57 protein-coding genes (2 of these 57 running past the window's edge) are annotated in these 57,671 nt (G+C 53.4%); 17 read left to right on the forward strand and 40 right to left on the reverse strand.

Going from position 1 to position 57,671, the window contains the following annotated elements; translation table 11 throughout:
• From ACT3TY_RS07480 to ACT3TY_RS07490, 3 genes are all read right to left on the reverse strand, one after another.
• A protein-coding gene (locus ACT3TY_RS07480) for a sugar nucleotide-binding protein (protein WP_193053663.1) crosses the window boundary here: on the reverse strand, positions 1-256 show its beginning. The gene continues 635 nt to the left of window position 1, outside the view; the window shows 256 of its 891 coding nt (coding positions 1-256); it begins with the start codon at positions 254-256; its stop codon lies beyond the left edge, outside the window.
• Between the two features lie 51 nt (positions 257-307).
• The gene (locus ACT3TY_RS07485) at positions 308-988 is read right to left on the reverse strand and encodes a single-stranded DNA-binding protein (protein WP_193053664.1); all 681 of its coding nucleotides are present in this window, start codon (positions 986-988) and stop codon (positions 308-310) included.
• Between the two features lie 102 nt (positions 989-1,090).
• A complete protein-coding gene (locus ACT3TY_RS07490; protein WP_444627803.1) occupies positions 1,091-2,467 on the reverse strand; it encodes an MFS transporter in 1,377 nt (458 codons plus the stop codon).
• Positions 2,468-2,636: 169 nt separating this feature from the next.
• On the opposite strand from ACT3TY_RS07490, the gene uvrA reads away from it, so the two are divergent.
• The 3 genes from uvrA to ACT3TY_RS07505 all read left to right on the forward strand — a co-directional run bounded on the left by uvrA (position 2,637) and on the right by ACT3TY_RS07505 (position 7,072).
• Positions 2,637-5,480, forward strand: a complete 2,844-nt coding sequence (gene uvrA, locus ACT3TY_RS07495) for an excinuclease ABC subunit UvrA (protein ID WP_444627804.1) — start codon at positions 2,637-2,639, stop codon at positions 5,478-5,480.
• A gap of 171 nt (positions 5,481-5,651) precedes the next feature.
• Positions 5,652-6,395, forward strand: a complete 744-nt coding sequence (locus ACT3TY_RS07500) for a Crp/Fnr family transcriptional regulator (protein ID WP_193053666.1) — start codon at positions 5,652-5,654, stop codon at positions 6,393-6,395.
• Between the two features lie 131 nt (positions 6,396-6,526).
• Positions 6,527-7,072, forward strand: coding sequence for a hypothetical protein (locus ACT3TY_RS07505; RefSeq protein WP_193053667.1), 546 nt, complete (start codon positions 6,527-6,529; stop codon positions 7,070-7,072).
• Here ACT3TY_RS07505 and ACT3TY_RS07510 read toward each other — a convergent pair.
• From ACT3TY_RS07510 to ACT3TY_RS07640, 27 genes are all read right to left on the reverse strand, one after another.
• Positions 7,049-7,240: a hypothetical protein gene (locus ACT3TY_RS07510; protein ID WP_193053668.1), complete on the reverse strand. Its 192-nt coding sequence runs from the start codon at positions 7,238-7,240 to the stop codon at positions 7,049-7,051. The two genes, ACT3TY_RS07505 and ACT3TY_RS07510, sit on opposite strands and share 24 nt — an antisense overlap.
• A gap of 23 nt (positions 7,241-7,263) precedes the next feature.
• On the reverse strand, positions 7,264-7,935 hold the full coding sequence (locus ACT3TY_RS07515) for an OmpA/MotB family protein (RefSeq protein ID WP_444627805.1): 672 nt from the start codon (positions 7,933-7,935) through the stop codon (positions 7,264-7,266).
• Between the two features lie 4 nt (positions 7,936-7,939).
• Positions 7,940-8,758, reverse strand: a complete 819-nt coding sequence (locus ACT3TY_RS07520) for a motility protein A (protein WP_087109028.1) — start codon at positions 8,756-8,758, stop codon at positions 7,940-7,942.
• A gap of 43 nt (positions 8,759-8,801) precedes the next feature.
• Complete coding sequence (locus ACT3TY_RS07525; RefSeq protein ID WP_087109031.1) at positions 8,802-9,503, reverse strand: RNA polymerase sigma factor FliA; 702 nt, start codon at positions 9,501-9,503, stop codon at positions 8,802-8,804.
• 26 nt (positions 9,504-9,529) lie between these two features.
• Positions 9,530-9,931, reverse strand: a complete 402-nt coding sequence (locus ACT3TY_RS07530) for a flagellar protein FlhE (RefSeq protein ID WP_193053670.1) — start codon at positions 9,929-9,931, stop codon at positions 9,530-9,532.
• Between the two features lie 16 nt (positions 9,932-9,947).
• Entirely contained in the window at positions 9,948-10,526 is a 579-nt protein-coding gene (locus ACT3TY_RS07535) for a hypothetical protein (RefSeq protein ID WP_193053671.1), read from the reverse strand.
• Positions 10,523-12,700 (reverse strand): flagellar biosynthesis protein FlhF, encoded by a 2,178-nt coding sequence (flhF, locus tag ACT3TY_RS07540; protein ID WP_193053672.1) that lies wholly within the window; start codon positions 12,698-12,700, stop codon positions 10,523-10,525. Before flhF ends, ACT3TY_RS07535 begins: the two co-directional genes overlap by 4 nt.
• A 54-nt stretch (positions 12,701-12,754) precedes the next feature.
• A complete protein-coding gene (flhA, locus tag ACT3TY_RS07545; RefSeq protein ID WP_444627806.1) occupies positions 12,755-14,836 on the reverse strand; it encodes a flagellar biosynthesis protein FlhA in 2,082 nt (693 codons plus the stop codon).
• Positions 14,833-15,999 (reverse strand): flagellar biosynthesis protein FlhB, encoded by a 1,167-nt coding sequence (gene flhB / locus ACT3TY_RS07550; protein WP_087109039.1) that lies wholly within the window; start codon positions 15,997-15,999, stop codon positions 14,833-14,835. Before flhB ends, flhA begins: the two co-directional genes overlap by 4 nt.
• Positions 16,000-16,115: 116 nt before the next feature.
• Positions 16,116-16,811 (reverse strand): protein phosphatase CheZ, encoded by a 696-nt coding sequence (gene cheZ, locus ACT3TY_RS07555; protein ID WP_193053675.1) that lies wholly within the window; start codon positions 16,809-16,811, stop codon positions 16,116-16,118.
• Between the two features lie 42 nt (positions 16,812-16,853).
• Entirely contained in the window at positions 16,854-17,243 is a 390-nt protein-coding gene (gene cheY, locus ACT3TY_RS07560; RefSeq protein WP_192527285.1) for a chemotaxis response regulator CheY, read from the reverse strand.
• 50 nt (positions 17,244-17,293) lie between these two features.
• Complete coding sequence (locus ACT3TY_RS07565) at positions 17,294-18,991, reverse strand: methyl-accepting chemotaxis protein (RefSeq protein ID WP_444627807.1); 1,698 nt, start codon at positions 18,989-18,991, stop codon at positions 17,294-17,296.
• Positions 18,992-19,032: 41 nt separating this feature from the next.
• Entirely contained in the window at positions 19,033-20,094 is a 1,062-nt protein-coding gene (locus tag ACT3TY_RS07570) for a protein-glutamate methylesterase/protein-glutamine glutaminase (RefSeq protein ID WP_444627808.1), read from the reverse strand.
• Between the two features lie 92 nt (positions 20,095-20,186).
• Positions 20,187-21,053: a CheR family methyltransferase gene (locus ACT3TY_RS07575; protein WP_444627809.1), complete on the reverse strand. Its 867-nt coding sequence runs from the start codon at positions 21,051-21,053 to the stop codon at positions 20,187-20,189.
• Positions 21,050-23,218, reverse strand: a complete 2,169-nt coding sequence (locus ACT3TY_RS07580) for a methyl-accepting chemotaxis protein (RefSeq protein ID WP_444627810.1) — start codon at positions 23,216-23,218, stop codon at positions 21,050-21,052. The genes ACT3TY_RS07575 and ACT3TY_RS07580 overlap by 4 nt, the downstream gene beginning before the upstream one ends.
• Before the next feature lie 53 nt (positions 23,219-23,271).
• Entirely contained in the window at positions 23,272-24,561 is a 1,290-nt protein-coding gene (locus tag ACT3TY_RS07585) for a methyl-accepting chemotaxis protein (protein ID WP_444627829.1), read from the reverse strand.
• Positions 24,562-24,691: 130 nt separating this feature from the next.
• Complete coding sequence (gene cheW / locus ACT3TY_RS07590) at positions 24,692-25,192, reverse strand: chemotaxis protein CheW (protein ID WP_444627811.1); 501 nt, start codon at positions 25,190-25,192, stop codon at positions 24,692-24,694.
• The gene (gene cheA / locus ACT3TY_RS07595) at positions 25,189-27,270 is read right to left on the reverse strand and encodes a chemotaxis protein CheA (protein ID WP_444627812.1); all 2,082 of its coding nucleotides are present in this window, start codon (positions 27,268-27,270) and stop codon (positions 25,189-25,191) included. The genes cheW and cheA overlap by 4 nt, the downstream gene beginning before the upstream one ends.
• A gap of 43 nt (positions 27,271-27,313) precedes the next feature.
• Complete coding sequence (gene motB, locus ACT3TY_RS07600; RefSeq protein WP_444627813.1) at positions 27,314-28,237, reverse strand: flagellar motor protein MotB; 924 nt, start codon at positions 28,235-28,237, stop codon at positions 27,314-27,316.
• The gene (gene motA / locus ACT3TY_RS07605) at positions 28,234-29,103 is read right to left on the reverse strand and encodes a flagellar motor stator protein MotA (RefSeq protein WP_444627814.1); all 870 of its coding nucleotides are present in this window, start codon (positions 29,101-29,103) and stop codon (positions 28,234-28,236) included. The genes motB and motA overlap by 4 nt, the downstream gene beginning before the upstream one ends.
• Positions 29,104-29,294: 191 nt before the next feature.
• Positions 29,295-29,852 (reverse strand): flagellar transcriptional regulator FlhC, encoded by a 558-nt coding sequence (flhC, locus tag ACT3TY_RS07610; protein ID WP_087109060.1) that lies wholly within the window; start codon positions 29,850-29,852, stop codon positions 29,295-29,297.
• Positions 29,849-30,178, reverse strand: a complete 330-nt coding sequence (gene flhD, locus ACT3TY_RS07615; protein WP_087109062.1) for a flagellar transcriptional regulator FlhD — start codon at positions 30,176-30,178, stop codon at positions 29,849-29,851. The genes flhC and flhD overlap by 4 nt, the downstream gene beginning before the upstream one ends.
• A 112-nt stretch (positions 30,179-30,290) precedes the next feature.
• Complete coding sequence (locus tag ACT3TY_RS07620) at positions 30,291-30,575, reverse strand: EscU/YscU/HrcU family type III secretion system export apparatus switch protein (RefSeq protein WP_087109063.1); 285 nt, start codon at positions 30,573-30,575, stop codon at positions 30,291-30,293.
• A complete protein-coding gene (locus tag ACT3TY_RS07625; protein WP_444621327.1) occupies positions 30,559-31,809 on the reverse strand; it encodes a flagellar hook-length control protein FliK in 1,251 nt (416 codons plus the stop codon). Before ACT3TY_RS07625 ends, ACT3TY_RS07620 begins: the two co-directional genes overlap by 17 nt.
• A complete protein-coding gene (fliT, locus tag ACT3TY_RS07630) occupies positions 31,806-32,210 on the reverse strand; it encodes a flagellar protein FliT (RefSeq protein ID WP_444627815.1) in 405 nt (134 codons plus the stop codon). The genes ACT3TY_RS07625 and fliT overlap by 4 nt, the downstream gene beginning before the upstream one ends.
• A gap of 7 nt (positions 32,211-32,217) precedes the next feature.
• Positions 32,218-32,634, reverse strand: a complete 417-nt coding sequence (gene fliS / locus ACT3TY_RS07635; protein ID WP_087109068.1) for a flagellar export chaperone FliS — start codon at positions 32,632-32,634, stop codon at positions 32,218-32,220.
• Positions 32,635-32,817: 183 nt separating this feature from the next.
• The gene (locus tag ACT3TY_RS07640) at positions 32,818-34,506 is read right to left on the reverse strand and encodes an HD domain-containing phosphohydrolase (protein WP_444627816.1); all 1,689 of its coding nucleotides are present in this window, start codon (positions 34,504-34,506) and stop codon (positions 32,818-32,820) included.
• A 387-nt stretch (positions 34,507-34,893) separates the two neighbouring features.
• Between ACT3TY_RS07640 and ACT3TY_RS07645 the strand changes: the two genes are divergently transcribed.
• A complete protein-coding gene (locus tag ACT3TY_RS07645; protein WP_444627817.1) occupies positions 34,894-35,274 on the forward strand; it encodes a flagellar protein FlaG in 381 nt (126 codons plus the stop codon).
• A gap of 88 nt (positions 35,275-35,362) precedes the next feature.
• Here ACT3TY_RS07645 and fliE read toward each other — a convergent pair whose 3' ends face one another.
• The gene (gene fliE, locus ACT3TY_RS07650) at positions 35,363-35,692 is read right to left on the reverse strand and encodes a flagellar hook-basal body complex protein FliE (RefSeq protein ID WP_444621325.1); all 330 of its coding nucleotides are present in this window, start codon (positions 35,690-35,692) and stop codon (positions 35,363-35,365) included.
• A 255-nt stretch (positions 35,693-35,947) separates the two neighbouring features.
• On the opposite strand from fliE, the gene fliF reads away from it, so the two are divergent.
• The 13 genes from fliF (at position 35,948) to fliR (ending at position 47,526) form a co-directional block, all read left to right on the forward strand.
• On the forward strand, positions 35,948-37,714 hold the full coding sequence (fliF, locus tag ACT3TY_RS07655) for a flagellar basal-body MS-ring/collar protein FliF (RefSeq protein ID WP_192527270.1): 1,767 nt from the start codon (positions 35,948-35,950) through the stop codon (positions 37,712-37,714).
• Positions 37,707-38,714, forward strand: coding sequence for a flagellar motor switch protein FliG (gene fliG / locus ACT3TY_RS07660; RefSeq protein ID WP_087109079.1), 1,008 nt, complete (start codon positions 37,707-37,709; stop codon positions 38,712-38,714). The genes fliF and fliG overlap by 8 nt, the downstream gene beginning before the upstream one ends.
• Entirely contained in the window at positions 38,707-39,465 is a 759-nt protein-coding gene (gene fliH / locus ACT3TY_RS07665; protein WP_193053690.1) for a flagellar assembly protein FliH, read from the forward strand. The genes fliG and fliH overlap by 8 nt, the downstream gene beginning before the upstream one ends.
• An 11-nt stretch (positions 39,466-39,476) precedes the next feature.
• Positions 39,477-40,871, forward strand: a complete 1,395-nt coding sequence (gene fliI / locus ACT3TY_RS07670) for a flagellar protein export ATPase FliI (RefSeq protein ID WP_087109083.1) — start codon at positions 39,477-39,479, stop codon at positions 40,869-40,871.
• Entirely contained in the window at positions 40,868-41,320 is a 453-nt protein-coding gene (gene fliJ / locus ACT3TY_RS07675; RefSeq protein WP_087109085.1) for a flagellar export protein FliJ, read from the forward strand. The genes fliI and fliJ overlap by 4 nt, the downstream gene beginning before the upstream one ends.
• Before the next feature lie 19 nt (positions 41,321-41,339).
• Complete coding sequence (locus tag ACT3TY_RS07680) at positions 41,340-42,935, forward strand: flagellar hook-length control protein FliK (protein WP_193053692.1); 1,596 nt, start codon at positions 41,340-41,342, stop codon at positions 42,933-42,935.
• Positions 42,936-43,087: 152 nt separating this feature from the next.
• Positions 43,088-43,564: a flagellar basal body-associated protein FliL gene (gene fliL, locus ACT3TY_RS07685; protein ID WP_087109089.1), complete on the forward strand. Its 477-nt coding sequence runs from the start codon at positions 43,088-43,090 to the stop codon at positions 43,562-43,564.
• Positions 43,565-43,584: 20 nt separating this feature from the next.
• Entirely contained in the window at positions 43,585-44,640 is a 1,056-nt protein-coding gene (gene fliM / locus ACT3TY_RS07690; protein ID WP_087109091.1) for a flagellar motor switch protein FliM, read from the forward strand.
• A complete protein-coding gene (gene fliN, locus ACT3TY_RS07695; RefSeq protein ID WP_172117779.1) occupies positions 44,637-45,224 on the forward strand; it encodes a flagellar motor switch protein FliN in 588 nt (195 codons plus the stop codon). The genes fliM and fliN overlap by 4 nt, the downstream gene beginning before the upstream one ends.
• On the forward strand, positions 45,221-45,658 hold the full coding sequence (gene fliO / locus ACT3TY_RS07700) for a flagellar biosynthetic protein FliO (protein WP_087109095.1): 438 nt from the start codon (positions 45,221-45,223) through the stop codon (positions 45,656-45,658). Before fliN ends, fliO begins: the two co-directional genes overlap by 4 nt.
• Positions 45,659-45,666: 8 nt before the next feature.
• Positions 45,667-46,434 (forward strand): flagellar type III secretion system pore protein FliP, encoded by a 768-nt coding sequence (gene fliP, locus ACT3TY_RS07705; RefSeq protein WP_140398986.1) that lies wholly within the window; start codon positions 45,667-45,669, stop codon positions 46,432-46,434.
• A 26-nt stretch (positions 46,435-46,460) separates the two neighbouring features.
• Positions 46,461-46,730, forward strand: a complete 270-nt coding sequence (gene fliQ / locus ACT3TY_RS07710; protein WP_087109097.1) for a flagellar biosynthesis protein FliQ — start codon at positions 46,461-46,463, stop codon at positions 46,728-46,730.
• A 4-nt stretch (positions 46,731-46,734) separates the two neighbouring features.
• Positions 46,735-47,526, forward strand: coding sequence for a flagellar biosynthetic protein FliR (fliR, locus tag ACT3TY_RS07715; RefSeq protein ID WP_444627818.1), 792 nt, complete (start codon positions 46,735-46,737; stop codon positions 47,524-47,526).
• A 74-nt stretch (positions 47,527-47,600) separates the two neighbouring features.
• Here fliR and flgL read toward each other — a convergent pair whose 3' ends face one another.
• From flgL to ACT3TY_RS07760, 9 genes are all read right to left on the reverse strand, one after another.
• The gene (gene flgL / locus ACT3TY_RS07720; protein WP_444627819.1) at positions 47,601-48,863 is read right to left on the reverse strand and encodes a flagellar hook-associated protein FlgL; all 1,263 of its coding nucleotides are present in this window, start codon (positions 48,861-48,863) and stop codon (positions 47,601-47,603) included.
• 16 nt (positions 48,864-48,879) lie between these two features.
• Positions 48,880-50,796: a flagellar hook-associated protein FlgK gene (gene flgK / locus ACT3TY_RS07725; RefSeq protein WP_444627820.1), complete on the reverse strand. Its 1,917-nt coding sequence runs from the start codon at positions 50,794-50,796 to the stop codon at positions 48,880-48,882.
• Between the two features lie 62 nt (positions 50,797-50,858).
• A complete protein-coding gene (gene flgJ, locus ACT3TY_RS07730; protein ID WP_444627821.1) occupies positions 50,859-51,878 on the reverse strand; it encodes a flagellar assembly peptidoglycan hydrolase FlgJ in 1,020 nt (339 codons plus the stop codon).
• Positions 51,878-53,008 (reverse strand): flagellar basal body P-ring protein FlgI, encoded by a 1,131-nt coding sequence (locus tag ACT3TY_RS07735; protein ID WP_444627822.1) that lies wholly within the window; start codon positions 53,006-53,008, stop codon positions 51,878-51,880. The genes flgJ and ACT3TY_RS07735 overlap by 1 nt, the downstream gene beginning before the upstream one ends.
• 46 nt (positions 53,009-53,054) lie before the next feature.
• Complete coding sequence (locus ACT3TY_RS07740) at positions 53,055-53,744, reverse strand: flagellar basal body L-ring protein FlgH (RefSeq protein ID WP_087109109.1); 690 nt, start codon at positions 53,742-53,744, stop codon at positions 53,055-53,057.
• A 25-nt stretch (positions 53,745-53,769) separates the two neighbouring features.
• Positions 53,770-54,552: a flagellar basal-body rod protein FlgG gene (gene flgG, locus ACT3TY_RS07745; protein ID WP_192527253.1), complete on the reverse strand. Its 783-nt coding sequence runs from the start codon at positions 54,550-54,552 to the stop codon at positions 53,770-53,772.
• 33 nt (positions 54,553-54,585) lie between these two features.
• Positions 54,586-55,344 carry a flagellar basal body rod protein FlgF gene (locus ACT3TY_RS07750; protein ID WP_444627823.1) on the reverse strand — a complete coding sequence of 253 codons (759 nt, stop codon included), beginning with the start codon at positions 55,342-55,344 and terminating at the stop codon, positions 54,586-54,588.
• A gap of 31 nt (positions 55,345-55,375) precedes the next feature.
• A complete protein-coding gene (locus ACT3TY_RS07755) occupies positions 55,376-57,073 on the reverse strand; it encodes a flagellar hook protein FlgE (RefSeq protein ID WP_444627824.1) in 1,698 nt (565 codons plus the stop codon).
• Positions 57,074-57,109: 36 nt separating this feature from the next.
• On the reverse strand, positions 57,110-57,671 hold the 3' portion of the coding sequence (locus tag ACT3TY_RS07760) for a flagellar hook assembly protein FlgD (RefSeq protein WP_444627825.1). 134 nt of this gene lie beyond the right edge of the window; 562 of the gene's 696 nt are visible here — the last part of the coding sequence; the start codon falls outside the window, past its right edge; its stop codon occupies positions 57,110-57,112.

The raw sequence follows: 57,671 nt of genomic DNA on the forward strand, positions 1-57,671 counted from the left end.
GCGGCACCGACTGCGCAAGACATGCCTCCAGGCAGCTGTCAACCGCGTCGGCATGTGCGCCTACCTCGGCGGGTGTCATGTTCAGCGGCTGCGCCAGCGCTGGAATAACCACCGCATCCGGGGCAATCTCGTGTAACTGCGCCGCCGTTATGGTGGTGTCCTGCTCAATCACCAGCTCCATATCCGCACGACGGCTTACTTCCCGGGCCAGTGCCAAACTTAAGCAGTGCCCGGAATTCAGTATTAGCAGTTTCAAGACAGACCCCTTCTATCAACGAACATAGCGTAATGGGCTTGATCAGCCGCTTTAGAACGGGATTTCGTCGTCGAAATCGTCAAAGCTACCCGGATCAGGCGCGCCATAGTTGCTGTTCTGTTGGCCTTGCTGAGGGGCAGCATTTCCCTGGTGAGCGGGCTGGGCCTGCTGGGGCGCAGGTTGGGGGCGAGGAGCCTGCTGACCACCCTGCTGAGGATTGCCCTGGCCCTGGTTGCCCGGGTTGTTATTGCCATACCCTTGGCCGCCAAAGTTATTGCCCTGTGGAGCACCACCTTGCTGGGGATATCCCCCTTGAGGCGCCGCGCCTTGAGCCATGCCGCCCTGGTTACCAGGGTAATTATTCTGCGATGCACCGCCACCCTGGAAGTCGCCGGAACGGCCATCCAGCATCTGCATATCGTTGGCAACGATTTCAGTGCTGTAACGATCCTGGCCGTTTTGATCCTGCCATTTACGGGTTTGCAAGCGCCCTTCGATATAGACCTTGGAGCCTTTTTTCAAATACTGCTGGGCAATTTCAGCCGTCTTATTAAACAGCACGATCCGGTGCCACTCAGTACGCTCCTGGCGCTGGCCGCTTTGGCGGTCCATCCACGTATCAGAGGTGGCCAGATTCAAGTTGGCCACTGCCGTACCGCTGGGCGTAAAGCGCACCTCAGGATCTTGCCCGAGGTTACCGATCAGAATCACTTTGTTGATACCGCGAGCCATAAGGCGCTCCTTCCATTGTGTTACGTATAGATAAACATCGACACGATCATGCCTACACTGCCGATACCACTGATTATTGCCTGCGGCTGGCAGCCAGCCGCATTAGGATTTGGGGGGAATCAGCCTGGCCAGTGCCGCCCTATCAAGCTGCTGACGATTCACTTTTAAATAGACCAGATGTTCTTCGGGCACCAGCATGACATCTTCGACGCCCACAACCTCTGCCAGCCGCTCCATCAATACATCCAGCGTATCTGGCGGCGCGTCATTTAAGTCCACCACCTCGCTGGAGAGCGGCGGTGGTGAGGGCATTTTCCACATCGCAAGCCACCATAGCAGAGCCAGTGCTGCACAGCCGATAAAAACGGCATCAAGGCCCCACACATTCGCCAATAGTCCTCCCAGCGTACCGCCCAGAAAAGCCCCTAAAAACTGGCTTGTAGAGTACACGCCCATGGCGGTGCCTTTAGCGCCAGCGGGAGCAAGCTTACTGAGCATTGATGGCAGCGTCGCTTCCAGCAGATTAAAACCGGTAAAGAAAATAAACAGCCCAACAAACAGCCAGTGCCCATGAGAGAACGACGACCCAAGCCCGCCCAGGCTTACCGTAATGGCGCCAATAGCCAACAGGCATACGACTTTAATCTGCTGCTTTTTCTCGGCCACTATCATGAGCGGCACCATGGCAACAAATGAAAGCCCCATAATGCCCAGGTACGCCAAACCGTGATGCGCCAGCGGTATGCCGGCTTCCTGCAACCGAAAGGGCACCGCGACAAAAATAGCCATCAGCACCAGATGCAGTGTAAAAATCGACAGGTCCAGACGCCACAGATCAGGGCGCATAATCACACTTTTAACCTGCTGACGATCCATCCCCACATCACGGTGGCGCAGCCGCCGAGGAGCGGGCGGCACCCAGCGCCACAGAACGACTAGCCCTAAAAGGGTTAGCAGCGCGGTAAACCAGAACACGCCGGAAAGCCCCGCCCATGAGGCAAGCCAAGGGCCCACGACCATGGCAATACCAAACGAGATGCCAATCGACAGCCCGATGGTCGCCATTGCCGCCGTACGCACCTGTTCGCGCGTTTGGTCGGCAAGCAGTGCCATGATGGCCGCCGCCACCGCACCACCGCCCTGCAAGGCTCGCCCAATAATAACCCCTCCGATGGAGTCGGCCATCGCGGCCACCACACTGCCTATGGCGAAAACAAGCAGCCCAAAGGCGATAACCCGTTTACGCCCAATGCGGTCGGACAGCCAACCAAAGGGGATTTGCAGTATGGCCTGGGTAAGCCCATAAACACCTAATGCAAAGCCCACCAGCAAGGGTGTCGCCCCTTCAAGCGCGTCGGCATACAGCGCCAGCACCGGCAACACCATGAAAAGCCCCAACATACGAGACGCATAAAGCCCAGCCAAGCCGCTGATTGCACGACGCTCAGAGGCCATTAGCAGTGCGGAAACCTTGCGCATAATGCCCTTGTGTATGGTGGATAAGGTAATTTTCTCGGAGAACCCCCCATTCTAGCGGTTTGCAACCACGCTGGAAACGCCGTCCTGCGTTAACGGATAACAAAGCGTTTTTGCCGAGAGGGGGTGGCAAACGTATAATTACTTTTTTGCCGCGCGAGTCGAGGTGTTGATGGACAGCATTCTGGTCAGGGGTGCACGCACCCACAACCTCAAGCAGATCGATGTGGAACTGCCCCGCGACAAGCTGATTGTGATTACCGGCCTATCCGGTTCGGGAAAATCGTCGCTGGCGTTCGATACGCTGTATGCCGAAGGGCAGCGACGCTATGTAGAGTCGCTCTCTACCTATGCGCGCCAGTTCCTGTCGATGATGGAGAAACCCGATGTGGATCACATCGCGGGACTTTCGCCTGCAATCTCCATTGAGCAGAAATCCACCTCTCACAACCCGCGCTCAACCGTGGGTACCATCACCGAAATATACGACTATCTGCGCTTGCTGTTTGCCCGTGCGGGCACCCCGCGCTGCCCAGAACACGGCGAAGAGCTTGAAGCCCAAACCATTTCACAGATGGTCGACCAGGTAATGAATCTGGCCGAGGGCACCAAGCTGATGCTGTTGGCGCCTGTGGTTAAAGGCCGCAAGGGAGAACACTTGCAGCTGCTTGCCGAGCTTCGCGCTCAAGGGTTTGTGCGTGCGTTAATCGACGGTCAAGTGCTGGAGCTTGACGATATCGCACCGCTGGATAAACGTAAAAAGCACGATATCAGCGTTGTGGTTGATCGTTTCAAAGTGCGCGACGATATCGCCCAGCGCCTGGCAGAATCTTTTGAGACGGCCATCAATCTCGCCGATGGCACCGCCATGATTCATTTTATGGACGGTGAGCAGGAAGACATGGCGTTTTCATCACGCTTTGCCTGCCCGGTCTGCGGCTATTCGCTGTCAGAACTTGAACCTCGCATGTTCTCGTTCAACAACCCTGCGGGAGCCTGCCCGAGCTGTGATGGTTTGGGCATACAGCAGTATTTCGACCCTGAAAAGCTGATTAGCCATCCTGAGCTCTCGTTAGCAGAAGGCGTCATTAAAGGCTGGGATCGGCGCAATATTTATTATTTCACTCAGTTACAAGCGCTCGCCAAGCACTATCAGTTTGAGCTGGAAACGCCCTGGAAAGATTTGGCGCGTCACGAACGTGACATCATTCTTAGCGGCAGCGGTGATGAACAGATTCCCTTTGCCTATGTAGGCGACCGGGGGCGCAAGGTCACTCGCGAGCATGCCTTTGAGGGTGTGCTGCCCAATATGCAGCGCCGTTATCGGGAAACCGAGTCCAACATGGTGCGCGAAGACCTGGCCAAGTACATCGCCCTGCAGCCCTGCGCCACGTGTCACGGTACGCGATTGCGCAAAGAGTCGCGTCATGTGTTTGTGGATGACCGTAATATCGCCGACGTAGTGCGCACACCGATTGGCGAGGCGCAGCGTTACTTTGCAACGCTTAGCCTGCCTGGCCGCAAAGGTGAAATTGCCGACAAAATTGTTCACGAGATCCAGGCCCGCCTGGAGTTTCTGGTTAACGTGGGGCTTGATTACCTGAACCTTGAGCGTAGCGCCGACACCCTTTCCGGCGGCGAAGCCCAGCGGATTCGCCTGGCAAGCCAGATTGGCGCGGGGTTGGTGGGTGTCATGTACATTCTTGATGAACCCTCCATTGGCTTGCACCAGCGCGACAACGACCGGCTATTAAAGACCCTGGAGCGCCTGCGCGACTTGGGCAACACCGTGATTGTGGTAGAGCATGACGAAGATGCCATTCGCGCCGCTGACCACGTATTGGACATTGGCCCAGGCGCCGGTGTGCACGGTGGCGAGATTGTCGCCCAGGGCACGCCTCAGGACGTTATGGACAACCCCAACTCGCTGACCGGCCAGTACTTAACCGGCACCCGCGAGATCAGCGTGCCGCCCTACCGTATTCCCGGCAACCCCGAAAAACAGCTGGTGCTACGCGGTGCCACTGGCAATAACCTGCAGGATGTAACGCTCAGCCTGCCACTGGGGCTGTTCATTGCAATTACCGGCGTATCCGGGTCGGGTAAATCCACACTGATCAACGGCACGCTAATGCCGATTGCCGCGCGGGAGCTGAATCGCGCAACAACCTTGACGGCTGCGCCTTACGAGAAAATCGAAGGGCTCGATCAGCTTGATAAAGTGATCGATATTGATCAAAGCCCAATTGGCCGCACACCACGCTCCAACCCCGCCACCTATACCGGCATTTTCACACCTATCCGTGAGCTGTTTGCCGGTACCCAGGAAGCTCGCTCGCGTGGCTACAAGCCAGGCCGCTTTAGCTTCAACGTTAAGGGCGGGCGCTGCGAGGCGTGCCAGGGCGAAGGCATGATTAAGGTCGAGATGCACTTTTTGCCGGATATCTATGTGCCGTGTGACGTTTGTAAAGGCAAGCGCTATAACCGCGAGACGTTGGATATCCACTACAAGGGTAAAACGATCCACGAAGTGTTGGAGATGACGGTTGAGGATGCGCTTGAGTTCTTTAGCCCGGTACCGGCGATCGCGCGCCGCCTGCAAACGTTACTGGATGTAGGGCTTTCCTACATCCGCTTGGGCCAGAGCGCCACCACACTGTCAGGTGGCGAGGCGCAGCGGGTCAAACTTGCTCGTGAGCTTGCCAAACGTGACACCGGCAAGACGCTGTATATCCTGGATGAACCTACAACCGGGCTTCATTTTGAAGATATTCGTCAGCTACTGACCGTATTGCATCGTTTGCGCGACCACGGCAATACCATCGTGGTCATCGAGCACAACCTGGATGTGATCAAGACGGCTGACTGGATTGTCGACCTGGGCCCGGAAGGCGGTTCCGGCGGCGGGCAAATCATCGCCGAAGGCACGCCGGAACAGATCGTCAAGCAGCACGTTTCACATACCGGACGCTTTCTCTCTCCGCTACTTGAACGCGGCAACCGCGCCGCTTCGTAATCGGGCGTTTCAGGGTGGGCATGCGCCCACCCTGAACGTGATTTTATGCCATAATTTAGCCGATTCGCCCCTGTATCAAGGTCATCGGGCAGTGCAGTGCGCGATTAATTGCTTATCGTCATTCGCCAAATAACTTGATATTTGTTAGGCAACACTCATGGAGATCAAGCTGTGAGCGAAGATCAAAGCTGCATTCTTCACCACTTCAGCCACTACTGCTCATTAAGCACGGCAGATAAAGCCCTGTTAGCGTCCCTGGAAGAGAGCCCTACGGATATCACAGCGGGCTCACTGCTATGGGAACTCGGTGATCCGGCTGGCGAATTTTGCACCTTGAAAAGTGGTTGGGCCTACTCCTATCGCCACCTTGAAAACGGTGATCGACAGATTCTGGAAATTTATTTGCCTGGCGATATTATTGGCCTGCGTGAGTTCGCGTTTTCGCAACGTCTGGAAAGTGTTCGCATGATTACCGATGGCGTAATCTGTCATTTTCCGCACAAACGCCTGCTTGACGTATTTCGTCAGTCGGTGCCACTAACCTCGGTGGTATTTGCGATCACCAGCCGTCACCAGGCACTGCTCACCGAACGACTAGTAACGCTTGCCCGACGCAGTGCTCGGCAAAAAACAGCGCACTTCCTGTACGAAATGTATTTGAGACTGCGCCAGACCAATAGCCATACCGACGGGCAGCTTCGACTCCCGCTCTCTCAAGAGCAGCTAGCTGACATTCTGGGCTTAAGCCCTGTACATGTTAGCCGCACCTTTAGCTTGCTGAGCGAAGAAGGTCTGGTATTTCGTGATCGTCACAACGTTACGATTCCTGATCTTCAAGCACTGGCGGCAGTCGGCGAGTTTGATGACTGTTATCTTAATGACGACGTTAGGCCATTATTCGAACTTTCTGCCTAGTGGCCATTACCACTACCATTACCACGTGCTGCCACGGGCGGTAGTGGTTTATAGAAAGCACCCGGCGCCTTTGCTGCGGGCAAACCCGTCATAAACGCTGGGCTTTTCTTACCCAACCTTGATGTGCTGACATGACACCCTATTCAACAGCCTTGGCAAGCGCCACCCTTCTACTTATTGCACCGTTAACACAGGCGGCGAACTTTAATATGGAGGACATACAGTCGCATGGCCAGTGGCAATCAATGGCGTTAACGCTGGGTAATGAGCACCACTTTCGCGCCGTTGAAACCCATAGTTATTCCGACGCGACACTCAGCCTGAATGCCACCCAAAACGTGTGTGATTTACCGTGGCTTGAAGTGCGTGTCACGCTGGAGGAGCAGCAAGGCGAAAGTAAAACCGTCAACCTGGTGCCGACCCGGCTGCGTATCGATGAGCAGCCCGCGGTCGATACCATGGCAGAATTCATCACCGAGCGAGGCGATAACGGCTTTTACGTACACTTTTATCTTGCTGATATGCAGACGCTAATGCACCAGATGGAACAAGGCGAGCAACTTTTCCTGGGGTTTGATCGAGGCGAACAGCCCCCCTGGTACATGACGTTTCAGCTTGAAGGCGCCGATCAAGCGATTGAGCGCATGCAAACGCTATGTGAAACCGCGTCGCCCTGAAAGTCGCTGGATTAAACGCGTCCCCAGCAATTGGGTTAACGTTACCGATTGGCGTGAGAGTCCCATCAGCGCGGCCAGATTTGTACTGGTCGCCTGGATGCGCCGACGATCGACATCAAGCACCAACAGGGCAGCATACGACTGCAGCAGAAGGGGATGCTTAGGCACAACCCCAGCCTTGAGCAGTCCACTCACCCTTCTGGCTGTTGTCGTAACAACAGTTCAACGCGCCGGTTAGCAGCTCGCCCTTCAGGTGTTGCGTTGCTTTCCATAGGTTGAGTATCCGCATAACCAACGGCCCGCATGCGAGAAATAGCGATGCCCTGACCTTCCAGATGGCGCATAACGGCAATCGCACGTCCGGCGGAAAGCTCCCAGTTGGAAGGGAACCGAGTGGTAGCAATAGGAAGATTGTCAGTGTGTCCTTCAACGGAAACCTGACCATCAAAGGCCGCTAACACATCAATAAGGCTTTCTATCACATCCTGGCCTAGAGAGGTTAGCACTGCCTCGCCACTGGGAAATAAAAGGCTATCATCAATGCGTAGCGTTACGCCCTCCTGGCCCTGCGATACGCTGACGCCGGGAATATCCAATGCCGCCATCTGGGGCTGCAACCCGCTATGGCGCGGGTGAATACCGGTGGCAAGCGTTGCCAAGGGCAGTGAGCTAATCACGCTGGCCATGGACGCTTCCTCACCCTCAAGTGCTTCATTACCACCGGGGGGAGCCAAAGCCAGCAACAAAACAAACAGCGTAATCAGCAGGGTGAGCACGTCCAGATAACTGGTCAGCCAGCTCTCATCGCTTTCACCCTGCCCGGCGGGAAGCTCCAGCGCATGGCGCGTATTGTTATCCAGCATCGCCTTAGCCCTTTGCCGTCGCGCTTGGTGTATCAGGCCGGGGCTTTATAGTGGCATCGCGAATCTCATCGTTATAGTTGGCGATAAATGAATTGAGCGTTTCCTCAATAAAAGAGGGCAGGCGGCGCTTGGTGATCAGTGAAATACCTTCCAGCACCATGTTCATGGTAATCAGGCGCTCTTCTGTACGTCGTTCTAGCTTCACCGCGATGGGTTTAAACACCAGATTCGCCAGCAAAATACCGTAGAAGGTGGTGAGCAGCGCCACCGCCATACGGGGGCCAATGACATCCAGGTCACCGGCATCCATGACTTCCAGCATATTAACCAATCCCACCAGCGTGCCAATCATGCCAAACGCTGGCGCATAGGTCGCCATGGTGCGAAAAATCTGGGCTTCTGCGTGCTCGCGAGCCTTGAGCCGGGCAATCCGCCAACGCAGCATGTCGAAGATCTCATCTTCTTTGGTATTGGCAATGACTAACTGAATACCGGTACGTAAAAACGGATTGCGCGTATGCTCCAACTCTTGTTCGACTGCACGCACATCGCCTTTAAACCATAGCCGGGACATGGCGACCAGCTCGTTGATATCGTCGCGTATATAGGTATTTTCACGCCGAAAGACAAGCCCTACCAAGCGTACAACGCGTAACACCTCTTTTAGCGGATAGCTTATAAAAGTAGCGGCCAGAGTACCGGTTATAACAATCGCCAGGCCCGGCAGATTGATAAAACTTTCAGGGGACTCCGCAGTAAAGAACAGCACGCTTACTAGCAGCAGCATACTGGCGAATATACCTATCAACGTGGACGGGTTCATCAACGGCTCCTCGCCGGTTATTGTGAGTTAACGTATCGGTTGTTTAGGCTGAATCATGCAACCGGGCACGCAGACGGCTAATGGCTTGGCTATGCAACTGAGACACACGCGACTCGGTCACGCCCAGCACGGCGCCCACTTCTTTTAAATTCAGCTCTTCCTGGTAATAAAGTGCCATGAGCAGTTTCTCGCGCTCTGGCAACGCCTCAATGGCAGCAACCAATGTTTGGCGCTGCTGCTCATCCAGCAGCTTTTCAAACGGCAAGTTGCTCACATCAAAACTTACCGGCTCACCACCATCGGCAACCAACTCTTCAAACGGCAATAGCTGACCGCTATTGGTGTCGTTGAGCAGCTGTTGGTAATCACCCAGCGGCATCTCAAGCGCCAAGGCAATTTCACTCTCTTCCGGCGAGCGCCCGAGCTGCTGCTCTAGCCGCCGGATCGCGTCGTCCACAGCGCGCGCAGCGCGGCGCACGCTGCGTGGCAACCAATCCCGCGTACGCAGTTCATCGACCATCGCCCCACGGATACGCTGGCTGGCAAACGTCGCAAAGCTGGCACCATGAGCGGCATCAAAACGGCCCAGTGCTTCTAAAAGCCCTACCGTGCCCGCCTGAATAAGATCATCAAGTTCAATACTGGCTGGCAACCTGACCTGCAGTGTTAAGGCATGACGTCTTACCAGTGGCATGTATTGTGTGAATAGCTCGCCTTGCTTGATTCTGCCTTGTGCTGTGTACATCTTTTTGCCTCGCGGCTATACAACTTTTACTGATAGTTCACAATGACTTGCAGACCCTGAACACGAACAGGCCGCTGTCCAGGCAGTAACTTAAAACGAAACTGCAAAGGAGCACTTACCTGCCTTCCCGCCAGCTCGGTGACCGTTCCGCGCCCTCCCGAGAGAGCCACACACTGCTCCGGATGGCATAGCCATGCGTTGATAGCGCTGCCCGGCGGCGCCTCAAGCTGCCAGTGTATCCGATCAATCACACGATTGTGCACCTGTACAGAATCGGGTGGCGTCATTGACTGGCTACGGGTTTCCCGGTCACTCATGGCCACCATCACGCCCGGCACCGAGGTGCTCCAGCTGCCCGCCGCCTGAGCGCTACCGATGAGACCTATCAACCCGCAAACACCCATCATCTTGAATAGCTTGCTTAACATGTCGAATATTTCCTTATCAGCGCGCCAGCACCAGAAGATCGATGGCCAAATAGTGGCTAGCGGCTTCACGCAAGTTTTCCAACAAGCCTTGGCGCGACAAAGAGGGCTCGTGCAGTGCCAATAATCGGCGCGGCCCGCCATTGTCACGCGCCTGGCGAAGTAGCCGGTACATCTCGGCAAATGCGTCCGCATCGCTGTTAACCCAGAGCGCCCAACGCGCATGCCGAGCACTTAGCTGAGCCAGATCAGGCGCATTAACGCTAACCGCCTGTATATCCCAATCGTCAGGTGATCCTGCCCAGTGACGGCCCAGCGCAGACCATTGAGCCAGGCGATGTTGAGCCTGTTTGACAGCCTGCGCGCCCTGCCCTGGCAAACCAATAATATACAAGGGCTTTTTAGGTCGCGAAGGGGCTTTCGCAACCGGCTGCTCGTCAATCGTGGGGGTGGGCGAAACAGCACCTGGCGCGGGCGCAGGCGCTTCGCTCATCACCTCCATATCACTTGCCAACGGCGCATCAGGCTGGCTGGGTGCCTGCTTCTGACGCTGGCTGTCGGCCCATTGGCGCAAGCCCGCCGCCTGATCCTGACTCATACATTCACCTCTCGGCTAACGCTGCCCAATTGGCGAATGGCGTCGCGCGCCATAAAGGCGTACATCAACGCATCCAGCATGGCCGTATCGCGGCGTTTTCGGCGCGTGCCCAACAGGCTGAGTAGATCGCTACGCAGACTGGACGCCTCATCATCATCCGCGTTATCCAAATGCCCGACCACTGACGCGACGCCGCTGGCTAACAGTAGACGTACTTCTGGATCCACGTCCCCGCTATCGGCCTCTTTAAACTGCTGCAACGCGCGTTTGGTGAGCGCTGCCAGGCCCTCACTTTGCAGCTGAATGACCAGTTGGAAAAGTACATCGGCGCCTAAACGAGCCGGCGTCAACCAGTAGCGCCGGGCAACGACCTTGGCACTTTCGGGGTCACGAACCTCCCCATACCACGCAAGCAGTACACTGCCCGCCTCATTTTGCACTTCGGCATAGGCGGTCCATAACTGCATGGATTGGCCACGAAACCGCACGCTGACATGATGGCTGAGCGTGCTTTGTTCAAATAGTCCACGTAGCGCAGAACGCTCGCCATGAAAGTATACACGCTGTGCGGATGTCACAAGGCTGACCCAAGTCAGCTGTTGCTCATTCAGCCACTGCACGGTTTCTGCCGGAGGCAGCACGGGCAATAGATGCACCGTGGCGCCCGCCTCCATTCGTGTCTCAAGCCTGGCCTGCCAACCCGCAGGTTGGCGATGTTGAAGCATGGGGACGGCATGCCAAGCGCCCCGTTCGTCCATGCTGATATCCGGCATCGACCAATCACAGCCACGCTCGTTACGGCGTGCCGCCCACACCACACCAGGGGCGGGTAACGCGTGCGGCAACAGACGAGTAAGCTGCGCGCTCTGTAGCTCGCTCGGCAAAGCGCTAACATCCCACATGGCTTCCAGCGTGGCGAAGCCTGCCAAACGCTGGCGCAGCCGCGTCAGTAGTAGCGACAGCCTCCGCCCTTGGCCAAGCACATCTCGCGACCAGCGAGGCATGCTAGCCGGTGCCGTGAAGCCAGGCTGCGGCGCTGCTTTCGCCTGGCTTTCCAACGCCTGGTTGATCAGCGCATCCGGCAGCGCCACGCTCATATCTTCGGGCACTTGCTGCCCATGAGAGCTAAACAGCACGCGCATACCATGACGGATAACAATATCCAGCACGGGGGCTAGTCGGCCGGCTTCATCCTGCTTGGTAATAATACAGTCATCAAGCTCAGCGCCTGCCGCCCGCGCGGCCTGACGATAACGCAGCACGACTTCTTCCAGGGTTTCTGGCTGGCTAGCCGCGTTCAACAGCAGTACCAGCCTTACCGTGGAACTTCCGCCCTGCAAATGAGCAATTTGATCAATAACACGCTGGTCACGCTGGCTCATCCCAACCGTATCAATCATGACCCACTGCTTGCCGTGAAGGCGGCCCAGCAGATCATCGACCGGCTGCTCAGCATCAAGGGCGTACATGGGGGTATCCAACAGGCGTGCGTAAATCCTGAGCTGCTCATGGGCGCCGATACGAAAGCTATCCGTGGTGACCAGCGCGACAGGGCGTGTGCCATGTCGCATCACAAAGCGCGCCGCAAGCTTTGCGGTGGTCGTGGTTTTGCCTATTCCGGTAGGACCGACCAAGGCGACGATGCCCGTTTGGTCAAAAAAACTGGCCTCGTCATTTAACACATGAAGCCTGCTTGTCAGCTGCTGGCGCAGCCAATCAAGCGGTTGCTCACTTTCAGGGCCAAGCGCTTTCAATGATGCTGGCAGACCCGCGAGTACTTCATCGCCAAGCTCGGCGCTAAAGCCAACTCGCGTCAACAACTGAGAAAGCCGCGCGCGCGTATCGGAGGCTTGTTGCACCGACTCGGCGGGCCGAGGCGCCTGCTGGCTCGTTACCTGTTGGTTAGTTAAAAGCGCGCGCATATCTTGCATTTCACGCAGTAGGCGCTCACTCATGGCCTGAAGAGGGTCCGTCGCTGTAGCGGGTTCTACCGTACTTGCGGTTACCTCTAACGCGGCGTCGACAGGCTCGACAGCCTCATCGGCCATCGCCATGATTTCAACGCCGTCATCAGTACGGCGGTTCGCCAAAATTAGCGCATCATCTCCCAGCGTTTCACGCACCTGGCGCATGACATCACGACTGTTTGCTCCCGTAAAACGCCTAACGCTCATGTCTTACCTTTTGTTTGTACACATAGCTGACACGTTCGCTGCTTGCGGTCATGGTTAGCGGCCACCCACTGTGGTGGTCACACGCAGCGTGCGGTCATCCGGAATTTCTGCTTGTGACATGACCACAAGATGCCGCAAACGACGGCGCAAAAAGCGTGATAGCACGCCACGCAGCGAGTGCTGAACCACCAATACCGGTGCCTCCCCGCTACTTTCATGCTGCTCCAGAGCCTGCTGCGCCTGATCCATCAAGGTTTCAGCCAAGCCTGGCTCCATCGCGCCATTCCCGTTCATCGCCTGTATCAGTACCTGCTCCAGTTGGGCATCCAGCCCCATCACATTGAGGGTTTCCTGTCCGGCAAACCACTGCTGCGTAATGGCCCGGCCTAATGCAATACGCACCAGCGCGGTAAGCTCATTAGGATCTTTTTGCTGACCGGCATGCTCTGCCAGGGTGTCCAGAATCGTGCGCATGTCACGAATAGACACATCCTCTTCCAGCAGATTCTGCAAAATACGTTGCAGAATGGTCAGAGAAATTGCCTTGGGCACTACTTCTTCTACCAGTGATTTCTGCTCTTCGCCCAGCTTGTCGAGCAGCTTCTGGACCTCCTGGCGGCCCAGCATTTCGGGTGAATGTCGATGTAGCAAATGATTAAGGTGAGTCGCAATAACGGTACTGGCATCGACCACAGTATAGCCATACACCTGGGCGTGCTCACGCTGATTGGTGTCGATCCAAACCGCGGGTAAACCAAAGGCAGGGTCGTGAGTGGCAGTCCCTTGCAGTTCCCCAGAGACCTGCCCCGGGTCAATGGCGAGCCACTTGCCTGTCTGCGCTTCGGCGCGACCTATTTCAGCGCCTTTCATGGAGAGCACGTAGGTATTAGGCGGCAGTTCCAGGTTGTCGCGGATATGCACCACCGGTGGCAGGAAACCGACCTCCTGAGCAAACTTTTTACGCACGCTTTTAATACGCCCCAGAAGCTCGCCTTTTTGGCGGGCATCGACCAGTGGGATTAAACGATGGCCCACTTCAAGTCCAAGGGTATCGACCAGATGGACATCTTCCCAGCTGGCCTCAGGGGTTTCCTGGGTAATGGGTGCTTCTGTAGCGATTTCCTCTTTCACTTGGACTTTCTGATTGTGACGCATCAAGAGCCAAGCCAAACCACCCAGCAGTGCGGTAAAAAACAGAAAGACAAAGTTCGGCATGCCCGGCACCAGACCCAGCAGGCCCATAACCGCAGCTGCCAGAACCATCACCTGAGGGTTCACGAACAGCTGGCTGATCATTTGCTGACCAACATCCTGCTCGGTATTAACGCGCGATACCGTTACACCAGCCGCGGTGGAAATGACCAGCGCCGGAATCTGGGCAACCAGGCCGTCGCCAATCGTTAGCAGCGTATACGTACGGCCCGCATCGGCGAAGCTCATATCGTGCTGCATCATACCAATCAACAGGCCACCAATAATATTAACCACCATGATGACCAGGCCCGCCATGGCATCACCGCGTACAAATTTACTGGCACCGTCCATCGAGCCATAAAAGTCGGCTTCCTGGGCGACTTCTGAACGACGCTTTTTGGCTTCTTCTTCACCAATCAAGCCAGCATTTAAATCGGCATCAATGGCCATCTGCTTGCCAGGCATTGCATCCAGCGTAAAACGTGCGCCGACCTCAGCAATTCGCCCAGCGCCCTTGGTGATCACCATGAAATTGATAATGACCAGTATCAAGAAGACCACTAGGCCAACGGCAAAATTACCCCCTACCAGAAAGGTACCAAACGCTTCGATGACCTTACCGGCCGATGCGCCGCCCGCGTAGCCATCCATCAATACTACCCGCGTTGAGGCGACGTTAAGCGAAAGACGCAGTAGCGTGGTAAATAGCAAAACAGCAGGAAACGCAGCAAAATCCAAAGGCTTTTCGGCAAACATGCTGACCAACAACACCATGATGGCCAAGGCGATGTTAAAGGTGAACAGCATATCCAGCGCAAAGGGCGGCAAGGGCAGGATCATCATGCCCAAAATCATTAAAATCAGCACCGGCCCGGCAAGCAGCTTCATGCGTACCTCGCCCATCCAGCCACGCTGAGAGACCAGTTGGTTTAAACCTTTCATGGCGGTGCCTCATTGCCACTGGCCTGACGGCCAGGGGTTTGCATTTCCGGGGGTACCGGCAGATTATCGGGAGTTGGGGGCACCTCGCCTCCTTGTTGTCCAACATGCTTTAAGCGGTAAGCCCACGCCATCACTTCTGCCACCGCTGTATAAAGCTCGGCAGGCACTTCGGCCTCTAGATCCACATGATGATAAAGGGCGCGCGCCAGCGGTGCAGCCTCCAAGCGAGGAACGCCTGCCTCTATGCCCAGCTCGCGTATTTTTGCCGCAACGGCATCCGCCCCTTTGGCCACCAGTCGCGGTGCTCCCATGCTGCCCTCTTGATACATCAAGGCCACGGCATAATGCGTTGGGTTGGTAATAATAACGTCGGCCTCTGGCACCTTGCTCATCATTCTACCCCGAGCCATCGTCTGCTGCTGTTGACGAATGCGTCCTTTAACATGGGGGTCACCTTCTGACTCTTTATGCTCGCGCTTCACCTCTTCTTTACTCATGCGCAGCTTCTTGGCGTTACTCCACAGCTGAAAAGGTACATCGATAAGAATGACGATCATTAGCGACAGTACGACCAAACCAGCCGCCTGGGCCGCCATATTAAGCGCACTGACCAGTGCTTGATGCACGGGCTGATCCATTAGCGCTAAAAACTTACCCAGGTTGAGATACAAAAACGTCCCGGCCACGCTACCCACCAGCACCGACTTGGCAATCGCTTTCGCCAGCTCAATCAACGCTTGGGTCGAAAATATCCGCTTAACCCCTGCGATAGGGTTTAGCTTGGAGAGCTTGGGCTGCATGGACTTTGCGGATATCAGCCACCCCCCCAGTAAGGCAGGAGCCGTTAACGCAATGACCGCCAGCAGTAGAAATAGCGGCATCATGGTAAACAGCGTCCGCTGCCCCAGGTTTAGCGCATTGACCAGCATGGGCATCTCTTCCATGGCTTGGCGCCGGTCAAACATGAAAGCCTGCTCCATGACCATTCCCAACTGGTCATAAAAAATCTGCCCCATGCCCCATAACCCACCGACACCGCCCAGCAGCAGCAAAAACGTGGTTAGCTCACGCGACCGAGGTACCTGCCCCTCTTCACGCGCTTTGCTTTTGCGCCTGGGCGTGGCCTCTTCGGTCTTTTCCTGATCGCTATCGTTATCTGCCATGCTACATCCGGCTTAGCGTGCGTGGCGCACCATAAAGTCAGCCGCCCCAAGGGACGGCTGAACAAAACGCTTATATTGCCAGATACGGCTTTTTACAATGCTCTAATAACGCCGCATTAAAAGCCCAATTCGTCCAATAAGTCGTCCACCTGATCCTGACCAGTGACGATATCGGGCGCACTCTCCTTGATTTGCGGGCCGTTCAACAAATCCTCTTTACGTCGTGCACTGTCGTTTTTCCACTGATCTTCGGCCTTGCGCTGCATCGATTCGCGTACCTGAGCACCCGGTACGTTGTCGATCAGCACCTGAACAAGCTGATATTCGATCTCGCGGATCACGTCCATCATTTTCTTGATCACCTGACCGGTCAGATCCTGGAAGTCCTGAGCCATCATGATTTCAAGAAGCTCTTTACTCGTCGCCGCCGTCATCGTAGGTACATCGCTTAAGTAGCTGCGCGTATCCTTAACGAGCGCCTTGGCATCTTCCAGATCCTTGGGCGCTTCAAACCACTCAGCCCACTGCTTATCAAGCCCTTCGGCACGCTCAGAGAGTTCATCCTGAAGTGGCTGAGCACGATCAATCGCATTCAATGCGCGGTCGGCTGCCTGCTCGGTCATCGTGGCAACATAGTGCAGCCGATCTCGCGCATCAGGAATGGCTTCAGCCGCTTTTTCGATCTCTTTATCCAATCCCAGCTCGCGCATATTATCGCGTAGCATGCGAGTAAGCTTGCCGATGCGATGAATTAGCTCTTCAGCGCCTTCCTCGGATAGCGGGCTAGAGTCGATCTGCTCATTCTGACTCATGGTATTATCTCCTCGCTCACCAGGCCCTTCGGCCCAGCCGCTTTATTTACCCATTTTTTCGAAGATTTTATTAAGCTTCTCTTCAAGGGTAGCCGCGGTAAATGGCTTAACGACGTAGCCGTTAGCACCCGCTTGAGCGGCCGCGATAATATTTTCTTTCTTGGCTTCTGCCGTTACCATCAATACCGGCAAATGCTTCAAGCCGTCATCCTGACGAATTTCCTTGAGCATTTCCAAACCGTCCAGGTTAGGCATATTCCAGTCAGAGACAACAAATTCAAAATTACCTGCACGCAGCTTATTAAGCGCGTCCTGGCCATCTTCTGCTTCATCGACATTGGTAAAACCCAGCTCTTTAAGCAGGCTACGTACAATCCGGCGCATGGTAGGAAAGTCGTCGACTACCAAAAAGCTCATGTTCTTGTCGGCCATTGTTCATCCTCTTATCAATTCACGTCTTATGACGCGTTATATAGTCAGGGTTAAAAAGCTTCCCACTCTGCGTGGTCGCTGTGGTTTGGCGTTGATCGTGGCGCGGCGGCCGCCGGTAAACTTTTTTCCGCAGCGCGAGGCGGCGTAGAATTCGTTTGCTTAGGCAATGAAGTGCGCTGAGGCGTCTGAGATCCTAGCAACTTAAAGACGGCAACCGCCTGCTCTAACTGATTGGCCTGCTCTTCCAATGAGGCAGCAGCCGAGGAAGCTTCCTGGACAAGGGCAGCGTTTTGCTGGGTGACCTGATCCATCTGCCCAACCGCATGGCTCACCTGCTCAATGCCATCGCTTTGCTCCTGTGAAGCGGCCGATATCTCATCCATGATGTCAGTCACACGGCGCACGGCAGTGACAACGTCTGACATGGTAGAACCTGCTTGCTCCACGAGCGTTGAGCCTTGCTTAATCTGGCTCACCGAGGCATCAATTAGCGTTCTGATTTCCTTGGCAGCATCGGCACTACGACTAGCAAGGTTGCGCACTTCACCCGCCACCACCGCAAAGCCACGACCCTGTTCACCGGCACGTGCAGCCTCCACTGAGGCATTCAGTGCGAGGATATTGGTTTGAAACGCAATGGAGTCAATAACACTGGTGATATCGGCCACTTTTTGCGAACTTGTCGATATACCATGCATCGTTTGAACCACTTGGCTGACCACTTGGCCACCGTGCTCAGCGGTTGTCGAGGCATCTGCCGCCAGCGTGCTGGCTTGACGAGAGTTATCTGCGTTCTGCTTCACGGTGGCCGTCATCTCTTCCATGCTGGCTGCGGTTTCCTCAATGGCCGCCGCTTGCTGCTCAGTACGTGAGGAAAGGTCGGCATTGCCGCTAGCGATTTCCCGCGTACCATAGTGGATTTCAGAACTGCCCTCTCGGACCCGAGCAACAATCCCCGTCAGGTTTTGCTGCATGGTGGCCATCGCCGAAAACAGGCGACCAATCTCGTTATTGCCCGCCTCAGGTAGTGGTTGGGTAAGATCCGCTTCGGCAATTTTATTTAACCGTTTAACCGCATCGTTTAAGGGCGTCGTCACGGTGCGGCGTAAGCCAATATAAATGGCAAGCGTAACCAGCAACGCTATACCCAATGCAATGGTGCTAACCAGTTTAAAAAAGTTGCCTTGGGCGTGCGCCTCTTGGCCAATACCATCAACCCGCTGGAAGCCATACTCAACGAACGCCGTCGTGCTGGCTGCAAGGCTCATCAGCGGTTCACTTAACGCATCGCGCAGGTCGTTATAGGTATTCATATCCATCTGCTCAAAGCTTTCGTGCTGCTGCTTTACCAATGTCATAACGGCGCGAAAACTTTCGATTAACTCACTTCCTAACACTTCACCCTGCGGCGTACGAGGAGTCGCCACAAAGATCTCAAAACGCATCTCGGCACGCTCAATACGCTCGGCGGCAATCGCCAACTGCTCGTTGGTTTGGCTCATCTGGCCAACCATTAAGTAGTTTGAAGCCACCTCCATAGCCAGCATGGCCTGGTTGAGTAGCGAGTCGGCCCGATTAATCTCATTCAACTGATCGCTACTAATAAGGCCGTAAGTCGCCAGGTTTTCCTGTGATCGTTCCTCTGATAGAAAACTGATGCTCGCCAGCATGATAATCAGCATGGCAAAACACATTAATGCCGCCACAACGGCCGCATGGATACTCAGGTTGCGCAGTAAACGTGTCATTGGATCATCCCCTTCGCCAAGCATTTTTATAGTAAAAAGGTTTATACCCGCTGGGAGCGACCGGAGGCAGCTACCATTGCCATCAACCGGGCGGGAATATCATCGAGTGCCGCAACTTCCACGGCGCCCCCCACGGCTATCGCTTCACGCGGCATACCAAAGACCACACACGTCGCCTCGTTTTGGGCAACAGTAGGCGCGCCTGCCTGACGCATTTCCAAAAGCCCCGCAGCCCCATCTTTGCCCATGCCGGTTAGAATCACCCCGATGGCGTTACGCCCAGCCTGTTCAGCGGCGGAGTGAAACAGCACATCGACGGATGGCCGATGCCGGTTGACCGGCGGCCCGCTGTCCAGACGTGCCACATAGTTTGCTCCGCTGCGTACGAGCTTTAAGTGTTGGTCGCCTGGGGCAATGTAGGCGTGGCCCGGCAGCACACGTTCACCATCAGTCGCCTCTTTGACGGTTATTCGACACAACCGATCCAGGCGCTCGGCAAACGAGCGCGTAAACCCCCCCGGCATATGCTGGGTGATCAAAATGGCAGGGGAGTTGGCAGGCAACGGCTCTAATACCGCACGGATGGCTTCCGTGCCGCCCGTGGATGCGCCGATGATAATCAGTTTTTCGCTTGAGACTAACGGCGCTTTTAACTGTGCAGGCGGTGGAGCATTTTTATGGCGCGCCTGACGCGGCCGTGAACGTGCGGCCGCACGCAGCTTTTCGGCGATTTCATTGGCGTACTCCATCATGCCATGCCGAATACCCAGGCTTGGTTTGGCCACAAAGTCCAGCGCGCCAAGCTCAAGTGCACGCAGCGTAATTTCCGAACCGCTTTGCGTGAGCGATGACACCATCAAGACCGGCATGGGCCGCAGGCGCATCAGGCGTTCCAGAAAGTCGAGCCCATCCATGCGCGGCATTTCAACGTCAAGTGTGAGCACATCAGGGTTGTGTTGCTTAATTAAATCCCTGGCAACCAGTGGATCAGGCGCTACGGCAACCACTTCCATGTCCGGCTGCGAGTTGATAATTTCAGTTAACAAATCACGAATCAGCGCCGAGTCATCGACACACAATACTTTGATCTTGGCAGCGCTCAATGCACGCCTCCTTTGCAGTTAATGTCGGGTATACTGCCTTGTTTGCACGGATAACCACGCATTAGGCGTATAAAAACACGAAAATGGTTCCATTAAGCCCGCGTGTATACCGTCTGGCCCCGCAGCTTGAACGCATCACTAATATACGAAAAGTTTTCAGAGTGGCCGGCAAACAGCAGGCCATCCGGCTTCATAAGGGGCGCAAACCGCTTAAGAATCTTTGCCTGCGTCTCTTTATCGAAATAGATCATGATATTTCGACAAAAAATGGCATCAAACGGGCCTTTAATCGGCCACTGTGTCGACAGCAGATTAAGTGGCATAAACTCAACCAGCTCGGAAACTTCCGGGCGCACACGAGCGAGACCCTGTTGCTGCCCGGTGCCCTTCTGAAAAAAGCGCTTTACACGGGCTTCGTCTAATTTGCGCACCTGCTCTTGCGGATAAATACCGAGGCGCGCACGGCTTAGGGCATCGGTATCTATATCGGTGGCAATAACTTTCGCCTGCGCGGCTTTCGGCCCTAACGTTTCTAACAGCGTCATGGCCAATGAATAAGGCTCTTCCCCTGTTGAGGCAGCCGAGCACCAAATAGTGAACGGACCTTGCTTATGGCGAAGATGCTCTGCCAATAGGGGAAAATGGTGCGCCTCGCGAAAAAACGCGGTCAGATTAGTGGTCAGCGCATTGGTAAACGCCTCCCACTCTTTTGCATCAGGCTGACGCTCCAGGCGCAATAAGTAATCGCTAAAACGTGTCAAACCATGGTGTCGTAGACGCTTGGCCAACCGACTATAAACCATCTCACGTTTATGCTCGGCCAACACAATGCCCGCACGCTGGTAAATAAGTTCTCGTATTCGTGAGAAATCCGCATCCGTGAGCACCAGATCTCGCTCAATCTGATGACTAGACGCCCACTGATTGGCGTCGACACCTGGTTCGCGTTGTTCGCTCAAAATTCTTCCCATTCCTCTACAGGTGTCGCTTGTCGCTGCACAGCAGGCGCGGCTACTTTGTTGCGCGCTGCGGGGCTGGCAAGCGTTGTTGCTTGTTTAGCAGGTAACGTGTTCGCCAAGGCAACAGGGCGTTCTGGGCTCTTCTGGTTAAGCCGAACGGCTTCAACCGATAACGCCAGCAGGCTTGCCTGTTGCTCTAACGCGGCAGCCGCGCGGGCGGTTTCCTGGACTCGAACAGCATTTTGCTGCGTTGCTTGATCCATTTCGGCGACTGCCTGGTTTACCTCCGCAATACCACTGCTTTGCTCTTCAGACGCTGCCGAAATTTCGTGCATGATATTGGTAATACTGCGTGCCGCCTCAGCGACCTCACTGATCGCGGTTTCTGCTTTTTCAACCAGCCCAGCGCCTGCATTGACTTCCTTGTTAGAACCGTCAATCAACCCTCGAATTTCCTGGGCAGCGCCGGCGCTTCGTCCGGCTAAATTACGCACTTCTTCGGCGACCACGGCAAAGCCACGCCCATGTTCGCCGGCGCGCGCCGCCTCCACCGAGGCATTCAGCGCCAGGATGTTGGTTTGGAAAGCTATCGAGTCGATGGTATTGATGATATCGGCCATCTTTTGAGAGCTTTGGGTAATGCGTTGCATATTGTCTACCAACTGCGTCATTAGCTCGCCCGTTTGAGAAACCCGAGTAGAGTTATTATCGGCGAGTCGGCGGGCTTCTTGAGCGTTGTCGCTATTCTGGCGTACGGTAGCCGTCATCTCCTCCATGCTGGAGGCCGTTTGCTGTAACGAAGCAGCCTGTTGCTCGGTACGTGAAGAGAGCGCTTCATTACCTGTTGCAATATCTTGTGCGGCAGGCGTTACGATATCTATCCCGCCTTTTACGTCGCCAATAATGCTGCTTAAGCTTTTACGCATGGCATTAAGCCCATCAAGTAGCTGGCCCACTTCATCGTGCTGACGCTTGGGCGCGGAAGCCGCCAGGTTACCGCCCGCGATTTGCAGCGTAAAACGTGAAGCGCCCTTTAGGGGACGTATAATTGCGCGGAAGACTAACCAACCAATCACTATCAGCAGCGCCAACCCACCCCCCAGCACCACCGCTTGCGTTGCAATAATGGTGTTCTGCGCTTGCTGGGCATCAGCCGCCATTTGTTCAGCCGCTTGCTGTTTTTGCTCAATGAGCTGATTCACACTTTCAGAAAGCGCCCGCCCGTCATCAGACATGACGCTGATGACGGCATCCAGCCCGGTAAACGCCTGGTAGGTCTCTTCGGCTTGCAGCACGCGAGCCGCCTGGCCCATTCCTTCCTCTAGAAAGGCCTGAAGCTGATCGTTAAACGCACTGGCGAGCGGCGTGTTATTGACCGCACGGGTGTAATAGCCCTGCCATACGGTGGCTACTTCTTCAGCACGCTGCTCAATGGTTTCACCTATTTCAAAACGCTGATTGATCAACTCCATACGCTCTGGTTCAATCATTCCCTGGCGCGTATTGGCGATCATTTGGTCGATTTGTTGCAGCCTGACGACGTCGCGCAAGCCATCGCTATTAAGCCTCTCAAGCCGCTCACTTGACGCGTTAAGACCGTAAAGACCCAAGCCCCCGCTAATCAACAGCAACGCCGCAGCGACCACAATCATGCCAACCAGTTTGGCGCGGATGGTATTCAACTGAACCCTTTTCAGCCACGGGCCGACACCACGCTGTCGCAGACGCCCTTTGTCCAGGTAGAAATGCTTGTTACGTCCTTCCCGTATCTCAGCATAAGCCTGTTCAGCATGCTTTATGGCCTCACGTGAGGCTTGAACACGCACCGAGGCGTAACCTACCACCTGCTCATTTTCAATGATTGGCGTTACGCTGGCGTCCACCCAATAGTGATCACCATTTTTACAGCGATTTTTAACCAACCCACGCCAGGTATCCCCGTTCTGTACGGTTTTCCACAAATTATCAAACGCGGCAGGCGGCATATCCGGATGGCGAACCAGGTTATGCGGAGCACCTATCAACTCGTCATGCGTGTAGCCACTTATCTCAATAAATGCCGGGTTCGTGTACGTAATACGGCCTTTTAAATCCGTGCGAGAGACCAGAAAATCGTCTTCTTTTAGCTCGATTTCACACTGCGAAATGGGTTGGTTATTGCGCATTTAGGGGCCTTATTGTTCAGTTCTTCAACTATCGTTGTTTATAGCGTTTGCTATTAAAATGCTTCCCAGGCTTCTGTTTCCACCTTTCTTGAAGCAGTGCCGATAGAAAGAGGCTTGGAAGTGACGGACGCGACAGGCCCCGCCGTGGATGAGGCGGATACAGGCGTTGGGTTATGCGCAACTTGAAAACGCTCAACGGTATTTCTTAACCGCGCCGCTTCATCTTCAAGCTCATTGGCGTTATGAGCGGCATGCTGAACAAGCTGGGCATTTTGCTGAACCACTTGATCCATTTGTGCAACCGCTTGGTTAACCTGAGCAATACCGTTGCTCTGTTCTTCAGAGGCGGCGGCAATTTCATCCATGATATCGCTGACTCGCTGTACGGCCTCTACCAGCGCCTGCATGGTTTCGCCCGCCTGATTGACCCGCTGCGTGCCGGTCTCCACTTTGCCCAACGAGGTATCAATGAGCGTACGAATCTCCTTCGCCGCGTTAGCGCTGCGGCTGGCCAGGCTACGCACTTCCTGAGCGACCACAGCAAACCCCTTGCCATGCTCACCCGCGCGGGCAGCCTCTACCGATGCGTTAAGCGCCAGGATATTGGTTTGAAACGCAATATTATCAATCAACGTGATGATATCGGCCACTTGATGAGAGCTGGCATTGATATCCTGCATGGTTTCAACAATGCCGCTCACTTCTTCACCGCTTCGCCTCGCTGTTAACGTAGCGTTTTGCGCAAGCTGGCTAGCCTGACGTGCGTTATCAGCATTATGGCCCACCGTTGAGGCAAGCTGTTCCATACTGGAGGCGGTCTCTTCAAGCGAAGAAGCCTGCTGTTCAGTACGTGAGGAGAGGTCGTTATTACCGCTGGCAATTTGTTGAGAGCGCTCATAAATGGACGACCCACTGCCACGCACAACGCTCACTGTTTCTGATAAAGAAGCCTGCATATGCGCCATCGCAACGTATAACCGGCCTATTTCATTATTACCCGGTGCCGAGATCTGCTGGCTTAAATCGCCCTGCGCCATGCGTTCGAAATAGCCAACCAAACGATCCAGTGGCTTAAGTACATTGACCGTCACGCCCCAAATCACCACCACGACGGTCGTCGCTGTGATCACCATAATGGCAATGAGCGCCCAGCGAATGCGGCCGGTAAAGTCCGAGAATTCAGCCTGTTGAACGCTGCCATCACTGGCGGCCTGCATGATGGCTGCGCCATGCTGAAGGGCATAAAAACCGATGCCACAGGCCACAATCACCAGTAACGAAAAGGAAGCAAGTACCAGCCCCCAACTGAGCCGCACGGTCATGTTTCCCAACATCTGCCGCATTAGCTGTGTCACAATATTTTCTCCAAACACAACGTCACTCGCAGGCGCATTCCTTGGCGCTAGAGGGGCCGTTCAACTTGGAAAGACACGTTCCGTGTGGCCTTTTTAGTACAAAGTAGCGGCAGTCGCCTTAACGATTGCTGGTGCTGTCCACCAATGCCATCTCTTCACTGGTAAGCAGCTTATCGATATCGACAAGTACCAGCATGCGGTCATCCAGGCTGCCAAGACCGCTCAGGAAATCAGACGACAGGGTGACACCAAATTCAGGCGCCGGTTTAATTTGCTCAGGGTTTAACGTCATGACGTCAGAAACGCCATCGACCACGATACCCACGACGCGATCGGCGACGTTAACCACAATCACCACGGTCTGGCCACCGTACTCCACGTTGTCAAGATGGAATTTGATACGCAGATCCACAATCGGCACAATCACGCCGCGCAGATTGGTAACTCCTTTAATAAAGTCAGGCGCATTGGCAATACGCGTTACATTTTCGTAACCGCGAATCTCCTGCACCTTCAAAATATCAATGGCGTACTCTTCTTCGCCTAATGAAAATACTAAAAACTCACGGTTTTCCGCTTCATCAGCGGCGAGAACCGCCTCATTATTTACCTGACTCATGACGGCTCAGCCTCCTTATAAAAAGAGATAGGTTGATTATTAATCACTTTGCTCGCTTCTTTCTTGACCCTGCTCAAGCGATGCAGTCCTGTGATATCCAAAATTAGCGCTACGCTGCCATCCCCCAGGATGGTTGCCGCCGAAATCCCCGGCACCTTGCGGTAATTGTCTTCAAGGTTTTTCACCACTACCTGCTGCTGCCCAACCAGCTCATCAACCAGCATGGCGTAACGACGCCCTTCGCCCTGCACAATGACCGCGATACTCTGGGTAGGATCCGTAATAGCGTTTTCTACATCCAGCACTTCATGAACCGCAATAACAGGCAGGTATTCGTCGCGCACCTTTAAGACAACGTCGTCTCCGGCCATCGCGTACATCTCGCCTTTGGTTGGCTGTAACGACTCAAGCACGGTAGAAAGCGGCAGAATAAACGTCTCCCCACCGACCTTAATCGACATGCCATCCAGTATCGCAAGCGTTAACGGCAGCACGATCCGCGTGTTGGTGCCTTCGCCTTGTTTGGACTGGATCTCAACACGACCGCCCATCCCCTGAATATTACGTTTAACCACATCCATACCCACACCACGCCCCGAGACGTCGGTCACGGCCTCAGCGGTTGAAAAGCCTGGCGCAAAAATAAGTTGGTAAACGTCTTCGTCGCTCATGGTGTCGGAGACGCTAAGGCCATTTTCACGTGCCTTGGCTAGCAGTCGCTCACGATCCATTCCGGCGCCATCATCGCGCACCTCAATCAGGATGTTACCGCCCTGATGGCGAGCAGAAAGTACGAGCTTGCCAATACGGGGCTTGCCAAGCGCTTCGCGCTTATCCGGCATTTCAATGCCGTGATCAAGGCTATTACGTACCAGGTGAGTTAAGGGGTCGGTAATCCGCTCAACCAGGCTCTTATCAAGCTCCGTGGACTTACCCTCGGTCACCAGCTCTATCTCTTTACCCAGCTTGCCCGCGGTATCGCGTACAACGCGCGGAAAACGGCTAAACACGAATTCCATGGGAATCATGCGGATAGACATGACCGCTTCTTGCAAGTCTCGGGCATTACGCTGCAAAAGGCTCATGCCATTTTGAAGCGAGCTGTTGCCCACCGACTGATCGTCCAAATCGCTAACCGTTTGATCAAGCATCGATTGGGTAATGATTAGCTCGCCCACCAGATTGATAATCTGGTCGACTTTATCCACCGAAACGCGAATGGAAGAGGACTCGGCGGCCGCCTTTTTCGACTTAGTACTGCTATCGGGTGCCTTTTTGGCCTCTGCAGGTGGGCGCGCAGCTTCTGGCTCAGGTGTTGCAGGCTCCGGTGTTACTGGAGCAGGCGGCGGCGTGCTTTTAGCCTCCTCTGGAGCAGTTGCAGGGGCACCACTCGCTACACGAATCTCAATCTGCTCTGGCTCAATGATGAAACACATGACGGCTTCAATATCGTCAGCGCTGACATCGCCACTCAGTATGACTTCGTAACATTTCTCATCGCCAGACTGCGACTGAACATCGCCCAGCTGCTCAAGCTCTTCAACCAGCAACGTACGCTCTTTTTCAACCACATTAAGCAGGGCGACAATCAGTTGGTTTTGACCGGCTGAGGCTTTCGCTGGTTCTTCAGCCTGGACGACCGGTGCCGGTGCAGGTGCTGCTGCCTCCACTGGCGCATCCAATGTTTGACCAATTTCTTCCAGGGCTACCTGCTGTAATACTTGGCAAATTCTTTCGTACGCCTCTTGATTGGGCGCTTCCTCGTTGCGATAGGCATCGAGTTGCTCATGCATGATGTCTTTAGCCTCTAAAAAGGTATCCACGAGCTCGGCACGCAGTACAAGCTCCCCTTTACGTGCATGATCCAGCAGATTTTCGAGTATATGCGTTGTCTTTTGTAGCACGCTAAAGCCGAAGGTACCTGCTCCACCTTTGATCGAGTGCGCCGCGCGGAAAATAGCGTTTAGCTGCTCAATGTCGGGATTATCGACATTGAGCTCCAGCAAGTGCTGCTCCATATCAGCAAGCAACTCTTCAGCCTCTTCAAAAAAGGTGTCAAAAAAATCCGCTATATCCATGCACCACTCCACTCTAACGTCATATTTTTGTCACAAGCCAATGCTAATCCGACGCATTTGTCGGCAGGGGCTCTTGCGTTAAGTCTTCGACCAGGTCATCCGCAGAAGCAGGCAGCGTGGCATCGGAACTCATCGTTCCTGGGTTACGAATCGCCTCTGCGATTTCGGGTAGCAGGACGACAAGTTCAATACGGCGATTAACCGGATCCCGAGGATCCGTATCGGGTAACACGACACGGTTAGCAAAACCTGATACGCGCAGCAGTTGATCAGGATCAAGCCCTCCGGTTACCAGCTCGCGGCGTGAGGCATTGGCACGATCATTAGAGAGCTCCCAGTTGCTATAGCCCCGATATCCTCCGGCATAAGGCACATTATCGGTATGTCCACTAATACTAAGATCGTTAGGCAGTTCGTTAAGTAACGGCGCAATCGTACGCAGCAAATTGCGCATATACGGTGCTACCTGATCACTGCCCAACTCAAACATTGGCCGCTGCTCGGTATCCAGCAGTTGGATACGAAGCCCTTCACGGGTTAAATCAAAGCGCATTTGCCTACGTAGCTGACGCAGCTCGGGGTCTGCCTCAATTGCGCGTTCGATGCGTTCCTGAAGATCGGTGAAAAAGCGTCGCTCCTGCATGCTTGGCCGGGTCTGCTGCATGGTATCGATGCGCGCTCTTTCACCGTCACTGTGTGTCGGGTCTGGGCCACCGCCAGGAATAACCCTTGTACTGCCTGATTGATCACCACCGGTGATCGCCGTCACCAGTGGCGTACTGAAATATTCCGCCACGCCGCGCCGCGTTTCTTCACTGGAGACACTTAAAATCCACATCACCAGGAATAGCGCCATCAGCGCAGTCATGAAGTCCGCTAGAGCAATTTTCCAGGCGCCGCCGTGATGCGCATGCACCACCTTTTTACGCCGGATAACAATCGGGCGCTTTTCACCGCCCTTACTCATGCAGTACCGCCCTTCTTGGCATTTTTCACATACTCTTCAAGCTCGATAAAGGTTGGACGCTCGGCGGTATACAGCGCTTTACGGCCAAACTCAACGGCCAACTGGGGTGCGTAGCCGTGCAAACTTGCCAATAATGTTATCCGGATGCATTGCATCATCTTTTCTGCTTCCTGGGCTTGCCGACCGGCGAAGCTGGCAATGGGGTTAATAAAGCCGTAACCCAACAAAATACCCAAGAAGGTTCCCACCAGAGCATGGGCAATCATTTCACCCATCTGTTGCGCAGTGGCATCCGCATAGGTCAATGCCTTGATAACCCCCATTACTGCCGCCACGATGCCGAAGGCAGGCATGGCATCGCCCACTTTTGCAATCGCATCGACGGGGACATGAGCCTCTTGTTCAAATACTTCGATTTCGTGCAGCATCAGCTCATCAATTTCCATAGGCTCCATGCCACCACTCACCATCAAGCGCAGATAGTCCGTCAAGAACGTCATGACATGCGGATCAGCTAATACAGTAGGATGCTCTTGAAATAGGGGGCTTTCTTGAGGGTTGTCAATATCTCGCTCTATGCCCAGCATTCCTTCACGGCGGATTTTTGACAATAGCTTGTACTGCATTGCCATCACTTCCATGTAAAATGCTTTGTTATATTTTTTTGCTCCCCTGAGCCTGGGCAGTAGCTTGAAGGTGGCTTTAATCGCTTTGATGTTATTGGCAGCGATAAATGAGCCAACACCAGCACCGCCGATAATGACTAGCTCAAGTGGTTGGTACAGAGGGCCTAGACTGCCACCTGCCAGCACATAGCCACCAAATACACATAACAAAACGACTACATAGCCTAAAAGTATCAGCACAAGCAGGGTCCTTGCGGTGTTTCAGTATTAAGTAGGGAACCAAAACTTAGCCATCTGTTCAGATGGTTGAGTGGCGTTCCGGCTCAAGTACAAATTAGCTTTATCATACCAGGGCTAATGTACAGTCTAATTAAAAAGTAACGCCGCCTTTTAACGCTATCTATTCGTTAAAGGCGCATTTGATAATTCTTTTACCCTTCACTGATGCCGTGGCTATCTTCCTTGGCTTGCTGCGCCTTACGGGTTTTGCCTGCCCGCGATGGCGGCTGACAAATACCACAGATATAGTCGTGAGACGGACTATGAGCATGAGCCACAAACTGCCCACCACAGCGCGTGCAACGGCTAAACTCAAGCAGGTCGCTTTCAAAAAAGCGCACTAACGTCCAGGCACGCGTCAAACCCAATACGGGCTCGGCGCCCTCCAACATCATCTGCTCATTGTAAAGTCGATAGGCTTTTACAAACGCCTCGATCCTCTCGCAGCAGGTGTCTCGCAGCAGGCTGGCGTAGATATTGTAAAAAAGCGATGAATGAACATTGGGCAGCCAGGTAATAAACCAATCGGTCGAAAACGGCAGCATGCCCTTAGGCGGCGACATTCCACAGACTTCTTTATAAAGCTTGATCAGTCGCGTACGGCTTAATTCGGTTTCCGTTTCCAGCACCTGCAAGCGTGCGCCTAGCTCAATCAGCTCAATTGCCAGCTGCACTTGGTGCATTTCATCCACCAGGCTTTTCTGGGTCACCCCTTATCTCCTGATAATGACTCAAATGTATCGCCAGCTAACAGTAGCGAAGCGTGTAGACCAGCGAGCCCCTGATCGCGCGGATTCTCAGTGATCTGACGTAGCCGCTGAGCACTCGGCTGACTGAATCGACATATCAGCTGGTTAGTACGCGCCAATTTCGTCAATTGGCGAGCACTCAGCGAAGACAGCAGTTCAGCAACGTCATTATCTATTTTTAAACGAAATAGTGCTGTTTCGCGGTCTTCACTTAACAGGCGCTGCGCGAGAAGCAAATAGGCTAAATTAATTTCTTCAATTTCATCGAGATAGTTGGTGTGACTCATAGTGTTCCATCAAATGACACAGGCGCTATCTTGTAACCGTTATGCGGACGCCTTGATGACTTTTCTGCCCCTTCGCCATGGTTGCACACTATCTATATATTGGCTACTTGGCTCAATCATGGCGTTTTAGGCCCTCGTCTGACAGCTCAAATACCCACACCAGCAGCTCTGCCACTACTTGATAGAGGCGCGGGGGTATCTCTGCGTCTAAATCCAGCTGCATTAAAAGTGCTACGATCTCAGGTGCATCATGCACATAAATCCCTTGCCGGTGGGCTTCCGCCATAATGCGCTCGGCAAGCTCGCCATATCCCTTTGCGACAACACGTGGTGCGCGTTCGCTTTCCTGGTAAGCAAGCGCAACCGCCTGGCGGTTACGCTCATTCGGCACGGACATCACTACTCTCCAGCGGTATATACCGCGCACGCACCTGCACTTTGTCCAAATCCAGCGCATTCAAACGCTGCTCTAAAGTAGGGATACCTTGCTCAAGATACTGATGCGTGGCTTTATCGGCCGTTGTTAAATCAATACTTAACACCGCTCGATAAAACCACAATGAGACGCTAAAGGCTCCTAAATTAGGCACATCCAACTGCATCTCAGAGCGCCACCCATCCTCCTTTTGGCTATTATCACCTTCACCGTCCCCCTCTTTTTCTTGAGCAGGCAGATGGATCACGAGCGCCATAAAAATGCCTGCCCAAACGTCACCTTCCCAACGAACCACAGGCATGACCAGCATGTCTAACTGCTGCCGTACGATGCTTTGCAAACTTTCATGGACGACTTCACGGTGTCCACGATTGTCGATAGCTGCCATGCCGCGCTCATAGACCATAGCATCGCGCGTCAACCTGGCATTATCCTCCACACTTGGCGGCACACTTGGCGTAAAAGCTGCTGCATTCGGCATTGGGGCTGCACTCATAGCGGCAGTCCGATCATTAGGCACATGCTGCAAAGCGCTACCGGGCACTATTGCCCTGGTTAAAGGCGACTCAGAAAAAGACGCTCTTAATACAAACGGCACAGCTGGCTGTAACGGCGTATGGATCTGCAGCGATGTACTGGGCTGTAATGCCCCCCCTGACGACAGCGCGAGAGGGCGAGGGCCGGGCTGCATTTGCGGCTCTCGTAGCAGTTGCTGACGTGCCATATCGCCTTGAAACCAACGCTTTAAATGGGACTCATAAAACAGCCCGCTATCGCGTATGCTGGACTCCAAACGTTCCGCGACTACCGTCGCCGCTGGCGCCTCTTGCGCAGCCAACAAGGGCGCGGGTGGCCGAATGACGGCAGGTGGCGCAGGGAAGCGCAGTAACACATCCGCAATACTGCGCGCTGCTGGACTGAAATGGGTCTGTGTTGACCCCGGCGGCGCACCCTGCGTATCACCTCGCGCCAATAGCCTGTCACCGTTAAGTGACCCCGGCGCGCGCTTTAAATCATTCAGCAATGCCGGTTCAGTACGTCCATCAAGGCGTGAATCGCCCTGTAGAGCGCGCGGCCCCTCACCAGGAGGAATCGGCTTAACAGGTTCGCTCAGCGCATGCTTTAACGACACCTCCCCCTGTCGACCCAGCACTTGATGCATAAGCGTATCAATCAACGGTGTGATACCACTCACTTGGCCGCTTCTCCATCGCCAGAACCCAAGGCACTAAAAGAAGCGCCCTGCTGGGGTGCGTAGGCACGATGAAGATCTCGCTGACGCTGAGAAACACCAATTAGCTTGCCTAACTCATCTCGCCTTGCCATCAAGCGACGCCGAATTTCCACGTCATGTTCTAAAATGCGCTCAAGTAACTCAGCCTTACGCTGCCTGGCGGGATCATCCAGCACCACCACGCTATCGAGCTTGCGCACCTCCTCGACCAGCAAGACATAATGGGTGCGCTGCTCAATCAGTTCTGCCCACTGCTCGGCGCTGGCCAGCTCATGCATTTGAGTAACATGAACCAGCAGCCCCTCATACGCATCTAACAGTACGTGCGGTGCGTGATCGTGGGCATTTATGGAAGCTGCCATGAGGGCCTCATACGCTTTGCTGTTGTCCAATTTCACGCCATGCAGAGGCAATATTTTCAAGCAGTTGCTCTGCTTGATTTAAGCTTTCCTCGTCATTTCGCAAATTGGCGGTGAGTAATAAGCGAGCGATGTAGTCATAAAGTGACGCCAATCGCTCAGCAATATCGCCACCTTTTTCTTGATCAAGGGCGGCACCAAGGCCGTTATTGATAATATCCAACGCTTTGGATATTGCTTTGCCTTTCTCACTCGTGTTGCCACTTTGCATGTGAATACGCGCAGCACGAATAGATGTTTGCGCCCCCTCAAACAACAAGACAATAAGCCTATGCGGATCAGCTGACATCACGCCACTTTCGACACCAACGCGCGCATAAGCGTTAGCACCTCTTCCGTAGGCAGCACTGCCGCGAGAGTATGTCACTAGTTTGAACTCCTAATTTATAGCGGTTACTGGTCAGACAACACGGTAACCGCCGCCCGCCTTTTCTCATTTAATACGAGCACACCATGCTCATCTATAAAATGATATCGGCGCAATGGCGCCAGACTTTAATGGCGCAGCCAACTTTCTTTGCAACAAAAAAGAACACTTGACCAAGCCATGTCACGTCGAAACAGCCACTTCCTGCGTTGGCTTACCGAGCCGCTCCTGCACATCACTACGCACCGTATTCCCAAGCGTATCGCGCATGGGAGGAGCGGCCTGCTGGGTTAATACCACCTCGACGAGCATGCCATCGGCATCCAGCCGCAACACCCAAGCCAACTGCTCACTCGAAAAGCGGACCAAAGAGCCGATCGGCAATGTTTTGAAATGCTCGATATAGCGCTTTATCCAGCGCAAATCAAACTGATGCGAATGCTGCAACAAGTGTCGATAAATTTGCTGCGTAGTTTTGGCCGGGCGATCAGCTCGGTCTCGGCGCATTGCCTCTACAACATCAACCACCGCACTGGCCTTGGCCAGCTCATTGATATCGTCTCCGCTCACGCCCTCTGGATAACCACTACCATCCAAGCGCTCATTAATGCCACCAATTACCGCCTGAACAATACTGGTCGAAAGCCATTGGCAGTGCTGAAGGCGGCCTATCAGCAAGGACACATGCTCACTCATTGCCTGGCGATGGGGTACTTCAAAATCAGGCGCCCTAAACACAACCTGTGGTACCAGCGCCTTGCCCAAGTCATGGATCAAACCGCTGGCCACAATGGCTTTACGCGCCTCGCGGGGCATATTAGCGCCGACTAGATCAAGCAGATGCACCGCCACTGCAATGCCATGACGTACCAGCAAGGGCTCAAGTGACAGGCAACGCGAGGCAAACAACAAAGACTCACGATCCTCCTCGTGAAGCAGAAGCACACGGTCAGCGTTACGCGATAAGCGTCGCGCATCAATATCGCTACCCTGCTGCAACAGCAGGATCTGGGCATCCAGATAGGCAGCCACTTTCACAAGCCGCCGCGCCATGGGCGTTGCATAATGTTTGATATCTCGCCGCCCAACACGTTCGCTGCTCATACGTTGGCGAGGCCGCTCAAACAGCGGTGATGACTGTCGGTCATCCGGACTATCCATTTCATAGCGAGCAGCTTGGCGCTCTATCTCACACACGAAGTACCAAATCTGGCGCTCTTGCTCTGCCGTAAAGCCAGAAAACTGAAACCCTATGCGCAGCAGGTGCTTTTCAGGATCAATCTTTTGATGGCGAGCAACACCCTGCCCCTCAAAATAGGTGCCGTCAGGAAAATTAAGCGTTAACTTTAGAGGGCCATCCGTTTCCGGCAGTACGCCACTCGCTGCCATCGGCAGCTCTAACCGACACCCCTCTTGGGAAAGATCGCGCAGCTCACCTATCACTTCTTCACCCAGCGCTCCAATAATGGAGGCCGTTACTGCCATCCCCATTCGCAGTTCGGCGCGAAAGGATTCACGCCGCTGTAGAACATCAAGCGCTGCCGGGTAGTCACTGCAACATAAAAAACGCCCCCCTGAACGTCGCGCCTCAGTCAATGACAAAAGAGGGGTACGGATTAATTTCCCCTGCGTCTGACCGCGTAGGTAGAATTTTTCGCCGCTCTGCAGGCGCCCAAGCAGAAAGTCAACAGACGAAAGATCCATGACGAGTGTCTGGCCAACGTACTGCTCCATAAGAACAACAGGCTCGGGGGTTGCGTCAGGCGAAGCCATACAAAGAGACACACCACCACTTTCAATCATTGTATTTAGTAGCAACTCAATCGCCGCCGCATTGGCAATCGTTTCGTAATCGTCTCGCTGCGCTTGCATGTTCGCCTCACTTTCCCAACACGTTAATCAAAGGCCACTTTTTCAAAAACACCCCAAGAGCCTGTTCAAAAAGCTTTTTTAAATACTACTTTAAAACAGCAAAGCATAGCAGACGCGCTCTGGTTAACGCAGATATTGCAAAGGGCCAGTCATCTTAAGACACCATTATAAAAACCAGTCATGACAGCTCACTGACACCGGCACTGCCAAGCCGGATCACATACAGAACGATTTCTGTTATATAAAGTTTATGGCGTATCAGCCGATGATAGTAAGGAGGCTCAGCTATAGAGGCAGGGTTGATGCTTTATCCAAACAGACTTATCCATGGATTGTTACTACTGAATCGCTACTACTTAGCCCTTATCTTTACGAGGAACGGCTGTCATGACATCACCGCTAACGGATACCATAACAACACTATCAGCCACACCATCACCCCGCCTAACGCCGCAACAACGCTTGGACAGCATGCTTGCTCAGCTGCCAACGGCAGACAGTAGTGGCTCTCAAACTGACTCAGGAACTGTCTCAGGAACTACCGCCGTAACAAAAGGCGAGCTGATTGAACCCATCCAGCGTATTAACGCGGCGATGCAAGCGCATGGAATAGAGTTCGATGTTAGCGATGAGTCATCACGTATTGTGACACGCGTTATTGACCGGGAGTCTGGGGACGTCATTCGCCAAATCCCTTCAGAAGAAGTACTGGCAATTGCTGAGCGTCTGGAAGAAATGCAAGGACGCCTTATTTCACTAGAGGTATAAAGACTCGGCAAAGCTTTCTTCAAACAAGCGCCAGCTAACGCAACACTTACTTATTTCTGGCACCTTGTTTGAAGGAAGCTTCAAGCCACTACACTTGCATATTCATTACGTCGCGATACGCAGTCACCAAACGGTTACGCACCTGAAGCCCCATCTGGAAGGCAACGCTCGCTTTTTGCATATCCACCATAACGTCGTTTAGCTCAACGTTCGGCTCTCCTGCCTGAAACGCCATGGCTTTTGCATCAGCCGCTTTTTGAAGACGATTAATACGCTGAATAGAAGCCTGTAGCTCGCTACCAAAACCGCCCTGCCCTACTGCCGTCGAGACATGCTCACCTTTTAACGGTTGTGCTGCCGCTTGCGTCGCGAGCCCTTGCATTTGTTGAAGCGCTGCTTGTATTGCCGGCGTACTCATACATAAGCCTCATCAGCTTTAAATAAAGTAATGGGCAAAGCCTAACACTGCTGGCACTGCGCTCATACGTACAATTGCGCACTAAAAGCCAAGCTTTTCGTTCATTTATGCTCGACACACCTCGGGATAATGGCGCCCATCACAATTCCGCCTTTTCTTCCAGGCGGATAACCGCGATTGACGGATATAGCCTATGCCTTCTTTGGTGATGCGCCTGGGCCGGCATCTGTTTTGCTTACCCCTTTGGAGGGATGCATGAGTGAAACCGGTGCAACGGCAGGCCGTCAAAATAGCACGACACAAAGCACTCCCCGTAATGGTCCAACAGACAGCGATGTAAAAAGCAGTCCTATGGTTGAGCGCCTGTTAAAACAGTTACGTGGTAACCCGCTGGTAGTGCTGCTGATTGCAGGAGCAGCCTCTATTGCTCTCGTCGCCGTACTATTCATGTGGGCAAGCAGCCCCGAGTACCGCGTTTTATACAGCAATCTTACCGAGGCGGATGGTGGCCAAATTATTGCAGAGCTTGATAGCCGCTCCGTGCCCTATCAGTTTAGCCAAGGCGGCCAGGCACTACTGGTACCAAGTGATCAGATATATACACTAAGGTTGCAGCTTGCCGAGCAAGGGCTGCCTCGTGGCGGCAACCTCGGCCTTGAGTTAATGGATACCCAAGCGTTTGGTATTAGCCAGTTTGCTGAACAGGTTAATTACCAGCGTGGCCTGGAGGGTGAGCTTGCCCGCTCAATTGAGTCACTAGGGCCTGTTGAGCGGGCTCGCGTTCACCTTTCGCTGGCCAAGCCATCCGTGTTTATTCGTGACCGCGAACCAGCCAAAGCCTCCGTCATATTGACGCTGCTACCCGGCCGAGTGCTCGGCGAGGGGCAGGTAAGCGCCATTATCCATATGGTATCCAGCAGTGTTCCCGAGCTTGCCGCAGAGGATGTCACGGTTGTTGATCAAAATGGTCGCCTTCTGTCTGCCAATACCTCGAAAGGTAATGATCTTGACGGCTCCCAGCTTGAGTATATCGCGGAAGTAGAGCGCTCTTATCAGCAGCGCATCGAGCATATTCTTACGCCTATCCTGGGCCAAGCCAATGTGCGCGCGCAGGTCGCCGCACAAATCGACTTTTCAAGCCGAGAGCAAACCTCTGAGCGCTATGGCCCGAACCAGCCGCCCAATGAAGCGGCCGTACGTAGTCGCCAGTTGAGCCTCTCCTTTGACGGTGACGACCCGTTGGCAAGCGGCATTCCTGGGGCACTAAGCAATACGCCGCCCGGCACGGCCCCCTCTCCCATTAATCAACAAGAAGGTGAGGAAGGCGACGGGGAAGAAGCCGATGACGTGCCGCCTGAAGCATTGCGTAGTCTGCGTCAGGAAGATGTGGTCAATTATGAAGTCGACCGTAGCATTGAACATGTACAGCATCGACTGGGGCAAATTCAGCGGCTTTCTGCGGCCGTCGTAGTTAATTACCGCGATACCGTTAATGCCGAAGGTGAGCTTGAGCGCATCGCGTTAACGGACATTGAAGTTGCCCAAATCGAGCGTTTGGTACGCCAGGCAATGGGCTTCTCTGAAGTGCGAGGGGATCAAATTGAAGTGGTGAATTCACCCTTTGCCGATACCCGCGAGGATGCGGCTGAAACCGATTGGTGGAAAGATCCAGGCACACTCGCGATTGCCAGCACTCTGGGGCGCTACCTGCTTGTCGCGCTTGCTGCCTTGTTGCTTTATCTACTTATTTTACGCCCCTTGATCAAGCGTTATACGCAGACACCCGCTGTAGCACCAGCCCTGCCAGGCCAAACGCTTGCGACCAGCGTGGGTGGCGGAGTGGAAGACGAGGCTGAGGATGAAGCGCTTGATGAGGAAGGTAACACCTACAGCAACAAGCCCAAGCGAAACCGCAAAACGTCGCTATACGAACACAATCTTAATGACCTGCGTGACATGGCACAGGATGACCCACGCATGATCGCCATGATTATTCGCAGCTGGATGAATGCCAATGAGTAGCGAACTAGCCGACATGAGCGGCGCTCGCAAAAGCGCCATTCTTCTGCTCGCTCTTGATGAAGACAGCGCGGCAGAGGTGTTCAAGTACCTAAGTGCCAGCGAAGTACAAGATATCAGTATGGAAATGGCGCGCCTGAATCAAGTATCCCATGAGGATATGAAGGCCGTACTTGAAGCGTTCCATAAAGAGACCGAAGAGTTTGTCGCGCTCAATCTTAATTCCAGCGAGCATATCCGTTCTGTGCTCACCAAGGCATTGGGTAGCGAACGCGCGACCAGCCTGATTGAAGATATCATGGAGACAACCGGCGGCAACTCAGGTATTGATGCGCTCAACCTGATGGAAGCCACCATGGTTGCAGAGCTGATCCGCGATGAGCATCCGCAGATTATCGCGACGGTTCTGGTTCACCTTGACCGCCATCAAGCGGCAGATATTCTTGAGCACTTTGAAGAAAAACTGCGTAACGATGTCGTCTTGCGGATCGCCACGTTTAGCGGTGTTCAGCCCGCCGCACTGCAGGAACTCACCGAAGTGCTCACCAGCATGCTGGATGGTCAGAACCTTAAGCGCAGCAAGATGGGCGGCGTGAGAACCGCGGCCGAAATCCTCAACCTGATGAACTCTTCTCAGGAAGAGACAGCCATCGAAACCGTTCGCGCGCACAACGAAGACCTGGCTCAAAAGATTATCGACGAAATGTTTCTGTTCGAAAATCTGCTCGACCTGGACAACCGCGCTATCCAAATGGTGCTTCAGGAAGTCGAAACCAATTCGCTGGTGGTGGCGCTCAAAGGTGCACAGGATGCATTGGTCGACAAGTTCTTGCGCAACATGTCCCAGCGCGCCTCAGAGCTCGTTCGCGAAGACATGGAAGCACGCGGACCCATTCGTGTTTCACAAGTTGAAACGGAGCAAAAAGCCATTCTACAAGTGGTGCGCCGCTTAGCCGATTCAGGTGAGATCGTGCTGGCCGGAGGAGATGACGAATATGTCTAATTCGTCGTCTCCTGAGTTTGACCGTCATCGTAGCTGGCAACGCTGGCAAATGGATGAGCTTGTCCCGCAACACAAAGAGGCCAACCAGGCGCCTGCGGTGCCGTCTGCGCACCAGCGCAAAGTGCTGGCTGCACAAAAAGCAGCCGAACAGGCACATCAGCGCGAACAGCAGGAGCGCGAGGAGCTTTATGAACGTCTTCGCCAGGAGGCTGAAGAGGCGGGCTATCAGGCTGGGTTACAACAGGGTCATGAAGAAGGGTTAGCAAAAGGTCTGGAAGAGGGTCGCGCCCAGGCAAAAGAAGAGCTCCAGGAACAGATTCATCAAGCGGTTACGCCTTTGCATACGTTGGCTAAACAGTTTGCAGATGCCCTGGAGCGTATTGATGAAATCGTTGCTCACGATCTTGTGGCGCTGTCATTGGCGACAGGCAAGCAGTTAGCTGGGGAAGCCCTGCAAGAAACACCCGAACAAATTCTGAATATTGTCCGTGAGCTTCTACATACGGAGCCACCGCTGGTTGGGCAGCAGCGTCTGTGGCTAAACCCTGAAGACCATACTCTGGTAGAAACTCACCTAGGTAATGAGCTTAGCGCCGCTAACTGGAAATTACAGCCTGACGACCAGCTGGCGCGAGGTGGCTGTCGCGTCACCAGCGCTCAAGGTGAATTAGATGCCACCTTTGAAAGCCGCTGGCAGGCGATCCAGTCCCAGGCCCGTAAGCGTCATTCACCCAATACTACGTCTTCATAGGCGGACCGCGCATGTCTGACTCAACATGTCCTCATCAACACCGCTGGCATAAAGCAATACGCCGCACCACGCAGCGGATAAGCCGCTTACCGCACCAGCGCAGTAGCGGCCGCGTAACACGCGCGACCGGCATGGTGATTGAGGTCGTTGGGCTGCGCGTAGCCGTTGGCAGCGCCTGCCGTATAGAGCTTCCTGGCCCTGATGGGCGCCTTACCGACAGCGATAAACATGCAGAAGCCGAAGTGGTCGGCTTTGCGGGCGACAAACTCTTCCTTATGCCGCTGGAAGAAATTTCCGGGCTGATGCCTGGCGCCAGAGTCTCTCCACTTGGCGATGGAAGCGGGCACAGCGCGCGCCGCTTCCCCATCGGAGATGAATTATTGGGCCGCGTTTTAGACGGCAACGGCAACCCTTTGGATGATCGTGAAAGCGTTGAGGAGGTAACCCATGCAACGCTTAGCTCGGCGCCACTGAATCCGCTATCCCGCGCGCCGATTGAAGACCAGATTGATGTTGGCATTCGTGCCATCAACGCGCTTTTAAGTGTCGGTAGAGGCCAGCGAATGGGCCTGTTTGCAGGCTCAGGTGTCGGTAAATCGGTGCTACTGGGCATGATGGCTCGCTATACCCAGGCCGATGTTATCGTGGTGGGCTTAATTGGTGAACGTGGTCGAGAAGTACAAGACTTTATTGATCACATTCTAGGGCCGGAGGGCCGACGTCGCTCTGTAGTCGTCGCTGCGCCAGCCGACACCTCGCCGCTGCAGCGCCTCCAGGGGGCCGCTTATGCGACACGGCTGGCCGAAGGGTTTCGCGATGCTGGGCGCAATGTGTTGCTGATTATGGATTCGTTAACTCGTTATGCCATGGCCCAGCGTGAAATCGCCCTCGCCATTGGTGAGCCACCTGCAACCAAAGGGTATCCACCCTCCGTATTTGCCAAGCTACCAGGCCTTGTTGAACGGGCAGGCAATGCTGAGCGTGGCGGCGGATCCATTACCGCATTTTATACCGTGCTTACCGAAGGTGATGATCAGCAAGACCCGATTGCCGACTCTGCTCGAGCAATTCTGGATGGCCATATTGTGCTATCTCGCAGCCTTGCTGAAGCGGGCCACTACCCGGCTATTGATATTGAAGCCTCCATTAGCCGTGCGATGACAGCAATTGCCACACCGGAACAACTGCAGGAAGCCCGCGCTTTTAAGCAAATGTTTTCTCGCTATCAGCGTAATCGGGATTTGATTAGCGTCGGTGCTTATAGCCCAGGCCACGACGCAAGGCTTGACGAAGCGGTGAACCTTTTTCCCGCGCTTGAGCGCTTTCTTCAACAAAACATTAGCGAGTGTGCCACGCTTGAGGATTCACGCCAGGCACTGCATTCCGTAGTGGGAGGTCGAACATGAGCCATTCACAGCTAGAAATGTTAACGGGTTTAGCCAAGGATGCTCGCGACCAGGCAGGTCAATTGCTTGCACATGAGCGACAAACCGAGCAGCAGACGGCCGCTCAGTTGCAGTCGCTTAGCCAGTATCGCACGGAGTATGCCGAGCGTCTGCAAAAGGCCATGCGTGAAGGTATTGACCCCGCTACCATGTACAACTATCAGCAGTTTCTGGCCTCACTTGACGCTGCGTTAAGTCGTGCTCGCCAAGCATTAATCGCTCAACAGCAGCGCGTTCAGCAGAGTCAACAGCACTGGCAACAAGAGCAGCGCAAGCTCTCTTCCTACGATACACTGGCCACCCGCCGTCTATCAGAAGAGCACCGTCGTCTTGAACGCCATGAGCAAAAAACCAATGATGACTTGGTGACCAGCCGCTTGGCTCGCCAGCACAATGAAAAACCGCATTAGTGGCACTGAGGAACGATAAATGAACATACAGCTATTGCTGTCAGGTGCACAGAATCAGGGTTCTGCCTCAATGGCCAGCTCGCCTCTCTCCGCGTCTGTAAACACGCCGGATCTTTTTCGCCAAGCGTTATCTCAAGCAGCTAATTTGCCATCAACTAATGCGCCATTACGTGCTACGGAAGTAGACAGCCAAACGCCAGTAGAGTCTCAAGAGCAGCTTGCCTCATTACAGGCCAGGTTATCACTCGCAACAAGCGACACGTTAGCGTCACAGCAGCCGGTTGATCCATTAAACAGCGAGTCATTAACGCCTCTTAATGAAATTGCTGCCCGCATGAACCTGCTTGCTTCCTTCGAAGAAACAGCTGAGTCTACTGAAGCGCTGCAAGGTGAAGCAGGCAGCCAAGCGCCAGCACAGGTTCAAAAACAGCTTGCCTCATTACAGGCCAGGTTATCACTCGCAACAAGCGACACGTTAGCGTCACAGCAGGCGGTTGATCCATTAAACAGCGAGTCATTAACGCCAGAGCTAGCGTCCAACAGCGAGCCATTAACGTTTCTTGATGAAATCGCAGCCCGCATGAACCTGCTTGCTTCCTTCGCAGAGCCAGCCGAGCCGGCTGAAGCGCTTCAAGGGGTAGCGCCCGAGCTTGAGGCACTGCTCCAACAGCTCGACCTGAGCCAAGAGCAGACCGCTGAATTGCTCAGTGCACTCGGCATAGACCCCCAGCCGGGTATGGCGTTAGAGCACTCAGACAACGCCATTGAATTACTCTCGCATCTTAGCGAAGAGGAAGCGGGTCAGCTTGTTAGCGCGTTAAGTGTCATGCTTACCGCTACGACACAAAGCAGTACTGGGGCATTAGCTACTCACAAAGGGCCGCAGAGCCAACCGTTGAGCAGTGGCGCCTATCGTCACGATGCCTCAAGCACTCTTTCTACAACCAACGCTATTGCGACAAAGCTGGGCACCGCTAACGGCCAACCAACCGTTGCCAACAGCCAGGATGTTTTGACAAAAATTGGCCCATTGACGCCCTCAGCGCCGCTGGCAACGCCAGACGAGCTTGAACCGCTTTTACGTGGTGGCCAAGCAACCGCTGCTGGGTTCCCGAACTCAGCCTCCGCCGGTAATGCCCCTGTAGCAGCGTCCTCGTCGATGCCATCTTCACACGCTTCGCTGGGAACACCAGTCAGCAGTCCTGCCTGGTCTTCACAGCTTGGCCAGCAGTTGGTTCAGTTCGCTCAGCGCGGAGGCGAGCAACAGATTAAGATGCAACTACATCCTGCTGAGCTTGGGCCACTGTCAATTACCTTGAAAGTCAGTGAGCAAGGGACACAAGCACACTTCTTATCGTCGCACATGCAGGTTCGCCAAGTGGTTGAACAAGCGATTCCTCAGCTTCGTGAAGCACTAGCAGAGCAGGGTATTTCGTTAGGCGAAACCTCCGTTGGCGAGCAGCATAATTCCAATGAACAGGCCTTTGCTGAAAAAGGCAATAACGCTGGTGCGCAGGTGGGCAGTAGCGTAACGGACAGTGATCAGGACACGCTAGCGCCCGTTGCGGAGAATATTTCACCCCCCCTTGATGGGCGGGTTGATCTTTACGCTTAAATATTCGTTGTACGAGTAGCGACTCACGCGCCCAGGTGCGCAAAACCAAAAGATAGGCTCGCCAAGCGAGCCTGTTCATTTCATCACCGCCCACCATATTAGGCATAATGCGTAATCAGTGGTGTGTGGCGATTATGGGAACGGAACGACTAATGGCTGAAAAAAGTGGCGGATCCAAAAAACTGCTCTGGATAATGATTGTTCTGGTGCTCCTTTCCTCAGCAGGGGCAGCAGCAGCCATTTATATGGTGCTTGACCAGCGTAATGAACAGAGTGCTGATGGCGAATCACAGCTACCAGCAGAGCGTGAAACGCCTGTATTTACGCGAATTGATCCTTTTACGGTCAACCTTGCAGATGATCGCTATGGTTCTCGCCTCTTGTATACAGGAATTACGCTGCGTGTTGGCAATGAAGAGAGCAAAGCGATTATCGAAGAGCACATGCCTCAAGTGCGTAGCCGTCTGCTGATTTTACTCTCAGGCAAGCAAGCCAGTGAACTTACCTCCACAGAAGGTAAGGAGCAGCTAGCACAAGCGATTATCAGTCGCCTTGGCGTACCCCTGACGGAAAATCAGCCGCCGCTTGATCTACGCGAAGTGCTGTTTACTGAATTTATTGTGCAATAACCCGGGCACTGGAGCCGTTCATGTCGCAGGACGATCTACTGTCCCAGGAAGAAATTGACGCCTTACTAAAAGGCGTCAGTGGTGATGAAGAACCATCGCCCTCCTCTTCGCAGCCAGCTAGCGAGACGCGCATTCGCCCTTATGACCCTTCAACACAACATAGGGTCATCCGTGAGCGCTTACATGCATTCGACTTTATTAATGAGCGATTTGCCCGCTATTTCCGAAACGGCTTGTTTAACTTGATTCGGCGTAGCGCTGACATCACGGTGGAGTCCGTCCGTTACCAAAGCTTTAGCGAGTTTTCGCGTAACGTGCCGGTACCTACCAACTTAAACCTGGTAGCAATGAAGCCACTGCGTGGCTCGGCATTGGTGGTTTTCCCACCTAACCTTGTTTTTATGGTGGTAGACAACCTGTTTGGTGGCGATGGCCGTTTTGTTACCAAATCAGACGGCCGTGAATTTACCAATACAGAACAGCGTATTATTTACCGTCTTCTGAACTTGGCAATTGATGCCTACCAGGAAGCATGGAAGGTCGTGTATCCGGTCGACGTTAATTTTGTGCGCTCTGAAGTCCAGGCCAAGTTTGCTAATATCACCAATTCACCGAACGAAATTGTCGTCAACACCAAGTTCAATATTGAAGTGGGCAATCTCTCAAGTAATTTCCAGATTTGCATGCCCTACGCCATGATTGAGCCTCTGCGGGATCTGCTCGCCAATCCTATTAACGACAGTAATCAGGACCATGACGGCACCTGGTCCCGACGCATGGCCAGCGAGATACGCCAATCAGAAGTAGAGCTGGTGGCAGAGTTTGCTCAAATACCTAGCCGTATTGCACAGGTAATGGGGCTAAAGAAAGGCGATGTATTGCCGCTGGATATTCCCGATACGATTACCGCTCGTGTTGATGGAGTCCCGGTCATGGAGTGCGAGTATGGTAGCCAGCGCCAGCAGCATGCGCTGCGCGTTCTCCATATGATCGACCATGCCGCTATGAATAACGTATCGTCACTGGACTTTATTAAAGGTTCGAAGCGACAGCAAGCCAAGGAATCCAAAGCATGACTGATCCTAATAAACCCGATCAAAATGTCTCCGATGACGATTGGGCGGACGCCATGTCTGAGCAAGAAGAGACGCCAAACGCTGCCGATACGGCTAGCGAGGAAGATCCTTGGGCAGCAGCAATGGCTGAACAAGAGGAGACGACAAACACTGCCGATACGGCCAGCGAGGAAGATCCTTGGGCAGCCGCAATGGCTGAACAAGAAGCCGCCGAGGAGGAGGCCCCACCCCCTGAGGATGCCGCGCCAGACACTTCAGCCGCGAAACCCGCCAGCGATGAAATATTTAGGCCGCTAAGCCCCGCTGACGAAAGCAAGCAGTCGCGCGACCTTGAAATGGTCATGGATATCCCGGTAAAACTGACCGTGGAACTTGGCCGGACGAAGCTTACGATCAAGCAACTGCTTGAGCTTGCCCAAGGGTCAGTGATTGAGCTCGAAGGCTTGGCAGGCGAGCCGATGGATATTCTCATTAACGGCTACTTGATCGCGCAGGGTGAAGTCGTTGTTATCGAAGACAAATACGGTATTCGTATTACCGAAATCATCACACCCTCTGAGCGCATTCACAAGCTTAACCGATGAGTGCTGACACCTCTCCATTGCAAGATGGAACTATCGATGCGCTAGGCAGCAGCGGTGATGCGTTTATCGGCATGGCCATGTTCGGTAAAACCGCCGCTGCCTTGGCATTGGTTATAGCCATGATTCTACTCTGCACAGCGCTCTTAAAGCGCTGGCAGAATGCTCGCCCGCAACTGGGGGCCCACCTACGCGTCATTACGAGCACGGCGGTCGGCAACCGCGAGCGCGTCGTCGTCGTCGAAATTGAAGACACTTGGCTGGTTCTTGGAGTAGGCAATGGCCGAGTCACCAAGCTGCATGAGCGCCCGGCACCTGACGACAGACCTGCTCCTTCCCCTCGTTCTGATTCGCCGCCTTTTGCACAACGGCTTTCTCAGGCGCTGGCAAAGCGTCGGCGTAAAGGCTCCGATACCGACCCACATCAAACACCATGAGGCATAGGATGCACTCCGTTAGGTCCTACTGGCAGCTTTGGCTGCTGTTTGGCGTTGCTGTCGCACTTTGTATGTTGACTAACCCCGTGCATGCACAACAATTGCCAGGCATTATCTCTCAACCGCTTGAGGATGGCGGTCAGCAGTGGTCGCTATCGCTTCAAACACTGCTGCTTTTAAGCTCGCTGGCGTTCCTGCCAGCGATGCTACTGATGATGACCAGCTTTACACGGATCATTATTGTGCTGAGCCTGCTGCGAACCGCGATGGGCACGCAGGCAACACCACCCAATCAGGTGCTGCTGGGTATCGCGCTGTTCCTAACCTTTTTTATCATGTCACCCGTTCTTTCTCAGGTGTATGACACAGCCTGGCAGCCTCTATCGAACGAGACGATTAATTTTGAAGAGTTTTTGCTGCGTGCCCAGCTACCGTTTCGTGAGTTTATGCTTGCCCAAACGCGGGAGCCTGATTTAGCCCTATTCGTCCGCTTGGCAGACGTAGGACCTTTGCAAGGTCCTGAAGAGCTCCCCATGCGCGTGTTATTGCCTGCCTTTGTCACCAGCGAGCTTAAAACTGCCTTTCAAATCGGTTTTACTATTTTCATTCCCTTTTTGATTATCGACCTGGTGGTCGCCAGCACGTTAATGGCGTTAGGAATGATGATGGTGCCGCCCGTGACGATTTCATTACCGTTCAAATTAATGCTTTTTATACTGGTTGACGGTTGGCAGTTAATCGTTGGCTCACTCGCCCAAAGCTTTTACGTTACCTAGGTGCCGCGCCGCGGCAAGGAGCAAGCATGACCCCTGAGGTGGTAATGAGCATGGCGTATCAAGGCATGCGCGTCACACTATTTCTAGCAGGCCCCATACTGCTGGCGGCGCTTTTTACCGGTTTACTTGTTAGCCTTTTTCAAGCGGCCACGCAAATTAACGAAATGACGCTCACCTTTATCCCTAAAATCCTGGCGGTGTTTGCCGTTCTGGTTTTGGCGGGCCCGTGGTTGATTAGCTTGATTACGGATTTTACGACACGACTGTTTACCAACATTCCCAACATGGTGATGTAGTGCCATGGTGGAAATCACCTTTGCTCAGCTGCAAGGCTGGTTGATAGCTTTTTTATGGCCCTTTGCGCGCATTACAGCGTTTATGGCCGTTTCCCCGCTGTGGGGGCATTCCAGTATCCCTAACCAGGCAAAAGTCGGAATCGCCGCGCTAGTGACCATTGTGATTGCACCGATTCTCCCAGCCATGCCGAATGTCGCCATTATGTCCTGGGCAGGCATAGGGATCATGGTAGAGCAAATAGTGATCGGGCTAGCCATAGGGCTGGTCATGCATATTGTATTTGCGGTTGTTCAGGCGGCAGGTGAATATATTGGCTTACAAATGGGGCTCGCGTTTGCCACGTTCTTTGATGCTTCTAGTGGCACCAACATTATGGTGCTATCACGCATTTTATATATGATCACATTGCTCATGTTTTTAGCGTTTAACGGCCACCTAATGGTGCTTGAAACGCTGATCATGAGTTTTGAGACACTGCCCATCGGGATAGCCGGTTTGAACCCGGGGGCCTTCGACCTACTGGCCCGCTACGCAGGCACTATTTTCGCCGCAGGTATGCTGCTAGCACTACCCGTTGTGGGCGCGTTACTGATTATCAACCTATGTCTCGGTATTCTTAATCGCTCTGCCCCACAGCTCACCGTGTTCAATATTGGCTTTCCCACCTCACTCACCGTCGGGCTAACGCTCTTGATGGTCTTAATGACGCGTATTGACCGTTTTCTACAGGCCCTCTTTAGCCAAGGGCTGGGAATGATGCAAAACCTGATAGAAGCCATGGCTCCTTTAAACTAACAGCGCCTATAAACTAAAAAGCCCTGTTACGGTAAATAACCGTGACAGGGCTAATATCATGCTCTTATCTGTTTTTACATATAGTTAAACAGTGATAACCCCTTCACATCGACAAACGTCTTCTGCGCGGCCTGCATGCCCACTTGGCGCAGGCTATACTCGGAAATAGCCTCCACATAATCCAGATCTACTAGATCCGACAGCGTTTGCGTATAGTTCATCATGCGGTTACTGCCCACCGCATCAATAACGTCCAACTCATTAAGACGTGCGCCTGCAGAGGCACGCACGGTCAGCACGTTATCCAATGCGTTATCCAGTTCGCGCATGGAACTATTCAAGGTATTACGCAGTGCCGCTTTTTCCGCATCCGTTTCAGCAGGATTATCCAGCACGCCAATCGCTGCCTCCAGCGTCTTGAAAAGATCTGCAGGCGACTCTGTTGTTCCTGGGCGGGCCATGGAAATTTCGTCGCCGTCAGCCGGATCCCCTTTAAGAGTAATGCTGATGCCGCCAAACGATAGCTGTTGTCCATCGCCCGTATAATCAAAAGGACCAGTTCCCGTTTCGCCGTCAGGAGTAATCGCCTCACCCTCAGATCCGATGACCGTATAAGTGGAATCATCGCTATCAGGTTCGATACCAGGATCGACGTTGAATTTAATGGTAAATCCCTGCCCATAATCATCATGGGTGACATCGTTAACATTAGGACCCGAAAAGGTCACATTGCCCTCATTTCCCGGCGAAGCTTTCGCCACATAACTGGCACTGCTTGGCACACTTTGGAAAATGGTTTTACCATTTTCAGTGACAGGCATTAACCGGGAGGCATCAACCTGCTGCTCACGGCTATTTGCATCACCGTTGTATTCAACGCTGCCTTCTGCATTTTTAGCAAACGGAGGTGCATTATCCTTGTAACCACCAAATAGATAACGCCCATTACCATCGGTCGCGTTTGCCTGACCGATGAGCGTTTCGTAAACGCCTTTTAATTCACTTGCGGCGGACTCACGATCCTCACTGCTGAGCGTATCGCTGGACGCCTGGATGAGCAGCTCTTTTGCACGGATTACCACATCTTTCACGCTATTAAGAACACTCTCTGTTTGTGCCACTGAATTGCGAGCTGAAATGCGCGAATCCCTATACTGTTCAGTAATAGAAATCGACTGATCAACACCTACCGCACGTGAAGCCGCTTGCGGGTCATCCGAAGGGTTGACTACCCGACGACCACTGGCGAGCTGCTGACTCACCTTTAAGAAATCACTCTGCTGGCGATTCATGGACGCCGTGCTTTGCTCAAACATCGTCACGCTGCTAATACGCATAGCCTAGACTCCTGGATTAACCGCGCAGGTTCAAGATAGTGTCCATAATCGAGCCAGCCGTATCAATAACACGTGCGTTGGCCATATAGTACTGCTGGTAGCGAATCAGATTGGCAGCCTCTTCGTCCAAGTTTACACCAGACTCAGACTGCTGCACCGCACGCAGCTGATCGGTGAGTCCTTGACGCGCGTCCAGGTTAACCTGGGTAATATTAGCGCGGTTACCGACATCGCTCACAATGGAGGCGTAGCCGGAACTCACGGAAGCTGAACCTCCTACCACCGCCTCGCTCTGCAACTTTTGCAAAGCTAATGCGTTACGGTTATCGCCCGAAGCCGCGATAATGTTTTGAGCAACCGTTAATGTCGCCTCTCCATTAGTAGGGAGTGAAGAAAGCGTAAAGCTCATGCCATCAATTTCAACCGTTTCGCCACCTTCCAAAGGATCACTATCCACACCAAACGGTTGATCGTTAACGCGGATCGCTGCTCCTGATGGATTTACCGTTAGCTCACCCTCTGAATCCAGCGTTAACGTATACTCTTTATGGTTAGAGAATGCCCCTGGGGACATCTTCAGGTCGTCTACGTCTAAATCACCCGAGTGTTTGAAAGAAGTAAGAGAACTGCCTTCTTCACCGTCTAATCCTGCATCGCCTGCGGCTATTTTATCCCCGTCTGTAATCGCCACCTTCATATCCTGGCCGGCGCGACGAACAGGCTGAATTTCGAACTTATCGCCATTCTGCGGCGTGCTCTCAAAGGCAACATTAACGCCACCAAAGGACAGCACGTCGCCATCCCATGTGAAGTCCACCTCATCACCACTGTCATTACGCGTCACGCTAAACGCGTCATTGCGATAACTGATGGTGTAGTCTGTAGCGCGTAGCTCATCAATATTATCCGTATCGAATTCAACGGATGCTATTTCAGAGGCATTGCCTTTATAGCTGTATCCTAGCGGCTTACTTAGTTCAAAGAAGTCCCCACCCAATTCGCCATCCAGGTCCACACCCTTTTTATGCTGATCGTTAAAAGCAACCGAGAGCGAAACAGCCAGCTGACCAATCTGGTTCTGCGTTTTATCCAACGTCTCGGAACGAAACGCCATTAGTCCGCCCAGCGTACCGCCTTTTATCGTTGACTCATTTAACTTTACAACGTTACCACTACCATCGCGATAGCCAACGATGGTGCGTTGTGGGTCGTTGTCAGCCTGTACAGCCTCGAGTTTAAAGGAGTCTGTACCCGTCACGAGCGGCTGGCCGTTAGGAAGGCTAATGTTATAGGTTTTACCGTCCTGAATATTCAGGCGTAGATCCATTCGCTCGTTAAGCTCAGAAACCAGATGATCGCGCTGGTTAAGCAGGCTATTAGGCGCATCACCCGTACGCGCACGCGCCAGAGAAATTTCTTTATTCAGCCCCGCAATCTGCTCAAGCGAGTTATTAATTTGGGTAACTTCATCCTTGATTTGGCTATTAATATTGCTCTGCATATCCTGCAGATAGCCATCAAAGGAGCGAAACTGAGCGCTTAATGTACTTGCTGTTCCAAGCACCCCTTGACGAGCAGCCGGGTCAGACGGCGAGCTTGCCAGGTCTTCAAGCGAAGAAAAGAAGCCCTGCATCAGCGGCGCCAAACCAGCGGCTCGGTCGGCCAGCAGGTTATCGATTTGCGAGACCTGATTGTTGTAGGTCTCAAGCGCACTCGATTGCGTCTTCGCGCTATTAAGCTGGTTAGCGACATAGGTATTAAACTGTCGCTCAATGGCATCCACTTTCACACCACCGCCTACATTGCCCTCACCCAGCTGAGTGAGTTCACGGTTGTAGCCCGGCGTGTAAACATTGCTGATGTTATTACTGGTGGTGTTTAAGGCATTCTGGGCAGCATTAAGGCCGCTTAAGCCAACAGAAAACATGCTCATGGTTGATATCCTTAGGCCGATACCTAATATATCGGCAGCACCCTAAAAAACTTAAGCCCTACCTAGCGCGAATCCGCCAGATAGGTGCTCTCTGTTGTTAGCGACCCCATGGTATTCATAACGGCTATCAGCTTTTGGGCGTAGCGCGGGTCTGTGGCATAGCCTCCTCGCTGCAACGCATGCGCGGCCTGCTCGGCACTGGATGCCTGCACCACCGCTGCGTAACGCGAATTTTTGCCGATCAGGTTGGCATAATCGGTAAGCGAATGCTCAAACGAATCATAGACACGGAACGTATCAACCACCTGTGTGCGGCGCCCGTTAATATATTCATGCGTCACAATATCGGTGGTTTTACCCTGCCAATGGCTACCCGCTTTAATCCCGAACAGGTTATGGCTGTTGCCTCCCTGACGGGTGGCTATTTCATGCTGCCCCCAGCCGGTTTCCAGGGCTGCCTGTGCTAATATCAACTCGGCGGGAACACCGCTTGCCTTACTGGCAGCTTGCGCGGGAATCGCCAATTTATTGATAAAGCGCTGCACATGCTCTGGCGCGTTGTTATTAGCGCCAGACATGCCAAGTGATGCCTGCTCACCAACGTCAGCACGCTTGCGTATCGCATCCAGCTCTGACAGAAAGCGACCGCTTCCCGGAGAGTTAGAAGGGTGCTCTCCTTGCGGCTGTATGGCGCCATCCAGCACACGTGGAGTGCCGCGTGGAATACCGGCAATGAGCGCTTGTAGTTCTTGGTCGGCTACATTTTCTTCGCCCACCACACCTTGGCGCTGAAGCTGCTCGACCAGTACATCCGCCAGGCCTATTCCTTTGGATGCAATGACCTGCGACCACTGCTGGTCCAGCATCTGCTGATAGGTATCAGTCGTCGTGCTACTCATCAGATCTGAAGAGGGAATAGCGTCACGCATGCTCTTCATCATCATATGCACAAAGAGCGCTTCAAACTGTTGGGCGGCTGAGTCTACTCCCGCTTCCGGGTCGACGCGCGCCGTATGCTGCAATCGCTGAAAACCCTGAACGTCTAACGCAAACTGGCCGGTCATATCATTAGAGACGCTCATTAAATCACCTCCAGCTCGGCACGCAGCGACCCAGACGCTTTTAGCGCCTCAAGAATCGTCATCAAATCCTGAGGTGTCGCCCCCAAGGCATTCAGCGCATTAACCACGTCCGTAAGCTGAGCACCCTCTACGATTTGTAGATACGCTTCCTGCTGCTCAATATCGATGTCCGTATCCGGTACCACAACGGTTTGGCCCTGACTAAACGGGCCTGGCTGGCTCACACCCAGGTTTCTATCGATGGTGATTGATAGGCTCCCGTGGGCGACTGCCGCTTGGCGTAACGTCACAGCACTGTTCATTACCACGGAACCAGTACGCGAATTTAATACCACTCTGGCCGGCGCTTCGGTGGGCGTTACCTGAACGTTCTCTACGCGTGCCATAAAGTTGACCCGCGCGTTAGCATCGACTGGGCCATCCAGCGCAATGACACGCCCATTACGGGCATAGGCCACCGATTGGCCAAATTCGTTATTAATTGCGGTCACCATACGCTGCACAGTACCGAAGTCCACTTCATTTAATTGCAGCTCAAGCATCCCGCCGTTGCCGCCCAGATTAAGTGCTACTTCACGCTCAACCAGGGCGCCGCCGGGGATACGACCCGCTGCCTGCTGGTTAATCTGTACGCTGCTACCGCCTGCCTGGGCGCCCGCACCGCCTACCAGCATATTGCCTTGAGCAATCGCGTAGATATCGCCATCCGCACCTTTTAACGGTGTCATCAATAGCGTCCCCCCGCGTAGGCTACGCGCGTTGGCAATAGATGAAACCACAATATCCACACGCTGACCTGGACGCGCAAAAGGCGGTAAATCTGCGGTCACCATTACCGCCGCTACGTTACGTAGCTGCATATTGGTGCCTGGTGGAATAGTCACGCCGAGCTGAGACAGCATGTTGGAGAGGCTTTGGCTGGTAAAGGGGGCCTGGGTTGTTTGGTCACCCGTGTTATCCAGCCCGACCACCAAACCATAGCCCACCAATTGGTTATCGCGCACGCCTGCAAAACTGGCTAGCTCAATCACGCGCTCGGCATAAACGGGTAACGCAAGTAGGCACATAAGTAGCAGAGCACCCAGTTGCGCCAGCCGCATTTTAATTAATCGAAAACCGTTTAGCTGCATGACGATCACTCTAGGCCACTAAGTTGTTTAGCCATTCCAGGTACCATTAGAAGGGCGAAATATTCAAGAAAAAGCGCTGCAGCCACCCCATGTGCTGAGCTTCATTAATATAGCCATCCCCCACATACTCTATCCGCGCATCCGCTACTTGCGTGGAGGGCACCGTATTCTGGGTGGTAATCGTACGTGGATTCACGACGCCTGAAAAACGTATGAACTCGGTCCCTTGGTTAATGCCGATCTGCTTTTCGCCCCTAACGCGCAAGTTACCGTTATTCATGACTTCTAAAACCGAGACGGTAATAGTGCCGGTAAACGAGTTGTTCGCTTGCGCACCGCCGCCGCCATTAAAATCGCTGGCCCCGGCAATATCGAAACCATATTCAGCCAGGGTGTCGAGTACATCAGGCAACTGGGCAAGATCCAACGATGCGCTGCCGTTGCGCGACGCATTTGTACGCGCATTTTTGCTGGCGCTTACCTGCTCATCCAACACTATGGTGAGGATATCCCCCATTGCTCTTGGTCGACGGTCTTCAAACAGCGGCTGATAGCCTTGCCGGGCTTGGTAAATTGAGCCATTGGGAATAGGCGGTGGGCGATCCACAATTTCAATCTGCTCTTGTTCACCCACTACTGAGGCGCGGGGTATCTGGGCACAGCCGGCCGCCAGTAAGGTAAAAAACAGCAAAGCAATAACGCTTAGCCGACGGCTAACATGGTAAAAATCCCGCATGGTTCAATAAACCTCAACGCGCTCTTTATAGCTGGCTCAAACGTGCCAACATTTCATCGCTGGTAGATACGGCTTTGCTGTTAATCTCATACGCGCGCTGGGTTTGGATCATGCTAACCATCTCTTCCACAACGTTCACGTTCGAGGTCTCGACGTAGCCTTGGAACAAGCGCCCGGCACCGTTAATACCCGGTATATTTTCATTGGGAGCACCGGAGGCACCGGTTTCCAAGTAAAGGTTTCCACCTATGCTTTCTAAACCAGCGGGATTAATAAACGATGTCAGCGTGACTTGGCCAATATCGTTGTCTATCGCAACGCCTGGCTGACGAACACTTACCGTACCATCTTCAGCGATAGTCACAGCCAAGGCATTTTCCGGCACAAAAATAGCTGGCTCCAGCGGGTAGCCGTTCGCCGTTACCATCTGACCATTTTCGTTGAGCTGGAAGCTTCCGTCCCGGGTATAGCCACTCGTACCATCAGGCAACAACACTTGGAAAAAACCTTCACCGTTGATGGCAAGGTCACGTGAGTTTTCGGTTTGCTCCAGGCCACCTTGAGTATGTAAACGCTCGGTTGCCACGGCGCGAACGCCGGTACCGACCTGCATACCTGAAGGCAGTCGGTCCTGGATATTGTTCTGTGCACCTGGCTGGCGCATATTCTGGTACAACAAATCTTCAAACACGGGGCGCGAACGCTTAAAACCATTGGTACTAACGTTGGCCAGGTTATTGGATATAACATCCAATTTCGTTTGCTGAGACTCAAGCCCTGTTTTAGCAGTCCACAAAGAAGTAATCATGAGTGTTCGTGTTCCCTTGTTAGGCGGCTGCTATCAGCCCTGAATAGAGAGCATGCTGTTGGCCCGCTGAGCATTCTCATCAACGGTGCTGAGCACTTTCATTTGCATATCGTAACGTCGCGCGACATCAATCATCGCGACCATGGCATCCACCGCGCTGACATTACTGCCTTCAAGCGCACCGCTGACCAAGCGAGCATCCTCGTTTGCTGGCAGCACGCCAGGTGCTCCCACGTCATTGAGCGGAGCACGAAATAAGCCATCGTCACCGCGTGTCAGAGCCTGCTCGTCAGGCGTTACCAATTTGATCCGGCCAACATCAACGAGCGCTTCTGGGCCCTCGCCTTCAGGAATAGCGCTGATCGTACCGTCAGCGCCGATGGATACCTGCGCTCCTTGAGGCACCGCAATAGGACCACCATCGCCCATCACTGGACGCCCTACGTTTAGCAGGACGCCATCACTATCCAGTTGCAGGTCGCCACGGCGTGTGTAGGTTTCCGTACCGTCATCGGCTAACACCGCCATCCAGGCATCACCCTGCATCGCGATATCCAGCGCACGTCCGGTAAACTCAACCGGCCCTTGTGAAAAATCACTTCCCGGCGTGGTGGTCATGACTGACGTACGCGTTGCCAATAACGCTTCACCCTGAACAGGCACCGAGCGCGCAGCCTGAAGCTGCGCACGAAAGCCCGTAGTGGTTACATTCGCCAGGTTATTGCTCACCACCGACTGCTGATCCATGGCGTTTTTGGCACCGCTCATGGCGGTATATAGCATCCGATCCAAGTGACTTACTCCTTACCAAAAGGACCCATTATTAAAGGTTAATAATGGTTTGCAGGAGTTCATCCTGGGTGCTGATGGTTTGCGAGTTGGCCTGGTAGGCGCGCTGAGCGACGATCATGCTCACCAGCTCTTGAGCCATATCGACGTTAGAGGTTTCCGTTGCGCTGGCTTGTATTAAGCCTCGCATTCCTGTCCCTGGAGCGCCCACCAGTTCCTGACCAGAGGAGGCTGTGGCCGTCCAAAGGTTATCGCCGCCAGGCTTCAACCCTTCTGGATTACGAAAACTCGCCATAGCTACTTGGCCCGCAGCAAGCGATTGCTCATTAGAGTAATTGCGCATAATGGTGCCATCATCCTGGATAGTAATGCCGACCAAGGCACCAGACGTGTAGCCATCCTGCGTTACATCAGTTGCAGTAGAGTCATTACCGAATTGCGTAGTGCCGCCAAGATCATAATTAAAGGCAAGTGGCGAGGCAGCACCGCTATTGATATTTAGAGAGATTTGAGTTTGGCTGTCCTGGCGCGGCAAATTATTAAATTCTGCTGCTAATGCTGTCTGATCAGTTGCTAACGCAGTTCTGTTCGTCTCATACGTCGCGACATCTGTTGCAATGTCGCTTGACAGAGTACCTAGCTGATTGTCGAATTCAGCACTATCAAAACCAGCAACATTGTTAGCAGCAGTACTTGCAGTTGAAATAGGAGCGAAGATATTAGAAAAATCAGTCATTAGGCCGCCGTTAGCGACAGCTGACTCATATGTAGTGAGCTGTAATTCAACATCCTCGATAGCATCTTGCAACGCGATTATATCGGGCTCAGTATCGTCTACATCACCAGAAGAGATAAGCCCAGAAAGATAGGCTTTTGCTTCATCTAACTGACTTCGAACGCTTGTGAGCTGTGTATTGAGAGTTGTTTGATTTCCATCAAAAGTAGCTTGGGCGCTACTCAGGTTAGCTTGAGCCTTCAAGTACTGGTCCGTAACCTCTCGCACTGATGTAAGCACACCATTTTGATTAAACTCTACGAGAAAATTGTTCTCTTCGTTATATTCATTACCGGAAACTACTTTAGCTTCCCAGACATTCTGATTACTACCGTCTGGGCTTCCAACTTTTTCGTAATAAACGTTGATATTAAATGGGTTGCCTAATGAATCGTAGACCGTAAAGTTAGTTGTGAAGTGGTAGTCAATCTCGTTTTCGCCAACTGTAATTGTATTAAGCCCTTCTCCTACTTGTTCACGAGAGTCCAGGTTAAGAACGTTTTCGACAGCGGTTGTTGATTTTGCTGGCAACGCGTCCGAATCCACCGTTAGCCCAACAGCCTGGCCACCCGCCTGCACGTTACCATTAGCATCAGCTGCATAGCCCATGATTTGCGCACCCTGAGCGTTTACCAAGCGGCCATCGGCTGTCATCGTAAGCTGACCGTTACGCGAGTAGCCTACTTCTCCGTTAGGCTGCTGAAAGCGGAAGAATCCTTCCCCTGAAATGGCCAAGTCCATATTACGTGATGAAGACTCAACATTGCCTTGGGTAAAATCTTGCAATACGGCAGATGTGCGTACACCAAGCCCTATGCGTGATTCAGCAAATACGTCAGCAAATTGTACATTTGAACTTTTAAAACCGACTGTCTGCGAGTTAGCAATGTTGTTACCGATAGCGCCTAATTTCTCACGCTGAGCGTTCAGACCACTAAGTGCTTGTGAAAAGCTCATGATGTTCCCCTGAAAAAGATATTGTTTAGCGAATAGTCAAAGAATTTGTTTAACGTCATTCAGGCTGATTTGGCCATAAATAGCGCCTAAATCCAGCCGCACGCTTCCACTACCGTCGTTAGGCGTCACGCGGTTGACCACCGCATACTGCAAGGCTGTGGATTCAACTCTTTCACCTTCAGCGTCGGCCGCCTCTAGTTGAATCGAATACCGACCACTGGCAGCGGCTGCCCCTTGGTCACTCAATCCAGGCCAATCAAATGAGTGAACGCCGGCATCTAGAGGGCCTAGATCGTCGTAAGTTTTGATGACTTGACCACCTTCACCAACAATCGTCGCCTTAACGCTCTTCGCTGGTTCTGCCAACTCTATCCCAAAGGGTGTTGTATACAATTTCCCTTCGTTATCTTGCTCCAGCAACACATCCTTACCGGGCACCATGATGCCTTTACCAATTAGACCGCTCGCCTGTAACGCCTGATTGGCATCCATTTGGCTGGTAATGCCTTCAAGTGTGCTATTCAGCTCTTCGATACCGCTAACAGTATTGATCTGTGCCAGCTGGGACGTCATTTCCGCGTTTTCCATCGGATTTAGC

This window comes from Halomonas sp. AOP22-C1-8 (assembly GCF_052378905.1).
Classification (GTDB): domain Bacteria; phylum Pseudomonadota; class Gammaproteobacteria; order Pseudomonadales; family Halomonadaceae; genus Vreelandella; species Vreelandella citrativorans.

What these genes read in the sequence shown, in the direction of transcription:
- ACT3TY_RS07485 (WP_193053664.1), bottom strand. Translation starts at nt 988, where the DNA reads ATGGCTCGCGGTATCAACAAAGTGATTCTGATCGGTAACCTCGGGCAA.
- ACT3TY_RS07490 (WP_444627803.1), bottom strand. Translation starts at nt 2,467, where the DNA reads ATGCGCAAGGTTTCCGCACTGCTAATGGCCTCTGAGCGTCGTGCAATC.
- uvrA (WP_444627804.1), top strand. Translation starts at nt 2,637, where the DNA reads ATGGACAGCATTCTGGTCAGGGGTGCACGCACCCACAACCTCAAGCAG.
- ACT3TY_RS07505 (WP_193053667.1), top strand. Translation starts at nt 6,527, where the DNA reads ATGACACCCTATTCAACAGCCTTGGCAAGCGCCACCCTTCTACTTATT.
- ACT3TY_RS07515 (WP_444627805.1), bottom strand. Translation starts at nt 7,935, where the DNA reads ATGCTGGATAACAATACGCGCCATGCGCTGGAGCTTCCCGCCGGGCAG.
- ACT3TY_RS07520 (WP_087109028.1), bottom strand. Translation starts at nt 8,758, where the DNA reads ATGAACCCGTCCACGTTGATAGGTATATTCGCCAGTATGCTGCTGCTA.
- ACT3TY_RS07525 (WP_087109031.1), bottom strand. Translation starts at nt 9,503, where the DNA reads ATGTACACAGCACAAGGCAGAATCAAGCAAGGCGAGCTATTCACACAA.
- ACT3TY_RS07530 (WP_193053670.1), bottom strand. Translation starts at nt 9,931, where the DNA reads ATGTTAAGCAAGCTATTCAAGATGATGGGTGTTTGCGGGTTGATAGGT.
- ACT3TY_RS07535 (WP_193053671.1), bottom strand. Translation starts at nt 10,526, where the DNA reads ATGAGTCAGGATCAGGCGGCGGGCTTGCGCCAATGGGCCGACAGCCAG.
- flhF (WP_193053672.1), bottom strand. Translation starts at nt 12,700, where the DNA reads ATGAGCGTTAGGCGTTTTACGGGAGCAAACAGTCGTGATGTCATGCGC.
- flhA (WP_444627806.1), bottom strand. Translation starts at nt 14,836, where the DNA reads ATGAAAGGTTTAAACCAACTGGTCTCTCAGCGTGGCTGGATGGGCGAG.
- flhB (WP_087109039.1), bottom strand. Translation starts at nt 15,999, where the DNA reads ATGGCAGATAACGATAGCGATCAGGAAAAGACCGAAGAGGCCACGCCC.
- cheZ (WP_193053675.1), bottom strand. Translation starts at nt 16,811, where the DNA reads ATGAGTCAGAATGAGCAGATCGACTCTAGCCCGCTATCCGAGGAAGGC.
- cheY (WP_192527285.1), bottom strand. Translation starts at nt 17,243, where the DNA reads ATGGCCGACAAGAACATGAGCTTTTTGGTAGTCGACGACTTTCCTACC.
- ACT3TY_RS07565 (WP_444627807.1), bottom strand. Translation starts at nt 18,991, where the DNA reads ATGACACGTTTACTGCGCAACCTGAGTATCCATGCGGCCGTTGTGGCG.
- ACT3TY_RS07580 (WP_444627810.1), bottom strand. Translation starts at nt 23,218, where the DNA reads ATGCGCAATAACCAACCCATTTCGCAGTGTGAAATCGAGCTAAAAGAA.
- ACT3TY_RS07585 (WP_444627829.1), bottom strand. Translation starts at nt 24,561, where the DNA reads ATGCGGCAGATGTTGGGAAACATGACCGTGCGGCTCAGTTGGGGGCTG.
- cheW (WP_444627811.1), bottom strand. Translation starts at nt 25,192, where the DNA reads ATGAGTCAGGTAAATAATGAGGCGGTTCTCGCCGCTGATGAAGCGGAA.
- cheA (WP_444627812.1), bottom strand. Translation starts at nt 27,270, where the DNA reads ATGGATATAGCGGATTTTTTTGACACCTTTTTTGAAGAGGCTGAAGAG.
- motB (WP_444627813.1), bottom strand. Translation starts at nt 28,237, where the DNA reads ATGAGTAAGGGCGGTGAAAAGCGCCCGATTGTTATCCGGCGTAAAAAG.
- flhD (WP_087109062.1), bottom strand. Translation starts at nt 30,178, where the DNA reads ATGAGTCACACCAACTATCTCGATGAAATTGAAGAAATTAATTTAGCC.
- ACT3TY_RS07620 (WP_087109063.1), bottom strand. Translation starts at nt 30,575, where the DNA reads ATGTCCGTGCCGAATGAGCGTAACCGCCAGGCGGTTGCGCTTGCTTAC.
- fliT (WP_444627815.1), bottom strand. Translation starts at nt 32,210, where the DNA reads ATGGCAGCTTCCATAAATGCCCACGATCACGCACCGCACGTACTGTTA.
- ACT3TY_RS07640 (WP_444627816.1), bottom strand. Translation starts at nt 34,506, where the DNA reads ATGCAAGCGCAGCGAGACGATTACGAAACGATTGCCAATGCGGCGGCG.
- ACT3TY_RS07645 (WP_444627817.1), top strand. Translation starts at nt 34,894, where the DNA reads ATGACATCACCGCTAACGGATACCATAACAACACTATCAGCCACACCA.
- fliE (WP_444621325.1), bottom strand. Translation starts at nt 35,692, where the DNA reads ATGAGTACGCCGGCAATACAAGCAGCGCTTCAACAAATGCAAGGGCTC.
- fliF (WP_192527270.1), top strand. Translation starts at nt 35,948, where the DNA reads ATGAGTGAAACCGGTGCAACGGCAGGCCGTCAAAATAGCACGACACAA.
- fliG (WP_087109079.1), top strand. Translation starts at nt 37,707, where the DNA reads ATGAGTAGCGAACTAGCCGACATGAGCGGCGCTCGCAAAAGCGCCATT.
- fliH (WP_193053690.1), top strand. Translation starts at nt 38,707, where the DNA reads ATGTCTAATTCGTCGTCTCCTGAGTTTGACCGTCATCGTAGCTGGCAA.
- fliI (WP_087109083.1), top strand. Translation starts at nt 39,477, where the DNA reads ATGTCTGACTCAACATGTCCTCATCAACACCGCTGGCATAAAGCAATA.
- fliJ (WP_087109085.1), top strand. Translation starts at nt 40,868, where the DNA reads ATGAGCCATTCACAGCTAGAAATGTTAACGGGTTTAGCCAAGGATGCT.
- ACT3TY_RS07680 (WP_193053692.1), top strand. Translation starts at nt 41,340, where the DNA reads ATGAACATACAGCTATTGCTGTCAGGTGCACAGAATCAGGGTTCTGCC.
- fliL (WP_087109089.1), top strand. Translation starts at nt 43,088, where the DNA reads ATGGCTGAAAAAAGTGGCGGATCCAAAAAACTGCTCTGGATAATGATT.
- fliM (WP_087109091.1), top strand. Translation starts at nt 43,585, where the DNA reads ATGTCGCAGGACGATCTACTGTCCCAGGAAGAAATTGACGCCTTACTA.
- fliN (WP_172117779.1), top strand. Translation starts at nt 44,637, where the DNA reads ATGACTGATCCTAATAAACCCGATCAAAATGTCTCCGATGACGATTGG.
- fliO (WP_087109095.1), top strand. Translation starts at nt 45,221, where the DNA reads ATGAGTGCTGACACCTCTCCATTGCAAGATGGAACTATCGATGCGCTA.
- fliP (WP_140398986.1), top strand. Translation starts at nt 45,667, where the DNA reads ATGCACTCCGTTAGGTCCTACTGGCAGCTTTGGCTGCTGTTTGGCGTT.
- fliQ (WP_087109097.1), top strand. Translation starts at nt 46,461, where the DNA reads ATGACCCCTGAGGTGGTAATGAGCATGGCGTATCAAGGCATGCGCGTC.
- fliR (WP_444627818.1), top strand. Translation starts at nt 46,735, where the DNA reads ATGGTGGAAATCACCTTTGCTCAGCTGCAAGGCTGGTTGATAGCTTTT.
- flgL (WP_444627819.1), bottom strand. Translation starts at nt 48,863, where the DNA reads ATGCGTATTAGCAGCGTGACGATGTTTGAGCAAAGCACGGCGTCCATG.
- flgK (WP_444627820.1), bottom strand. Translation starts at nt 50,796, where the DNA reads ATGAGCATGTTTTCTGTTGGCTTAAGCGGCCTTAATGCTGCCCAGAAT.
- flgJ (WP_444627821.1), bottom strand. Translation starts at nt 51,878, where the DNA reads ATGAGCGTCTCTAATGATATGACCGGCCAGTTTGCGTTAGACGTTCAG.
- ACT3TY_RS07735 (WP_444627822.1), bottom strand. Translation starts at nt 53,008, where the DNA reads ATGCAGCTAAACGGTTTTCGATTAATTAAAATGCGGCTGGCGCAACTG.
- ACT3TY_RS07740 (WP_087109109.1), bottom strand. Translation starts at nt 53,744, where the DNA reads ATGCGGGATTTTTACCATGTTAGCCGTCGGCTAAGCGTTATTGCTTTG.
- flgG (WP_192527253.1), bottom strand. Translation starts at nt 54,552, where the DNA reads ATGATTACTTCTTTGTGGACTGCTAAAACAGGGCTTGAGTCTCAGCAA.
- ACT3TY_RS07755 (WP_444627824.1), bottom strand. Translation starts at nt 57,073, where the DNA reads ATGAGCTTTTCACAAGCACTTAGTGGTCTGAACGCTCAGCGTGAGAAA.